The organism is Propionibacterium acidifaciens (assembly GCF_003798325.1).
Lineage (GTDB): Bacteria > Actinomycetota > Actinomycetes > Propionibacteriales > Propionibacteriaceae > Propionibacterium > Propionibacterium acidifaciens.
In genome coordinates this window covers 1,151,293-1,208,963 of record NZ_CP033719.1, presented here as the reverse complement: position 1 = coordinate 1,208,963, position 57,671 = coordinate 1,151,293, and the positions used below count along the sequence as shown (strand labels likewise).

Sequence of the window (57,671 nt, the reverse complement as noted above, 5' to 3'; positions counted from 1 at the left end):
CTCTCCCTTTTCGACCCTCATCGTCATTGCGCATGCTCCGCACAGCGAGTCCGCTCGCAGAGTCCGCTCGGACCGCTTCGGTCGGGGCCGTCAGGACAGCGTGTAGAACTCCAGCGCGATGTTGTCCGGGTCGCGGAAGGCGATGAGCGCGCCGGTGGCTCCGCGGACGATGCCGCTGTTCTCCACGCCCGCACTCCCGAGCCGGGCCTCCCAGGCGCGCAGCACGGCCGTGTCGGGCACCGCGAGGCTCAGATGGTCCAGGCCGGCGCGGTGCTCGTCGAAGGGGCCGGGTGCCGCGGTCCTGCCGTGGCTGACGAGGCCGAGCGTCACCGGGCCGAGCTGCACCAGCGCCTTCGTCATGGGGCCGATGTCGAGGCGTCGCAGCTCCCGGGCGCCCAGCACCCGCGTGTACCAGGTCACGCTCGTGTCGAGGTCGGTGACGGTGATGCCGATGTGGTGGACGCCGGTGATCTGCGGGTACGCGCTCATGGCATCGAGTGAACCACCCGGATCGTCTCAGGACGAGGGCCCGGGCGAGCTGGCTCCGGCGGGCGCGACGACCCGATCCGGACGGGCTCGCAGCGCTCCTCGGCTCCTCCTCCGCCCGGGGCGGCGCACGTGCGCGAGCGTGCACGTCTCGGGGCGGGGCCCGGGGCCTCTCCCGCCCGGGCGGTGACGGCATCGGTCGGGCGCTGGCGTCGTCCCTGCGTCCTGTCTCGTCGTGCGGAGACGTTCACTGCGCGCAGATCGACTGTCATCGCGCATTCTTCGCACGGTGAGTCCGCTGAGTCCGTTCGGGGCGGGCGCGGCGTCAGCGCTCGGCGAGCAGGGGCAGGGCGAACCGCCGCAGCGCCGGCGAACCGGTGAGACGGCGCGCGCCCATCCCGGCGTCCCGGAAGCATCGGTCGGGGTCGACGACGACCGCCCCGTCGATCTCGCGGACACAGGCGGGGTAGGCCTCGGGCGCCGGGGGAGCGCTCGGCCCCACCAGGTGCACCCGCGCCCCGGCGCAGAGCTCGAGCAGGCGCGGAAGGGTCTTGTTGGTCAGCGCCGAGCCGGTGATCGCGACGACCTCGCGGCCGGGCAGCTCGTACTCGCAGGCGGAATCGGGCAGGTCGTCGCCGCGGGGGCGCCGCTCCAGGACGACGGTCCGCCCGCCCAGCTGCTCGACGAAGGAGAAGTGCCCGATGACCGCGCTGCGGCTTCCGACCAGCACCGGCACGAGTCGGGCGCCGGCCTCGGCGCGTTCGTCCCAGGCCAGTCCCGGACGACCGGTCAGCCGCTCGGGCCGGGCGTACCAGGCGTTGAGCGCGGCGACCCCGAGGCTCGCCAGGCGCAGGTCCCAGCTCGTCGCGAGCGCGGCCACCTCGTGCAGCCCGGCCCCGACGACCGCCGGCTCGGGCCCGGTCGGCCCGCCCCGGTAGGTCATCGCCACGCCCATCGTCCCCGCGTCGGTGCCGACGACCGTCCAGCGGTTCACCAGCGCCCTCGTCACGGTGATGCCCTCGGGCACCCCGCCGATGAGTCGTCCGTACAGCTCCCATGGGTCCGCCATGGCGCACCTCCCGTTCGGGCCGCGGCTCCGGGGCCGTGGCGCATCCGCGCTCGACATCGTGCCACGCATTCGCGGACCCGGCATCCCGGCCCGATCGGAGCCGGACGGGCCTGTCCACGGGCCCTCGACGACGGGCCCCGGCTACGCTGGGAGGCATGTTCGGGACGGGGCCTGTTCGCGGGGCCCGGCTGCGGGGCCGTCCGTGGCAGGAGCGCCGCGTGCCGGTGCTGCGCGCACGTGCCGCGGACCCGGGCCCGGCTCGGACGACCCCGGGCGCCGTCCCGGGTCGGACCCGCCGAAGGAGTCGACGATGACCATTCCCGTCCCGGGCGAGGCCCTGGCCGGCGTGCTCGCCCGCTTCGGCGCGGCCGTCATGGTGACGCCGCGGTCCGGCTCCTGGTCGCGCGTGCTCACCGTCGACGCACACGCCGAGACGACGCCGGCCGGCGTCGAGATCGTCGTCGAGTCGCCGCACCCGGCCGGTCTGCGCCGGGTCGCCGCCGAGCCGCTCGTCACCCTCGTCTGGCCGCCGCTCGTGCACCACGGGCACAGTCTCGTCGTCGATGGCTGGGGCCGTGTCGACGGGCCCGACATCCGCGTCCGCCTCGACCACGCCGTGCTGCACCGTCCCGGCTCCCACTCCGACGGGCCCGACTGGCTCTGGTGAGGGCCCGTGGCGACGGGAGGCCCTGTGGGGAGGGGGATGGTTCCTCTCCGCCGGGGCACGCCCGGGCCCGGCCGGGGAGCCCCATCGATCCCCGGGCCCGACAGGCCGGGGGAGCCGACGACGGGGGCCCCATCGGCTCCGCGCTCCGGAATAACCGGGGCCCGGAAACGGTTGAGCCAGGTGGACTCAATGAGATGAGTTGAGTGCGCTACACTCAATGAGGTGCCGCTCGGAAGGGCGCACCGCGAGAGCGGACGAGGCTTGCGGGCCGGATGCGGACAGCACCCTGCGCAGCCGGCCCGGACAATTCAACAGTCATCGGGGCGCCGCCGGGAGGCGGGGCCCGCAAGGAGGAGGACGGCGCAGGCCGTCCCACTAGTGGAGGAACAACAATGGCTCGTGCAGTAGGTATCGACCTCGGCACCACCAACTCGGTCATCGCCGTTCTCGAGGGCGGCGAGCCGACCGTCATCCAGAACGCCGAGGGCGCCCGCACCACCCCGTCGGTCGTCGCCTTCGCCAAGAACGGCGAGGTCCTCGTCGGCGACGTCGCCAAGCGACAGGCCGTCACCAACCCCGAGCGTACGATCCGCTCGGTCAAGCGCCACATGGGCACCAGCTGGACGGCCGAGGTCGACGGCAAGACCTACCGTCCCCAGCAGGTGAGCGCCTACGTGCTCCAGAAGCTGAAGCGCGACGCCGAGGCCTACCTGGGCGAGGACGTCACGAACGCCGTCATCACCGTTCCGGCCTACTTCGGCGACGCCGAGCGGCAGGCCACCAAGGAGGCCGGCGAGATCGCGGGCCTCACCGTCGACCGCATCATCAACGAGCCGACCGCGGCGGCCCTGGCCTACGGCCTCGACAAGGCCGACCAGGAGCAGACCGTCCTCGTCTTCGATCTCGGCGGCGGCACCTTCGACGTCTCGCTGCTGGACATCTCCGACGGCGTCTTCGAGGTGAAGGCCACCAAGGGCGACGCCCGCCTGGGCGGCGACGACTGGGACCAGCGCATCGTCGACTGGCTCATCGGCCAGTTCAAGAACAAGAACGGCGTCGACCTCGGCAACGACAAGATGGCCAAGCAGCGCCTCCAGGAGGCCGCCGAGAAGGCCAAGATCGAGCTGTCGCAGGCCACCAGCACGAACATCAACATCCCGTACATCACGGCCAACCAGGCCGGCCCGCTCCACCTGGAGGAGTCGCTCACCCGCGCCGAGTTCCAGCGCCTGACCCAGGACCTGCTGGACCGCTGCCGCGAGCCCTTCCGCTCCGTGCTCAAGGACGGCGGCACCGGCGTTGGCGACATCGACCAGATCATCCTCGTCGGCGGCTCCACCCGGATGCCGGCCGTGCGCGACCTGGTGAAGGAGCTCTCCGGCGGCAAGGACCCGAACCAGTCGGTCAACCCCGACGAGGTCGTCGCCATGGGCGCGAGCCTGCAGGCCGGCGTGCTCAAGGGCGAGGTCAAGGACGTGCTGCTGCTCGACGTCACCCCGCTGAGCCTGGGCATCGAGACCCGCGGCGGCGTCATGACGCGCATGATCGAGCGCAACACGACGATCCCGACCAAGCGCTCCGAGATCTTCACCACCGCCGAGGACAACCAGCCCTCGGTGATGATCCAGGTCTACCAGGGCGAGCGCGAGTTCGCCCGCGACAACAAGTCGCTCGGCAACTTCGAGCTCACCGGCCTCATGCCGGCCCCGCGCGGCATGCCGCAGATCGAGGTGACCTTCGACATCGACGCCAACGGCATCGTGCACGTCTATGCGAAGGACACCGCTACCGGCAAGGAGCAGTCCATGACCGTCACCGGCGGCTCGGCCCTGAGCAAGGACGAGATCGACCGCATGGTCAAGGACGCCGAGGCCAACGAGGCCGCCGACAAGAAGCGCCGCGAGGCCGTCGAGATGCGCAACGAGGCCGACGCGCTGGTCTTCCGCACCGAGAAGCTGCTGGCCGACAACGGCGAGCAGATCTCCGACGACGTCAAGGCGCCGGTCACCGAGGCCGTCGGGAAGCTGAAGGAGGCCCTCAAGGGCACCGACAACGACGACGAGGTGCGGGCCGCCATGGACGACCTCAACCAGAAGGCCTCGGCCATGGGCCAGGCCATGTACCAGGCCGCGCAGGCCGCTGCGGCGTCGGCGCCCTCCGGCGAGTCCGGCGGCTCGTCGTCCGACGGCGGCGACAACGGTGGTGACGGCGGCGACGTCGTCGATGCCGAGATCGTCGACGACGACAAGTGATCGTCGGCGCCGGGGCCGACGCGCCGGTGATGCCGGAGCGTCGGACCGGCGCCCGTACGATGGCTGCTCGTGGAGGCCGTCCCGTCACCCGGACGGCCTCCACGGTGCGGCTGCTCGCCGGGGCCCACGGACGGGGCCGGCGACGGGCAGAATCGAAGAGCATCCACTGGTCGTGCGGGGGCCGTCCCGCACGGCCGCACCGCACCGGGCGCCGACCCGGTGCCATCGCCACGAGGAGCGAACACGATGACCAAGACCCCGGACCGGGGCGCCGAGCCGGACGAGCCCGCCGAGGGCGTCGGCGAGGAGTTCGCCGGTCTCACCCCCGAGGAGTTCCTCGCGCGGACCGCCGGGAGTGCCGCCGCCGAGCCCGCCGTGCCCGCCGACGGGCACGAGGGCCAGCAGGACGACCCGCTGGCCGTCGCCCAGAAGGAGCTGGCCGAGCGCACCGAGGACCTTCAGCGGCTGCAGGCCGAGTACGTCAACTACCGCAAGCGCGTCGAACGGGACCGCGACGTCGCCCGCATCCAGGGCGTCGAGTCGATCGTCCGCGATCTCATGCCGGTGCTCGACGCCATCGGCCAGGCCGAGGCGCACGGCGAGCTGACCGGCGGTTTCAAGCTGGTGGCCGACGAGCTCACGAGGGTCACGGCCGGTCACGGGCTCGCCGCCTTCGGCGAGCCCGGTGAGGAGTTCGATCCGCGCCGCCACGAGGCCCTCATGCAGGTGCCGGTGCCCGGCGACGGCGAGATGAGCATCCACGAGGTCATGCAGAAGGGCTTCGAGCTGGGCGGCACCGTCGTGCGTCCGGCGCGCGTCGTCGTCGCCGTGCCCACCGGCGAGCCCGACGGCGACGACGGGCCGGGGCGGTCGTCCGACGGGCAGCCGTCCGAGGCGCCGGGGGACGCGCCGGCGGGCGACGAACCGGAGGGCGACGAACCGGAGGGCGACTAGGGCAGCGGCCCGTCAGGAACGGGGCGCGGGATGACCACTTCCACGAGACGCGGTGAGGAGGCGCGACGATGAGCACGAAGGACTGGCTCGAGAAGGACTACTACAAGGTCCTCGGCGTCTCCAAGAACGCCAAGCCGGAGCAGATCAAGAAGGCGTTCCGCAGGATCGCCCGCGAGAACCATCCCGACCAGCATCCGGGCGACAGGAGGGCCGAGGAGCGCTTCAAGGAGGCCTCCGAGGCCAATGACGTGCTGTCCGACCCGGCCAAGCGCAAGGAGTACGACGAGCTGCGCGCCGGCGGGGGCTTCCACTTCAACCGTCCGGGCGGGGCCGGCGGCGCCAACGTCAACGACGTCTTCCGGAACATGACCGGGGGGATGGGCGACAGCGGCCTCGGTGATCTGTTCGGCGGCCTGTTCACCGGCGGGGCGAGCCGCCGCACGAGCGCCCGGCACGCCCGCCGCGGCGCCGACGTCGAGGGCGAGGTCTCGATCTCCTTCGGCGAGGCGGTCAAGGGCACGACCGTCGGCATGCAGATGGTCTCGGACGACGCCTGCCCGGCCTGCCGCGGCACCGGCGCCAGGGCCGGCACCGTTCCGCGCGTCTGCCCCAACTGCCAGGGCTCGGGCGTGCGGACCGGCAGCGCCCAGGGCGTCTTCGGGCTCACCGAGCCCTGCGCCACGTGCAGCGGCCGCGGCATGATCGTCGACGATCCGTGCACGAGCTGCCACGGGTCGGGACGGGCCAGGAGCCAGCGCACCATGCAGGTGCGCATCCCCGCCGGCGTCACCGACGGCCAGCGCATTCGCGTGCGCGGCAAGGGCAGCAAGGGCGAGAACGGCGGCGCGCCCGGTGACCTCTACGTGCTCGTGCACGTGGCGGCCCACCCGCTGTTCGGGCGCAGCGGCGACAACCTCACCGTCACCGTCCCGGTCACCTACGCTGAGGCCGCGCTCGGCGCCGAGATCGAGGTGCCCTCCCTGGAGGGCGGCCGGGTGCGGCTGCGCATCCCCGCCGGCACGCCCAACGGGCGCACCTTCCGCGTCCGCGGCAAGGGCATCGGCAGGGCCAAGGGCGGTCGCGGCGATCTGCTCGTGTCCGTCGAGGTGCAGGTGCCGGCGCACCTGTCGGACGCCGCGCGCGCCGCACTCGAGGACTACGTCAGGGCGGTCGCCGAGCCCGATCCGAGGGCCGGCATGGCCGCGCGGGCGGCGAAGGGGTGAGGACGATGCGCGGGGACAGGCTGCCTCAGGTCATCGACCCGGACGCCCCGATCTTCACCGTCTCGGTGGCGGCGTCCCTGGCCGGGATGCACCCGCAGACCCTGCGCGGCTACGACCGGATGGGCCTCGTCGTGCCGCGCCGCGCCAAGGGGCGGGGGCGGCGCTACTCGCCGCGCGACATCTCGCGGCTGCGCCTCATCCAGCACCTGTCGCAGGAGGAGGGCATCAACCTCAACGGCATCCGGCGCATCATCGACATGCGCGACGAGCTCGACCAGATGCAGCGCCGGCTCGACCAGATGACCGAGCTCATGGAGGAGCTGACCGAGGTGCGCGAGGAGGTCCAGCGGGTCTTCCTCGCCGGCCCGGGCGGCGAGGTCGACTACAGCCGCTACCGTCGCTCGCCGAGGCCGCGCGCCATCGAGAGGTGAGCGGCCCGCCGGCCGCACGGGTTCCCGAGGGGCCCGGGGAGCGGGACTGCTCCCCGGGCCCCTCGGCGTCCCGTTGCCTTGTCGGCGGCCCCGTTGGGATGGGTCACGGTCGCCGGGCCCGGCATGACTCGCTGTCCCCGTCGCACAGATGATCCGGGGCCGTCGTCACCGGAGCCGGTGGCGCCGGCCGACTGCTGAGGGGGACACCCCACACGACATGTGCCCGATCATGTTGGTTTCGTCACGATGAAACCCGTTCTCGCTGAGGTGTTGACAACGTAACACAACAGAACTAGACTTAAACGCAGATCAACGCAGATCCTGCCGTTCGCGGCACGTTCCACCGGGAGATCACACATGTCCCTACCTGACGCCACGGTCAACAAGAACCTCGAGGGCGGAGGCGCCCGCGCCTCCATCCAGCGCTTCGGGGGCTTCCTCGCCGGCATGATCATGCCGAACATCGGCGCCTTCATCGCCTGGGGCCTCGTCGCGGCCCTGTTCATCTCGTCCGGGTGGATCCCCGATGAGAACCTCGTGACGCTGAGCGATCCCATGCTCAACTATCTGCTGCCGCTGCTCATCGGCTACACGGGCGGCAGGACGGTCCACGGCACCCGGGGCGCCGTCGTCGGCGCGATCGCGACGATGGGCGTCATCGTCGGCGCCGACATCCCCATGTTCCTCGGCGCCATGGTGATGGGCCCGCTCGCCGCCTGGCTGCTCAAGAGGATCGACGGCTTCCTCGACGCCAGGGTCCCCTCCGGTTTCGAGATGCTCGTCGACAACTTCTCGCTCGGCATCCTCGGCCTCGTCCTGGCCATCCTCGGTCACGAGGGCGTCGGCCCGCTCGTCGACCTCTTCATGGGCTGGATGGCCGCCGGCGTGAACGCCCTCATCGGCCACCACATGCTGCCGCTGGCCTCGGTCCTCGTGGAGCCGGCGAAGGTGCTCTTCCTCAACAACGCCATCAACCACGGCATCCTCACCCCGCTGGGCACCGAGCAGGTGCGGACCGCGGGCCAGTCGATCCTCTTCATGGTCGAGTCCAACCCCGGTCCCGGCCTGGGCCTCCTGCTGGCCTACTGGGCCTTCGGCTCCCGGCGCATCCGTCAGTCGGTTCCCGGCGCCGTCATCATCCACCTGTTCGGCGGCATCCACGAGATCTTCTTCCCCTACGTGCTCATGAAGCCGAAGACGATCCTCGCCACCATGGCCGGCGCCATGTCCGGTCTGGCCGTCGGCACGCTGCTCGGCGCCGGCCTGTCCGGCCCGGCCTCGCCCGGCTCGATCATCGCCTGGTTCCTCATGTGCCCGCGGACCGGCTACCTTCCGATGATCATCGACTTCCTCGTCGCCACTGCCGTCTCCTTCCTCGTCGCCTCCGCGCTCATCCGCCCCGACAGGCGCAGGGACGACGCGGCCGATGCCGCCGAGCAGGCCCAGGAGGCCCGAGCCGCCGCAGCCGCCGGGGTCGACAGGGAGGCCGTCGGTACCGGCGACTTCGACGCCGCCGCCCTCACGAGGCTCGTCGTGGCCTGCGACGCCGGCATGGGCTCCTCGGTCATGGTCGCCTCGACGATGAAGAAGAGGCTGGCGCCCTACGGCGTCGAGGTCGTCCACACGCCGATCGACCAGATTCCCGACGGCGCGACCGTCGTCCTCACCCAGGAGGGCCTGGTCGAACGGGCCCGGGCGAAGTCGCCCCGGGCCACCGTCATCCCCTTCGTCAACTATGTCGGCGACCCGGTCTTCACCGAGGTCACCGACCGGATCAGGGCTGCTCGCGAGGCGCCTGCCGAGTCCGGTGGGCCCGCGCCGACGACCGGTGACGGCGACGCCGCGGGGGCGGTCGCCGCCGCCCGGGCCGTGCGGCGCAAGAAGTCGCTGGGCCGCGACATCCTGCCGGCCGGGGCGATCAGGCTCGGTCTCCACGCGACCGACAAGCAGGACGCCATCCGTCAGGCGGGCCAGGCGCTCGTCGACGTCGGCGCAGCCGGCCCCGAGTACGTCGACGGCATGATCGAGCGCGAGGGCCAGGTGTCCACCTACATGGGCGAGGGCGTCACGATCCCCCACGGCACGAACGAGGCCCGCGCCCACATCAGACGCGCCGCACTGGGGTTCCTCCAGTTCCCCGACGGCGTCGACTGGGACGGCCGGACGTGCTACGTGGCCATCCCGATAGCCTCGGCCTCCGACGAGCACGTCGGCATCATGTCGGCGCTCGCGAGCGTGCTGGCCGACAAGACCAGGGCGGAGCAGCTGCGCACCGCCACCACTGTTGAACAGGTCCAGGAGATCCTGGCCCCGGAGGAGGACTGAACAGATGAAGGCACTTCGTTTCCACGCTCCCGAGGACGTGCGTCTCGAGGACATTCCCGAGCCGCAGTGCGGCCCCGACGAGATCAAGATCAGGGTGCGGAACTGCTCCACCTGCGGCACCGACGTGAAGATCCGCCGCAACGGGCACCAGAACATCACCCGGGTCACGACGATGGGCCACGAGGTGGCCGGCGAGATCGTCGGGATCGGCGCCGAGGTGGCCGGTGACTGGCGGGTCGGCGACCGCGTCCAGTCGATCGCCGCCGTGCCCTGCGGCGAGTGCCACGAGTGCCGCAAGGGCTGGATGCAGGTCTGCGAGAACCAGACGAGCGTCGGCTACCAGTACGACGGCGGGTTCGCCGAGTACATGATCGTGCCGGCCCAGGTGCTCAGGGTCGACGGCCTCACCAGGATCCCCGACGGCGTCGGCTTCGCCGAGGCCAGCGCCGCCGAGCCCTTCGCCTGCGCCATCAACGCCCAGGAGCAGCTCGGCATCGAGGAGGGCGACTTCGTCGTCATCTTCGGCGCCGGCCCGATCGGCTGCATGCACACCCGCATCGCCCGCGGCGTGCACAGGGCCGGGACGATCGTCATGATCGACATCAACGCCGAGCGGCTGGAGATGTCCGCCCGGGCCGTCAACCCCGACATCACGATCGACGGCTCCACCGAGGACGTCGTCGCCAGGGTCATGGAGCTCACCGACGGCCGCGGCGCCGACGTCATCATCACCGCCACCCCGGCCAATGTGGCGCAGGAGCAGGCGCTGGCGATGGCGGCGCGCAACGGGCGCATCTCGTTCTTCGGCGGCCTGCCCAAGACCGATCCGACGATCACCTGCGACTCCAACCTCGTGCACTACCGCCAGCTGCACATCCACGGCGCCAACGGCTCGGCCCCCGAGCACAACAAGCGCGCCCTCGAGTACATCGCCTCGGGTCAGGTGCCCGTCGCCGATCTCATCACGCGGCACGTCCCGCTCGAGAACGCCCTCGAGGCCCTCGACATCGTGGCAGCAGGCGAGGCGATCAAGGTCACCGTCGAGCCCTGAGCCGGCCGGTCGACGGACCGTACCACCATGCCGAGACCCGTGCGCCCCGCAGATCTGCGGGGCGCACGGGTCCGTCCGTGGGAGCCCGAGCCGTGGTGCTGCCTGTCCGGGGACGGGGCCCGTTCGGGGCGTGCTCTTCCCTGCCCTCGGGCCCGTGTGCGCCGTTCGTCCCCGGGCCGGTCCCACGGGACCATGGCGAGGTCGCGGCGATGAGGAGGGCCCTCACGGGCCGGGCTCTCGGTTCGTCGCAGCGCTCTGCGCGGCCGTGGAATCCGTGCGGTCCTCACGGGCCGGGCCCTCGGGGGCGTCCCCGACCCGCGCCTCCCTCGGGACGGCCCGGAACGGATGGCCCGGAGCCGTCCCGGCCCCGCGGGCCCGGCCGGGCTCAGCCGGTCGGCACGCAGGCGCACATGCTCGAGCCGTCGGTGATCCGTCCGGTGATGCACAGCGGTTTCGTCGCCGTCTGCGTCGAGGGTGATGACGAGATCCTGGTCCCCGTCGGCGTCGGTGTCGACCTGCTGCGCGTCCGCCACGGTGGAGCCGGTGCCGCCGTCCTGGGCGAGGGCGCCGGTGTCGATGCTGGTGACGGGCATCTGGGGGCCTCCCCTGAGGACCATGGTGCGCCGCCCGCCACCGGTGGTCGAGTCGTCGCCCGTCGCCGGGACGACGTCGCTGACGAAATCGGTCATCCCCCGGTCATCGGTGACGACGGCGGTGACGCTGACGGGCTCATCGGCCGGGAGCGGGATCGTGCTCCTGGCCCCCTCGGCGAGCTCCTCGCCGCTCTGGCGCTCGACATACCAGTCGACCCTCGTCACGGTGCCGTCAGGGTCGGTGCTCGCCGAGGCGTCGAGATCCAGCCGGTCGCCGGAACGGGTGATCCGCACGTCCCCGGCCGGCCGGACATCGGTGCTGGCGACGCCCGGCTCCTGCTGGATGAGGTCACATCGCACTTGGACGGGGGGAGTGAGGAGATTGTTCTTGATATGCATTGCGATCCATTGACTGGCCCTGCACCGTGATATCTGTCACTCATCGGCTCGCCTCGGTGGTGGACTCCGACCGGGTCCTCGTCATGGACAGGGGGAGTTTGACGGCGTCCGGGACGCACGCTGAGCTTCTCCGGTCATCCCAGCTGCACCGTGACCTGATCCGCTCACGGCTCATGTGCTGAGCGGCGCGATCGGCCGCGAGGTCCTCCATGACTTCGGTCCTCGGAATCTTCCCCGGCTCGTCCCGCGGGCCCGGACGGCGGCGGCACGCGGCCCGGCGAGGGCCTACGATGCTGCGCGTGACCCCGTGAGGCTCGGGGCGGAGCACGGCGGGACGACGCACCGGCTGGGTGCGCGACCGGGAGGGGCAGCAGTGGCCGAGAACGATCACTCCACCGACACGCGCATGGCGCAGCGGCAGACCGGGCGCCTTCAGCGCACCCTCGGCCGCTTCGACATCGTCTTCCTCATCTTCTCGGCCGTCGTCGGCCTCGAGATGCTCGGCTCGGTCTCGGCCGAGGGCCCCCAGACCTTCACCTGGCTCGTCTTCCTCATCGCCCTCTTCCTCGTGCCCTACGCCCTCGTCTTCGCCGAGACCGGCTCGGCCTTCCCCGGCGAGGGCGGCGTCTACCTGTGGTCGCGCCGGGCCTTCGGCCGCCCGGTCGCCGCCGTCGCCTCCGCCCTCACCTGGATCACCCAGCCCGTGTGGGTCGGCGGTTCGATGGCCTTCCTCAACGCCGAGGCCGCCCGCACCCACCTCGTCCACTTCGAGGAGGGCTCGGGGCCCGACTACGCGTTCAAGATCTGCTTCATCTGGATCACCGTGCTGGCAGCCATCCTGTCGCTGTCGCGGGCCAAGTGGATCCCGACGGTGGGCGCCTTCTTCAAGCTCGGCTTCATCGGCCTCTTCGTCGCCACGGCCGTCGTCCACGCCCTCGAGAACGGCGTCCAGCCCCTGACCCGGAGCGGTTTCGCCCCGACCCGGGAGGGCTTCATCACCCTCATCCCGCTGCTGCTGTTCGCCTTCCTCGGCTTCGAGAGCTCCTCGAGCGCCTCCGGCGAGATGAAGGACGCCCAGCGCGACGTCTCGGTCTCGGTGCTGCGCTCCTCGGCGATGGCCGGCGTCTTCTACACGATCCCCGTCCTCACGATCCTCCTCGTCATCCCGCCGGGGCGCATCGACGGCATCTCGGGCCTGCTCGCCGCCGTGTCCACCGTCTTCTCGGTCTACGGCCCGGCCGCCCCCGTCATGATGACGATCGCCGTCGTCATGTTCACGCTGGCCAACATCGGCCAGGGCGCGGCGTGGATGATCATGTCCGACCGCATGCAGGCCATGGCCGCCGCCGACGGCTCGTTCTTCGGCGGCTTCTTCGGCCGCTTCCAGCCCAGGCTCGGCACCCCGGTCCGCGTCAACCTGCTCTCGGGCGTCGTCTCGACGTCCTTCATGATCGCCGCCATGAGCCTCACCGGCTCGAGCGCCGCCCTCTTCAACGTCGTCCTCGGCGTCTCGATCACGACCTACCTGTTCAGCTATCTCATCGTCATCCCGGCCGCCATGAAGCTGCGCGTCTCGGAGCCGGACGTCGTGCGGCCCTTCCGCGTGCCCGGCCCGGACTGGGTCTTCTGCGCGCTGTGCCTCGTCACGACGGCCTTCGTCGCGCTCGGCTCGTGGGTGAGCATCTTCCCCGGCACGCTCGAGACGCTCCTCGGGGTCGGCTACGACTTCTCGCAGGCCTCCGGCGTCTCGTACGCCTCCTTCGAGGCCCTCACGTTGGGCACCCTGGCCTTCATCGTCCTGCTCGCCCTCGTCGGCTACATCCGCGGCCGACGGGTGCGCGAGTACCGGGACTGAGAGGGCCGGTCACGAGGGCTCGGCGAGAAGCGCCTCCTCGCGTCGGGCCTCCACCCGCTCATGCCGTGACGATCCCCCGGGCGGCCCGCGGCGCCCCCGCGGGCGGATGTGGGAGGATCGGGGCACGAGATCCCATCCGTCGAGGAGGAGTATGAGAAAGACGCGTTGCGCGGCGGCCCTCATGGCCGGGGTCCTCGCCGTGACCGGTTTCGTCGGGTGCAGCTCCGAGAAGAACGGCTCGGCCGGCGGGGCCACGCCCTCCAGCGCCAGCCCCACCCCGACCGTCGCCTCCGAGACGCTCCTCGACCAGATGAACGACGCCATCGCGCAGGCCTCGTCGGTCCACGTGGTCGACGTCCAGCGCATCGACCAGTCCGGGACGACCCGCACCATCGACGCCCTCGGCGCCGTCGACGGCTCGAACCTGTACGCCGCCCTCACCGAGGGCGACTCGTTCGCCGAGGTCTCCGTCGCCGACGGCACCACCTGGGTGCGCGGCAACGAGACCTACTGGAAGGTCACCAACAAGCTCGCCGACGACAAGTACGAGCTCATCAAGGACAAGTGGGTCAAGGTCGGCGCCGACAGCGCCTCGAAGCTGGACCAGTCCACCATCCCCCGCTCGCTCGTCGACCTCGTGCTGAAGGATCTCGACACGAGCGCGGTCGATCGCTCCAGCTTCGGCACCACCGACGACGGTGCGCAGACCATCGTGCTCACCGACGGCCGCAACACGGAGTTCGTCCTCGACCCGGCCACGAGCCTGCCGCTGTCGATGACCGACGGCGCCAGCGACCTGACCTTCGACAACTGGAACGCCGTGCCCGCCCAGCCGGCCCCCCCTGGCGACCAGGTCGTCGACGGCAGCGGCGGCTGACGCGCCGGCCGTTCCTCGCACAGCGCCGGACGGAGCGGGGCGCCCACCGGCCGGTGGGCGCCCCGCTCGTGCGTTGTTCGCGTCATGGTCGCGCAGCCCGGCTGCGGCTGGGCCGGGGGCGTTCTGCCCGTGCATCGCCGCGGACCGCGGCCCGCGGCGATGCGCGCGTTGGCGGCCGTCGAACCCGGCGGGCCCGCCCCGCGCGCCGTGGCCGGGCCGGTTCCTGCGCTCACGCCAGCGCGATGAGCTGCACGAGGAGGATCTTGACCACCGTGCCCAGCGCGAAGAGCGCCCCGTAGGCCGAGTCGATGCGCTCGTCGTTGACGAGCGAGTTCGCGTAGCCGAGCACCGCGGGCTGGCCGACGAAGCCCGCGAAGCCGCCGGTGGCCCGCTGCGCCGACAGGCCGAGGCGGCGCGCGGCGAGCAGCAGCCCGGCGCCGCCGAGGGCCAGCGAGCCGGCCGAGACGAGCACGATCCGCAGGCAGTCCCACGTGAGCAGCTTCGACGAGAAGGCCGGGCCGGTGGCCAGGCCGACGCAGGCGAGGAAGATCATGAGGCCGAGCTGGCGCAGGATCCGGTTCGTCGCATGGGGGAGGTCCCAGCGGAAGGGCCCGGTGCGGTGCAGGGCGCCGAGGACCATGCCGACGACGAGGGGGCCCGCCGCGGCGCCGAGGCTGAAGCGCAGACCGCCGGGCAGCGGCACCGCGACGGCGCCGGCGAGCATGCCGAGGGCGATGCCCATGCCGAGGGTCAGCGCGTCCACCTGCGAGACGCCCGCCTCGGAGTCGCCGAAGAAGTCCTGCGCGTCGCCGAGACGCCCGCGGGGCACGACGGCCAGCACCCGGTCGCCGGGCTGCAGGACGAGGTCGTCGGTGGCGAGCATCTCCAGGTCGCCGCGGCGCACCCGGGTGACGATGCCGTCGCATTGCTCGCGCACGTCCAGGTCACCCAGGGCGCGCCCGGCCAGGTGCGGGTTCGAGACGACGAAGCGGCGGAAGTCGACATCGCGGCGGTTCTCGGTGAGCACGTGCCGGGTGCGGTAGCCGAGGAAGCCGACCGCGGCGTTGACGTCGGCCGGCATGCCCACGACGAGCACCTCGTCGCCGGCGTGCAGCTCGTCCGTGCGGCTCATGACGCGCATCTGGCCGTCGCGCAGCAGATAGCTCATGCGGATCCTCGACGGCCAGCCGGGGATCTCCTCGATCCGCGCGTCGCGGGTGACCCTGGTGCTCACGGCCTTGATGCCGGCCTCGGCCATCGAGACGTTGTCGCGCCGGCCCGGCCAGCGCCGCGTGGCGACCACGACGACGACGACCATGGCGACGACGACGCCGGTCGGGTACGAGACGGCGTAGGCGAAGAGCGTGTCGGGGGAGTTGCCGGTGGCCTGCTGGGCGGCGTCGATGGCCGGCGAGGTGAGCACGCCGGCGAACAGCCCGCTGACGTGGGCGGGTGTCAGGCCGAGGGCCCGGCCCGCGGCGAGCCCCGTGGCCGCCATGACGACGAGGGCGCCGATGCTCGCCACCATGAGCGCCCACTGGCGCCTCAGGTCCGACAGGAGGGTCGAGCCGGCTGAGAGGCCGACCGTGTAGCAGAACAGGACGACGCCGAGCTGCCTCACGAGCGTCATGCCCTCGCCGAGCCGGGGGTCGAGCATGCCGACGAGCAGGCCGACGAAGAGCGCGCCGGCCGCGCCGAAGCGCAGCGGACCGAACCTGATCTGGCCGAGCAGCGCCCCGAGGGCGAGGACGCCCATGATGGTGACGAGCGGGTGTGCGGCGAGAAAGTCGATCATCCTGGCCCTGACTGGTCGGTTCCGGGGTGCCCGTGGGCGGCGGGACCGGCGCGGCGGCCGGGCCACTGCGCTGCGGACCATTCGATCCTACGTCCCGGCGCGGCCGGACCCCGGAGGCGGAGGACGGCGCCCGCCTCGCCGCGCGCGAACGGGGCCCGGGGACGATGGTCGGCGCGAGGCCCGGGGCCCGCTGCGCGCGGGGGCCGGTCCGCGCCTTCCGCGGCGGCCTGCATGATCTCGCCGGGGCCCGCTGCGCGCGGGGGCCGGGCATGACGACGGGCGGTGATGCCCCGGGCCGGCTCGCGTCGTGCGAACGGGGCGACCAACGAGGCAACGGGTCGGTGCCGGAGCCGGAGTGCCCATCTCGGAGCCCCTGTGTTGGGATTAGTGAGTTCATGTCGGAAAAAGGCTGGCTTTCTCTCGAACCAGGCACTAGAATCCAACGTATAGTAACATTCGGTTCGTCGGGGCCGGCGGGGATGCCGGGTCGTCGTCCACGGGGCTGCGGCCACGGGCGCAGTCGCTCCCCGAGGCGGGCCGATGCGTGTCCCTCGGTGCGGGCGCCCCGGCCCCGCACCGGCGATGATCCCAATGACGGGAGGTGGGCCATGTACCCGCAGGAGCGCCACAGGTGGCTCGTCGAGCATGCGCGCCAGAGCGGCCGCGTCTCGGTGGCCGAGGCCTCCGCGCAGCTCGGCGTCGTCCCCGAGACGATCCGCCGCGACCTCGACCAGCTCGCCGCCCGGTCCCTGCTGCGGCGCGTCCACGGCGGCGCGATCCCCGCTGGTTTCGACCAGCTGGGCGACGCGCCGCTCGACACCCGTGACGCCTCGGCCGTCGAGGAGAAGGAGCGCATGGCCGCCCGGGCGGTCGACGAGCTGCCGGCCGACGGCGGCACCATCCTGCTCGACGCCGGCTCCTCGGTGGGGCGGCTGGCCGCCCGCCTGCCCGCCGGCTCGCACCACGTCGTCTTCACGAACTCGGCCCCCATCGCCGCGCTCGTCGGCGCGCGCACCAGCTGCGAGGTGCGCCTCATCGGCGGGCGGTTGCGCGGCACGACGTCCGCCACCGTCGGCAACGCCGCCGAGTTCGAGCGGCTTCGCGTCGACGTGGCCTTCATGGGCACCAACGCCCTGTCCGTCGAGCACGGCCTGTCGACGCCCGACATGGACGAGGCGGCCACCAAGACCGCCATGATCGGCGCGGCCCGCACCGTCGTCGTGCTCGCCGACGCCCGCAAGATCGGCGCCGAGTCCACGGTGCGCTTCGCCGCCCTCGACGACGTCGACGTCCTCGTCACCGACACCGGCATCCCGCAGCGTCAACTCGAAGTCATCCGGAACAAGGACCTGAAGGTGGTCTGCGCATGATCGTCACCGTCACCGCCAACCCCAGCCTCGACCGCTCCGCCGCCCTGGCGTCCCCCATCGTCCGCGGCCAGGTGCACCGCCTGTCCGACATCTCGGTCGTCGCGGCGGGCAAGGGCGTCAACATCTCCCGGGCCCTCCGCAACGCCGGCGTGCCGACCCGGGCGGTCGTCCCCGCGCCCGAGCACGACCCGCTGCTCACGGGCATGGCCGCCGCCGGCATCGACCACCTCAGCGTGCCCGTCGCCCACCCGGTGCGCACGAACCTGACGGTCACCGAGCCCGACGGCACGACGACGAAGTTCAACGAGCCCGGCGCCGGGCTCGACGCGGACGAGCGCGCCGGCCTCGAGGCCGCCGTCGGCGAGGCCGCCGTCGGCGCCGACTGGATCGTCATGAGCGGCTCCCTGCCGCCGGGCCTGCCCGTCGACTGGTACGCGCGGATGGTCGCCGCCCTGCGCGCGAGCGGCGCGCGGATCGCCGTCGACACCTCCGACGCCCCGCTCGCCGCCCTGGCCGGTGCGCTGCCCCAGGCGGCCCCCGACCTCATCAAGCCCAACTCCACCGAGCTCGCCCGGATCTGCGGTGGGGACGGCGACGCCATGGAGGAGGCCGCCTCGCACGGCGACTTCGGCGTCGTCCTCGAGAACGCCCGCGGCCTCGTCGCCAAGGGCATCGAGCGCGTCATGGTGACGCTCGGCGGTGCGGGCGCCCTGCTCGTCACCGCGGACGGCGCCTGGCACGGGCTCGCCGCACCCATCGAGGTGCGGTCGACCGTCGGCGCGGGGGACTCCTCGCTGGCGGGCCTGCTCATCGGGCTGGCCGCCGACGCCGACGATGACGCGGCCCTGGCGAGGGCCGTCGCCTGGGGCACGGCCGCTGCCGGTCTGCCCGGATCCACCATTCCCGACCCCGAACTGGCGGCGCGCGTGCAGGTTCGCGTCACCGCCGTCTGACCCGCGGCCCCGCCGGAGGAGCGGCGCCGCCCGCCGCATCGCCGCCCCTCCGGCGACACCGTCAGCCGCCGCCGCGCGGCGTGTCCAGACCGCACCCGATCCCTGTGGGTGCGCCCCGATCCGGTTCGTCCGTCGGTCGCACCCTGGTTAGGAGAATCGTTCATGTCCGAATCCATCATCGTGCCGGAGATCGTCGCCCTCGACGTCGATCTCGGCTCGACAAAGACCGAGGTCATCACCGCCCTCGCCGGCATCATCGGCGGGGCCGGCCGGGCCGATGCCGCGGGGCTGACGCGCGACGCGCTGGCCCGCGAGGAGAAGTTCCCCACCGGCATGCCCGGACGCTTCGCCATCCCGCACTGCCGCTCGGAGGCCGTCACGAGGTCCTCGCTCGGCTTCGCCAGGCTCTCGCGCCCCGTCGACTTCGGCGGCAAGGACGGCCCGGCCGACATCATCTTCCTCATCGCGGCCGGCACCGACGGCGGCGAGGAGCACATGAAGCTGCTCACGAAACTGGCCCGTGCGATGGTGCACGAGGACTTCGTCCAGGCGCTGCGCGAGGCCCCCGACGCCGACGCGATCGTCACTCTGGTGCGCGACGTCGTCGAACCGCCGGCCCGTGCCGCGGCACCCGCGCCGGCCCCCGGGGCCTCCTCCCCGGCGGAGAAGGCCCCCGGCTCCTCGACGGCGCGCATCGTCGCCGTCACCGCGTGCCCCACCGGCATCGCCCACACCTACATGGCCGCTGACTACCTCACCGCGGCGGCGAGAAAGGCCGGCGTCGACCTGCAGGCCGAGCCCCAGGGGTCCTCGGGCTACGAGCCCCTGCCGCCGGAGGTCATCAAGGCGGCCGACGCCGTCATCTTCGCCACCGATGTGGGCGTCAAGGGCCGCAGCCGCTTCGCCGGGCTGCCCGTCGTCGAGTCCGGCGTCAAACGGGCCGTCAACGAGCCCGACGCCATGGTCGCCGAGGCCGTCGCCGCCATCGACGACCCGCACGCCCACCGGGTGCACGCCGCCGAGGCGGTCGGCGCCGACGCCGAGGAGGAGAAGTCGCAGCTCGGCTGGGGCAAGCGCATCCAGCAGGCCCTCATGACCGGCGTCTCGTACATGATCCCCTTCGTCGCGGCCGGCGGCCTGCTCATCGCGCTGGGTTTCCTGTTCGGCGGCTACGAGCTCGGTGTCAAGGACGGCAACCAGGCCCTCGGCCTGAACATCGCGCTCGGCAACAGCCTCGCGAACCTGCCGGACGCCACCGGCCACGCCCTGGGCGGCTCACCGGTCATGACCTACATCGGCGCCGTGCTCTTCGCCATCGGCCAGGCGGCCTTCGGCTTCCTGCTGCCGGCTCTGGCCGGCTACATCGGTTTCGGCCTGGCCGAGCGCCCCGGCATCGCGCCCGGCTTCGTCGCCGGCGCCGTCGCCTCGCTCACCGGAGCGGGCTTCATCGGCGCCATCGTCGGCGGCCTGGTCGGCGGTCTCGTCGCCTACTGGTTCACCACTCTCAACCCGCCGCGCTGGCTGCGCGGGCTCATGCCGGTGGTGATCATCCCGCTCGTCGGCTCGTTCGTGGCCGGCGGCCTCATGTACGTCGTCCTCGGGCGCCCGCTGGCCTGGCTGACCACCGCCATGAACGACGGGCTGTCGGGCATGAGCGGGGCCTCGGCGGTCATCCTGGGTATCGTCCTCGGCCTCATGATGTGCTTCGACCTGGGCGGGCCAGTCAACAAGGCCGCCTACCTGTTCGCCACGACGAACCTCAACGTGGTCAACATCGGCTCGATGAAGGTCATGGCCGCGACGATGGCCGCCGGCATGGTGCCGCCGCTGGCCATGGCCCTGTCGACGGCCCTGCGTCCGAAGTACTACACGGCGGCCGAGCGCGAGAACGGCACGGCGGCCTGGCTGCTCGGCGCCTCGTTCATCTCCGAGGGCGCCATCCCGTTCGCGGCCGCTGATCCGCTGCGCGTCATCCCCTCGATGATGGCCGGCGGCGCCGTCACCGGTGCGCTGTCGATGGCGCTCGGCGCCGCCTCGAAGGCCCCGCACGGCGGCATCTTCGTGTTCTTCGCCATCGACCGCTTCTGGGCCTTCGTCCTGGCGATCGCCGTCGGCGCCGTCGTCGCCGGGCTGCTCGTCACCCTGCTCAAGGGCATCGCTTGGCGCAGGAAGGAGGCGGTCGCGGGGCAGGACGCCTCGGCGGTGGTCACCGCCTGAACCGCATCATCCTCGGCGAGGGGGCCGGCAGGGCGCAAGCTCCGCCGGCCCCCTCGCCGTCCCGGTGCGGGGCGGTGGGGTCGCAGCCATCGGGGGAGGGCGGTCCCGGCAGCCCGCCGCCGGGACCGGGAGAAGGGCGCCTCGGCGCCGGTTTTCGTTCCTGAACCGCTGTCGTGGGCGTCTGTTCGTGCGCAGTCCGCGGGTGAGCGCTCACGGACGCATTCGGGACGCGAGACCGGTCGGTCCGATGACTCGGCGCGGCTCGGATCGATCCATGGGATCTGTCAGGGGCCGCTCGTGACCGACGGCGCCGGGGCGGTGCCCGCCCCGGCGCGGCTCCTCAGGTCTCGCCCGTGACGACCTCGCCGCCGTCGGAGCCGCCCCACTGCGACCAGGAGCCGTCGTAGAGCAGCCCGTCGTCGCGCCCGACCAGTTCCAGGGCCAGCAGGACGACGGTCGCCGTCACCCCCGAACCGCAGGAGGCGATGGGCCGCCTGTCCGCCGGGACCGCCCTGTCGAGGATCGCACGCAGCTCGGCGGGCCCGCGCATGGTGCGCCCGTCCACGAGCAGCTCGGTGAAGGGCACGTTGACGGCGCCGGGCATGTGCCCGGCCCGCAGGCCGGGGCGCGGCTCGGGCACCGCTCCGGTGAAGCGCTCGTGGGAGCGGGCGTCGACGACGACGAAGCCCGGATCGGCCAGCAGCCCCGCCAGCTCCTCCATCGGCATGACGGCCGGCTCGAAGGAGCCGCTCGCCGTGAAGTCGCCCGGTTCGGGCCCCTCGTGGGGATCGGCTCCGGCGGGCCAGGATCCGGTGGGGCCGCCGGCGTCCAACCAGGCGGGCAGGCCGCCGTCGAGGACGCTGACCCGCCGGTGGCCGGCCCGGCGCAGCATCCACCGCGCCCGCGGCGAGGAGAAGATCCCGGCGCCGTCGTAGACGACGACGCGACTGGCCTCGTCGACCCCCAGGCGGCGCACCTGCTCCTGGAAGCGGCTGATGGAGGGCAGGGTGTGGGGGAGCCCCGAGCCCGGTGCGGCCATGGCGACGTCGTGGTCGAACCATCGGGCGCCGCGGATGCGCGGCGAGGACGGCGCCGGGCCCATCGTGGCGTCGAGCACCACCAGATCCGGCTCGTCCAGGTGCTCGGCGAGCCAGCCGACGTCCACCAGCGCGGGCGCCCCGGCCGGCGGACCGGTGGCGACTGATGCGGTGCTCCCCGGTGCCGTGTCGCTCATCGGTGCTCCTTCCACGCGGCGACGGCGCTCCGCCCGATTCAGCGCGCCCCGCCAGAGTCAGCGTACTGGCGACCGGGCCGCTCCTCCACGGCCGCTCCCCGGCCCGGACCCGCGGGCGGGGCGGCCGAGCAGATCTCGGCGCCGAGGAGGCGGAATCCGGGCCCGCGCCCGAGGAGGCCGAAGCGCTGACCGGCATCGTCCCGGCGGGCTCCCCGGCCCGGGCCCGCGCCCGGTGGAAGCGGGGTGAAAGCGCCGTGAAAGCGGTGCCGGCCAGTGTGGGGGCCATGAGCACGACAACACCGATCACGCAGTCCAGGGGCACGGTTCCGGACGGCTCCCCGCACGATCCCGCCCCCCTGGCGATCGAGGCCCGAGGCCTGCGGCGCCGCTTCGGGTCCTTCATCGCCGTCGACGGCCTCGACCTGAGGGTGCCCGAGGGCACCGTCTACGGGCTCCTGGGGCCCAACGGCGCGGGCAAGTCCACCGTGGTGAGGATGCTCACCACGCTGCTGCGCCCCACCGCGGGCGAGGCGAGCGTCATGGGGCACGACCTGCTTCGCGAGCCCCATCGGGTGCGCAGCGCCATCGGCGTCGCGGGCCAGTACGCGAGCGTCGACGAGAACCTCACCGGCGCCGAGAATCTGCGCCTGTTCGCCCGACTCACCGGGCTGTCGGGCCGCGACTGCCGCACCCGGGCCGACGAGCTCCTGGCGGCCTTCGCCCTCGCCGACGCCGCCGGCAAGCAGGTCCACGGCTACTCGGGCGGGATGCGCCGTCGCCTCGACCTGGCGATCTCCCTCGTCGCCGCGCCGCCCCTGATCTTCCTGGACGAGCCGACCACGGGGCTGGACCCGCGCACCCGCGAGCAGATGTGGGACGTCGTCGAGGGCCTCGTCGCCCGGGGCGCCACGGTCCTGCTCACCACCCAGTACCTCGAGGAGGCCGACCGCCTGGCCGACCGGATCGGCATCATCGATCACGGGCGCATGATCGCCGAGGGGACCGCCGACGAGCTCAAGGACGCAGTGGGCTCCTCCACGCTCGTCCTCACGTTCCCCGCCCCCGCCGACGAGGAGCGGGCGGTCCGGATCATCACCGCGCTCACGGGGGAGGACGCCCCGGCCAGTCGCACCGCCGGCAGGGTGCACGTCCCCCTGCCCGAGGACGCCTCCGCGGCGGCGACGGACGTGCTCGTGGCCCTGCGCGAGGAGGGCCTCGCCCCCGTGTCCGTCTCCGTCGACCGGCCCAGCCTCGACTCGGTCTTCCTCGCCCTGACCCGCCACGACCCCGCCCCGGACGCCCACGACGCGCCCGCCGCCGACACCGACACCGACACCGAGGAGATCGCATGAGCACCATCGTCCGGCCCCCGTCCGGCCTGCTGACCACCCGCACCCGCCGCCCGCGAGCCCGCCGCTTCGCCGAGTCCCGCCTGGCGTCCGACACCGCCGCCATGGCGTGGCGCTCGTGGCTCACGATGCTGCGCACCCCGGCGGAGTTCTTCGACGTCCTCATCCAGCCGGTCCTGTTCACCGTCATGTTCGGCGAGCTGCTCGGCGGCGCGATCAGCGGCGACGTGCGGAGCTACCTGCCCATCCTCGTGCCCGGGCTGATCATGACCAATGTGCTCACCACCTGCCAGAGCGTGGGGGTCGACCTGCGCGAGGACATGGACAAGGGGGTCTTCGACCGCTTCCGCGCCATGCCGATGTCGCGGCTGGCCCCGCTGCTCGGCCCGATGACGACCGATCTGCTGCGCTACGGCGTGTGCAGCGCCCTGACCCTCGTCACCGGCGTCGTCATGGGCTACCGGCCGGGCGGCGGCTGGTGGGGCGGCCTCGGCGCGGTCGTCCTGGCCACGGGCTGCGCCTGGGCGATCTCGTGGCTCTTCCTCCTGCTGGGCACGCTCTTCCCGTCGACGCAGGCGGTCACGAGCTTCAACACGATCCTCCTGTTCCCCCTGTGCTATCTGTCCAATGCGATGGTGCCCATCGCCACCCTGCCGCACTGGCTGAAGGTCTTCGCCGAGCACAATCCGGTCTCCTACACGGTGAGCGCCCTGCGCTACGCCCTGGACGGGACGGCCGGGACGGGGACCGCCGGTGACCTGCGGTGGGCCGTGCTGGGCTGCCTCGTCATCGTGGTCGTCGCGGCGCCCCTCACCGTGCGGCGCTACCAGAGGCCGAGCGCGTCATGAGCGGCGCGTGAACGGGAGGCGCCGGGGGCGAGGCGTCCGGTGCGCGGGGCCCGGGAACCGGGTCCTCCCCCTCGAGCGGCCGAGGTCGAGCGGCCGAGGAGGGCCTCCGTCGCGCCCGCCCCGTCGGCGCGGCTGGGCCGCATCGGGCGGCCGCGGGCGGGCGCCCGATGGGCTCTGGCGGGTCGACGAGGGCGGATCTGATGGGGTCCGGCGGGCATGTGGCGTCGAATGCCGGCGCTGATGCCGGGGGTCGACGGGGCGGGTCTGACGGGGGGTGCCGGTCGCGGCCGGCGGGCACCGGGCTCAGAGCAGGCCGACGAGCTCGCCGCTCAGGCGCCGCATCTCGTCGACGAGCCCCTCGCGGGGCACCCGGCCGGCCCGGCGCCGGCCCCGCTCCCGGGCCCGGGGGTCGATCCGGCCCGCCCGGCGCTCCAGCTCGGGCCGCGAGAGCAGCCGCGAGGTCTGGTTCGGCCCGCAGGCCAGGGCGACGGCCAGCAGCTGCGCCCCGGCCACCTCGCCCGGCGGCCCGGCCAGGGCGCAGGACAGCCCCACCGCGCAGGCCAGCGCCGACGTCGTCGGCAGGTCGAACCGGCTGGCGGCGGGGTCCTGGAGGATCCGCCCCAGCGCGCGCAGGCCGCGGCGCCGCATCGCCGGGGCCTCGAGCTCGGCCGCCGTCCGCTCGTCGAGCTCGCAGTCGAGGACCAGGCAGGTCGCGATGCCGTAGACCTCCCACGGGCTGGCCGCCGGGATGGCCGGATCGGCCCCGATGCGCTCGAGGAAGGCCCTGGGGGTGAGGGCAGCCTCGCGCGGCCGGCCGCGCAGCAGCTCCATCTCGCCGCTGAGGAAGGCCGTCACGAAGGCCGCCATGCCGGGGACCCGCAGGCGGGAGCCGCTGGCCAGGAGCGCATCGGCCCTCTCCGGGCTCGGGTCGAGGTAGACCTCGCAGCACGCGCGCTGGAGCCGCAGCGCCTCGACGTGGATGCCCCGCAGGGCCGTGCTCCCGACCTCGTCGAGGAGCCGGGTGCACTCGTGGTGCGCCGCCGCGTAGTCGCCCGTCTCGAGTACGAGGCGCAGGCCGTCGAGCTCCAGCTCGAGGAGCTGCCCGCCCGGCAGCCCGTCGGCCCGCATCCGGGCGAGCAGGGAGCGGTTGAGGGCCAGGGCCGCGGCGAGCTCGCCGCGGTTCTCCAGGTCCATGACGACGCGGCAGCCGGCCGCCCAGGCGGTCCACGGGTCCTCGTCCTCGGCGAGCGCCGGCCATTCGTCCGGGGGAGTGCGCACGAAACGGCGGATGCCCGCCAGCCAGGCGCCCTCGCCGGCGAAGGCCTCGGGGATGCGCGAGCGCACCGACTCGGGCAGCGGCCCCAGGAGCCAGGCGTTCGTCGTGGCGCGGTGGAGGATGAGCATCCGGGCGGTGTTGCCGCGCATGTCCGGCGCGGGCGTGGCCGCCGGCCCGAGGAGACGGGGAATCCACGTGGCGACCTGGCTGTAGCACCAGCTCGACGACCAGCAGGCCAGTAGCGCCGCCCCGAGCACGAGGGCGTCCTCCCACGCCGGCGGGCTCCCGTCGTCGCCGGCGGCGCGGCCGAGCTGGAGCACGAGGCTCGCCTCCTCGGCCAGGAGGAGCTCGGCGGGCCCGTCTCCCCCTGGGACCTCGCCGTCCGCCCGTGCCGGGGCGAGGACCCTCTCGGCGAGACCGAGCGCCCATCCGCGCACCGCGTCCCGGGCCGGCGCCTCGTCCGGGTCGCCGCGGAGCGCGTCGAGCACGAATTCGCGCATCGAGGCGAGCATGTGCAGTCGCGGCGGCTCGGCCGTGTCGACGTCCAGGAGGGAGTGGGCGACGAGGGCGTCGACGAGGACGGCCGCCTCGGGACCCAGCACCGCCTCCGCCGTGTCCAGCGTGAACCCGTCCCCGAGGAGGGCGCAGCGGGACAGGGCCCGGCGCTGCTCCTCGGACAGGAGGCGCAGGGACCACTCGATGACGGCCGTGAGCGTGCGCTGGCGCTCGGGCAGGTCCCGGGGGCCGCCCGGACCCGTGAGACTCCCGACGAGCCGGTCGGCGACCTGGCCGACCGACATGATCCGCGTGCGCGCGGCGGCCAGCTCGATGGCCAGCGGTATGCCCTCCAGGGCGGGCAGCAGTCTGTTCAGGTCCGCGTCGTCGAGCTCCTGGTGGGGGCGCGCGGCGAGTGACCGCTCCCGGAAGAGCGCCTTCGAGGCCTCGACGGTCAGCGGGGCGAGCCGGTGGACGTGCTCGGCGGCCAGGTCCAGCACCCGCCGGGACGTGACGAGGACGTGCAGGCCCGGCCGGGCCTGCAGGAGCGGCCCGATGAGGTCGGCCAGGGGTTCGACGAGCTGTTCGCAGTCGTCGAGCACGAGGAAGGTGCCCGGGGCCGCCACGGCCCGTGCGAGGGCGGCGCGGGGGTCCTCGCCGGCCCGGGGGCGCTGGTTCATCGCGCCGAGCATCCCCTGCGCGAGGCGCCGGGCCGCATCGGCCCGGTCCGCACCGGACCGGGCCCCGGACGGCTCAGCGGGCCCCGGGGCGAGCGCCGTCATGGTGAGGACCCTCACCACCGGGAAGAACGAGCGCGAGGCCACCTCCTGGGCGAGGCTCGTCTTGCCGACTCCGCCCGGACCCGTGATCGTCACGAGACGGCGGCCCGCCACCGCGTCGGCGACCGCGCGCACATCGGCTTCACGTCCCTGGAGCGGCCCGGTGCGCGGCCGCAGCCCCTGCCTCACGGGGTTCTCCGCGGCCAGGGCCGCCTCGTGGGCCGCCCTGAGCAGGGGGCCCGGGACGGCCCCGCGCTCGTCGAGCAGGCGCCGATGGCTCTCGTAGCGCTCCAGCGCAGCGGCGGGGGAGCCGGTCCAGGCCTCGCAGCGCACGAGGGCCGCCAGGAGCGCCTCGTCGCCGGGGAGCTCCGCCGCGAGCTCGCGCAGGAGGGGCGCGGCCTCCCCGTAGCGGCCGAGGGCGTCGAGGCCGAGGGCCCGGGCGCGGAGGCAGTCCGCCAGGGCGGTGCGCGCCCTGGCGAGCACGGCCCCGCGCGGCGAGCCGATGTCGTCCCCGCCGTCGGGGACCGCGGGCAGGGCTCGTGTGAGCGCCACCGCGGCCGCCGGGTCCCGCGCCTCGAGCGCGGCGACGGCCCGCCCGGCCCGCGACAGCAGACGGGCCTGGTCGACGTCGTCCGGGGCCAGGGCGAGCGCGTAGCCCGCGCCGCGTCGTGCCACCGCGTCGGTGCCGAGCAGGGCCCTGGCGCGCGAGACGACGGTCTGCAGCGACTGGTGCGGGTGTCCGGGCGGGACGTCGGGCCACAGCTCCTCGACGAGCTCGTCCTGGCCCACGGGGGAGCCCTCGGCCAGGGCGAGGGCGTGGACGAGCACCGCAGCGCGCCCGGTGAGCGGACGCCCGTCGCAGGAGGGCGGCTCGTCGAGCAGACGAAGACGCGCCGGCCCGCCGGCCGGGGGCGTCCCGGGGGCCGTGCCGGGCTGCACCATTGATGAGCCTCCAGGGGTCGAGGAGCCGGAACGGACTGCGCCATCATCTCACGCGCAGGGCCACGACCCCTCGTCCTCGGCCCCGGCGGGCCGGGCGCCGCGCGCCGGCCTCCCCCGCGGGACGTCATCGCGGTGGGAGCGGGGGCGCCGCGCGCCCGGTCGGGGCCGGCGTATCCTCGTGCCATCAGTTCCTGGTGCGCGAATCGCACGGTCCGGTGGGAAGTCCGGACGGCGCCTGCGGGCGCCCGTCGCTCCTCTCGTGGAGAATCCGGCGTCACCGGGTCCGCCTCGGCGCACCTGGAGACCTCATGCCCACGACCGCATCCCCGTCCACGACCTTCACCGTCTACTTCACCGGACGGTTCTGGGTCGGGGTCTACGAGCACCACGACCACGGATGGGTGAGGGCCGCGAGGGTCGCCTTCGGCTCCGAGCCCGGCGAGGCCGAGCTGTACGAGTGGCTCCTCGCCCACGGCGGCGCCCTCGGCGAGCGCGCCGCGAGGGCCCCCTGGGTTCGCGAGGGGCGGGACGGCGCCCGCGGACGGATGAACCCGAAGCGGGCGCAGCGGCAGGCGGCGAAGGAGGCGGCGAGGCCCCGTGCGAGCACCGCCGCGCAGGAGGCGGTCAGGGCCGAGCAGGAGTCGCGCGCTGCGGCGGCGGGCGAGGCCCGGCGTCAGGACCGCGAGGAGGAGCGGGGGCGCCGCCGTGGAATCCGGCGGGCGAGGGCCAGGGCCCGACACCGGGGACGCTGACCGGGCACGAGGGCTCAGCCGATCCCAGCCATGAGGACGCCGCCGTGCTCGACCCGGGGTGCGCCGCGGCGGCGTCTCCAGGGCACGGCCCGCCTGTGTCCGCGCCCGTGTCGGGCCCGACCGGTGGCGCCCTCCGTCCTGCGACGCGGGATCCGGCCCCGCGCCTTCACAGGGCGGACGCTGCGGCGAGGACCGTCGGCGGCCCGCCCCTCCCGCCGGTCCGTCGCGCCCCTTCCACGGCCCGGGGGCCTGTCGACCCCGAGCGACGCGAGCTGCTCGAAGAACCCGCCGGTCCGTCGCGCCCCTCCCGCCGTGCGGGCCGACCGGCCGGGATCCCACGACGAGGCCGGTCGGGCGAGGCCGGTCGGGGGCGCCCGACCCGTGGAATCGGACCCCGGAAGGAATAGAACGCCCCCGGAAAAGGTTGAGCGAGGTAGACTCAACTCAGTCAATGCCCCTGGAAGAAGGACTCATGGACACCGAGAAACTGACCACCATGAGCCGCGACGCGGTCACCACCGCCGTGCGGCTGGCCCTCACCGAGGGCAACCCCACCGCCGAGCCGGTGCACCTGCTCCATGCCATGCTCATGGTGCCCGAGAACTCCGTCGGCCCGCTGCTGACCGGCGTCGGCGCCGACCCGGCGCGCATCGACGCCGAGGCCCAGCGCGCCGTCAAGAGGCTCCCCAGCACGAGCGGCTCGTCCGTCTCGCAGCCCCAGCTGTCGGGCTCGTTCGCGCGCGTCATGGCCGACGCCGAGAACCGCGCCGACCGGATGGGCGACCAGTACGTGAGCACCGAGCACCTGCTCATCGCCCTCGCCTCCGTGCCCGGCGAGGCCCAGACCATCCTCACCGGCGCTGGCGTGAGCGCCGACGGCCTGGAGAAGGCCTTCAACGACGGCCGGGGCGAACGGCGCATCACGAGCCCCGAGGCCGAGGGAGGCGAGAGCGCGCTCGACAAGTACTCCGTCGACCTCACCAGGGAGGCCTCCGACGGCAAGCTCGACCCGGTCATCGGTCGCGACCAGGAGATCCGCCGCGTCGCCCAGGTGCTGAGCCGCCGCACCAAGAACAACCCGGTGCTCATCGGCGAGCCCGGCGTCGGCAAGACCGCCGTCGTCGAGGGCCTGGCCCAGCGCATCGTCAAGGGCGACGTGCCCGACTCGCTGCGCGGGCGCCGCCTCGTCTCGCTCGACCTGTCCTCGATGGTCGCCGGCGCCAAGTACCGCGGCGAGTTCGAGGAGCGCCTCAAGGCCGTCCTCAAGGAGATCCAGGAGGCCGAGGGCCAGATCATCACCTTCATCGACGAGCTCCACACGGTCGTCGGCGCCGGCGCCTCCGAGGGCTCCATGGACGCCTCGAACATGCTCAAGCCGATGCTCGCCCGCGGTCAGCTGCGCCTCATCGGCGCCACGACGCTCGACGAGTACCGCGAGCACATCGAGAAGGACCCGGCCCTGGAGCGCCGCTTCCAGCAGGTCTACGTCGGCGAGCCCACCGTCGAGGACTCCGTCGCGATCCTGCGCGGCCTGCGCGAGCGCTACGAGGCCCACCACAAGGTGCGCATCACCGATTCGGCGCTCGTCGCCGCCGCCCAGCTGTCGAACCGCTACATCACCGGCCGCCAGCTTCCCGACAAGGCCATCGACCTCGTCGACGAGGCCGCCAGCCGGCTGCGCATGGAGATCGACTCGAGCCCCGAGGAGATCGACAACCTGCGCCGCCAGGTCGACCGCCTCACGATGGAGCAGTTCGCCGTCGAGAAGGAGGACGACCCCGCGTCGAAGGCCCGCCTGGCGCACCTGAGCCAGGAGCTGGCCGACGCCCAGGAGGAGCTGCGCGGCCTGGAGGCCCGCTGGGCCGCCGAGAAGGAGGGCCTCAACCGGGTCGGCGAGCTGAAGACCCGGATCGACGCCCTGCGCACCGACGCCGAGCGCTACACGCGCGACGGCGACCTGGCCCGTGCCAGTCAGATCCTCTACGGCGAGATCCCCGCCCTCGAGAAGCAGCTCGACGAGGCCACCGCGGCCGAGGAGGACGGCCAGCGCACCTCGATGGTCTCCGAGGAGGTCACGAGCGAGGACATCGCCGAGGTCGTCTCGGCGTGGACGGGCATCCCCGTCGGCAAGATGCTCGAGGGCGAGAGCGCCAAGCTGCTCGACATGGAGAACCGTCTGGCCGCCCGCCTGGTCGGCCAGAAGAAGGCCGTGCAGGCCGTCTCCGACGCCGTGCGGCGCGCCCGCGCCGGCATCTCCGACCCGAACCGACCGACCGGCTCGTTCATGTTCCTCGGACCCACCGGCGTCGGCAAGACCGAGTTGGCCAAGGCGCTGGCCGAGTTCCTCTTCGACGACGAGACGGCCATGGTGCGCATCGACATGAGCGAGTACATGGAGAAGCACACCGTCTCGCGCCTGGTCGGCGCCCCGCCCGGCTACGTCGGCTACGAGGAGGGCGGCCAGCTCACCGAGGCTGTGCGGCGCCGCCCGTACTCGGTGGTGCTGCTCGACGAGATCGAGAAGGCCCATCCGGACGTCTTCAACATCCTCCTCCAGGTGCTCGACGACGGCCGCCTCACCGACGGCCAGGGCCGCACGGTGGACTTCCGCAACGTCATCCTCATCCTCACGAGCAATCTCGGCTCGCAGTACATGGCCGATCCGGCGCTCAGCGAGCAGGAGCGCCGCGAGCGGGTCATGGCCGTCGTGCACGAGGCCTTCCGCCCCGAGTTCCTCAACCGGCTCGACGAGATGGTCCTCTTCGACGCGCTGAGCCGAGACGACCTCGACCGCATCGTCGGGATCAACCTCGACCGGCTCAACAGGCGCCTGGCCGAGCGCCGCATCACGGTCGAGACCACCGACGCGGCCCGCAACTGGCTCGCGTCCACCGGCTACGACCCGGTCTACGGCGCCCGTCCGCTGCGCCGGCTCATGCAGACCACCATCGAGGACCAGCTGGCCCGCGCCATGCTGTCCGGGGCGGTCACCGACGGGCAGACGGTCCGCTTCGACGAGGACGGGGCCGGCACCGGCCTGCGCATCGCCGAGACGACCGGCGAGGGCTCGCAGGAGGGCTGATGCGCGGTCCCTCCTGTTACGCGTCCCCTGTGGGATGAGGCGGGGCGCCCACCGACCGGTGGGCGCCCCGCCCCTGCGTCCGCCGGGCGCCGAGGGGGCGTACGGCGCAGGACCCGCATGATCCCGCCGGGCCCGTCTCGGCGTCCGCCGGGTGCGGGACGGCCCATGGGGAAACGTGCCGAGCGTCCACCTCACATCACATCGCCGGGGACGGGGACGGCGCGTGCCGTCCCGAGACGTGGCCGGGACGATGAACGGTGCCAGGCGCCGCGGCGGGTGCGGGGCCGCGCATCCGAGGGCTGCTCCTGCGCCGACACCGTCTCGGAGTCGACGCCGCGTCGGGGGAAGCCGGGGGAATGAGGGAGGGGCCGCACCCCGCCGGGCGCGGCCCCTCCCCCTCACACGATCACTCGTCGCCGATCGCCTTGTCGGCCTTGTCCGCGGCCTCGTCGATCTTCTCGTCGAATCCGCCGCCGGTGACCTTCTTCGCGGCCTCCCGGGCCTTGTCGATGATGCTGTCGCTGACCTGCTCGGCCTTGTCGCCGTGGAGCGCGTCCTCGGCCTTCCTCGCGAAGTCGTCCAGAGCCATGATGCTTCCCTTCGTTGACGAGTGCGGAGCGCCCTGCGGCGCCTCGGGCCCATCGTGCCAGCCGGGGGGCTCCGTCGCCAGTGCCGCGAACGTCGGACGCCGTCGGGGCGTAGCCTGGCCGGGCCCCGGTGATCGGAGCGCGACCACCGGCGGTGCCCCGGTGCCCCGGTGCGCACAGGCATCCGACGCTCCGCCGGCCGGGGCGCGAGCGGGAAGGGGGATGCGATGACCGACCGGTCAGAGGGTGGCTCCGCCCTCCACGTCGTGCCCGACCGCTACGTGCCCGGCGCCTTCGTCGTCGCCGGTTCCGGGGTGGAGCACTCCTTCGTCGACCCGGCCGACCCCGCGCACGTCGAGTTCCCCTACATGGAGCGCATCTGCGAGCTCCTCGACCTCTGGGCGCCGGCCGGTGAGCGCTTCCGCGTCGTCCACGTGGGCGGCGCGGGGATGACGCTGGCCCGCTACGTCGCGCACACCCGGCCGACCTCGCCGCAGATCGTCCTGGAGCCCGATGCAGAGCTGACCGCCGAGGTGCGCGCCAGGCTGCCGCTGCCGCCGCGCTCGGGCATCAAGGTGCGCCCCCAGGACGGCCGCACCGGGCTGGGCGCCATGCGCGCGGACTACGCGCGGGTCATCATCGTCGACGCCTTCGCCGAGTTGTCGGTGCCCGGCGAGCTCGTCACCGCGCAGGCCTTCGCCGAGTACGCCCGCGTGCTGGCCCCCGACGGCGTCGTCGCGCTCAACATCACCGACGTCAGGCCGTTCGGCTGGACCTGCACTGTGCTGGCCGGGGCGGCGGTACGCTTCGGGGAACTCGCCCTCAGCTCCGAACCGGCCATCCTCAAGGGGAGGCGCATGGGAAACCTCGTCGTGCTCGCCTCGAACCGGCCCCTGCCGATGGACGGCCTCGTCCGCAGGAGCGGCTCGGCCGTCTTCCCGTACCGCTGGATCCACGGCGAGCGGCTGCGGCGGTGGCGCGGGCGCGCCGAGCCCTTCGACGACGCGGCACCCGTGCCGAGCCCGGTGCCCGACGACGCGAGGACGCACTTCTCGTGACCGTCTGCTCGTGACCGCCTCGGCGGCGGGCCCTGCGGGGTCCCTGGTCCTGAGGTGGGCTTCTGATCCTGCGACCGCTGGAGGCGCCGAATTCTGCGGTTTCCGTTCGTCAGCGCTCGTTCCGAGACTTCTCCCGTCCGTCGGGGCTGCGGCTGGGCGGGCGGCCGAGCGGTGGCCCGGCGGCCCGCCGCTGCCGGGGCGTTCAGCCTAAGCTTGGGGTCATGGCCGACCACGAGCAGAGCGGGCGCGAGCAGGACGAGCCCGAGCAGCCCGAGACCGATTCCGGGCAGGATCGGCCTGAACCAGAACCCGGGCAGTCCGAGCCCGAGCCCGAGCATGTCGAGTCCGAGCAGGACGGGTCCCTGGCGGATGAGCTCGGGCAGGACGGTCTTGAGCAGGAGCGGTCTGGTTCTGCTTCTGAGCGGTCCGGGCAGGGCGAGGGTGGGGAGGACGGGTCGGTTCGGGCCGGGCCCGAGCAGGAGGAGGCCGGCGAGGGCGAGTCGGCTCAACCCGAGCCCGAACAGGACGAAGACGAATCCGGGCAGGGCGCTCTTGAACAGGAGCGGTCTGACTCCGTGTCCGAGCGGGACGAGGCCGGACAGCCCGAGGCGGGTCAGGAGCAGGACGAATCCGGGCAGGATGCTCTCGAGCAGGAGCGGTCTGGTTCTGCGTCTGAGCGGTCCGGGCAGGGCGAGGGCGTGGAGGGCGAGTCGGCTCGACCCGAGCCCGAACAGGACGAAGACGAATCCGGGCAGGGCGCTCTTGAACAGGAGCGGTCTGACTCCGTGTCCGAGCGGGACGAGGCCGGACAGCCCGAGGCGGGTCAGGAGCAGGACGAATCCGGGCAGGATGCTCTCGAGCAGGAGCGGTCTGGTTCTGCGTCTGAGCAGTCCGGGCAGGGCGAGGGTGCGGAGAGCGGGTCGGTTCAGGCCGAGCCCGAGCAGTCCGAGACCGAGTGGTCCGGGCGGGGTGCGGCCGGGGAGAAGGAGGATGAGTCGGCTCGGCCCGAGTCCGGGCCCGAGCAGGAGCGGTCTGACTCCGTGTCCGGTCAGGACGAGGCCGGACAGCCCGAGGCGGGTCAGGGGCAGCCCGGGTCCGGGCAGGATGCTCTCGAGCAGGAGCGGTCTGGTTCTGCTTCTGAGCAGTCCGGGCAGGGCGAGGGTGCGGGGGGCGAGTCGGTTCAGGCCGAGCCCGAGCAGGAGCGGTCTGACTTCGCGTCCGGTCAGGACGAGGCCGGACAGCCCGAGGCGGGTCAGGGGCAGGACGAGTCCACGCCCGAGCGGCCCAAGCCCGAGACGGGCCAGGAGAAGCCCGCGCCCGAGCCCGAGCAGCCCGAACTCGAGCGGGGGCAGGACGGATCCGGTCAGGAGGAGCTCGGGGCCGAGCAGGCCGAATCCCCGGAGGAGCGGCCCCGGCCCGAGCGGCATGAGCGTGAATCCCAGCGAGAACGGCCCGAACCCGAGCCCGGTGAGGCTGGGCTCGAACCGGTCAGCCCGGGGCGGGAATGGTTCGAGACTGCATCCGGGCGGGCCGAGCCCGGATACCCGTCCGGGCAGTCCGCGCCCGAGCAGCCCGCTCCTCGGAAGAGCCGGAGAGGGAAGCGGGCATGGCGGTTCTGGGTGATCGCCGCTCTCGTCCTGGTCGTCGTGGCCGTCGCCGCGGGCGCCGTGTGGATCGGCTGGGGCTCCAATGTCTGGGCCCGCCCGCGCCAAGCCGCTGCACTCGCCGACTACCGGAACGGTTGCACCGACAGGACGATCGGCGAGGCCGCCGACGGCGAGGTCGTCGGCTCGCTGTCCATCGACTCACTGGGCGTCGAGGTGCCGATCCGCAAGGGTGTCGGGGGCCAGTCGCTGCGCGGAGGCGTCGGCTGGTACCCCGCGAGCGCCGAGCCGGGTCGGACGGGCAACTTCGCCGTCGCCGGCTATCGGGCGGGCTACGGCCGGCCCTTCGCCGGCCTGCTCTCGCTCGACGTGGGCGACGAGATCGTCGTGCAGGTCTGCCGGGCCAGCCACACCTACGTCGTCGACGTGGCCCCGCGCGATCTGACCGTCCAGTCGGACGACGACTGGGTGCTCGACGCGGTGCCCGGCCATCCCGAGCAACTGCCGAGCCGGGCCGTCATGACGCTCACCGCCAACCAGGATCTGCTGCCCACCGGGGACCGCTCGGTCGGCTTCGCGCATCTGGAGGAGTAGCCGTCGCTGCCGGGCTCCTCGCCGAGAACCGCCCAGAGGTTCGTGCCAGAGGCCGCGGGGTCGGCAGCCCGCAGTGGCTGGCCCGTATCCGGGGGATCGCCGGGGGACTTCTCTCCGCCGGACGCATGCCCGGAGCCGCCCCGGGTGCCGCGGCGCTCGCGTCCGGCGCCGCTTCACGTCCGTCGCCACCTTGCTCAGGCCCGTCCCCCCGCTCCCCGCACGGGCGCCGGCGGGCGGGCCCGAGGGCGGATCATCCGGCGGGCCCGGTCCAGCGCAGCAGATAGCGGTAGTAGAGGCCCCGCCTGATCCGTGCGCCGGGCAGGACCTCCCGGGCGATCCGGCGGATCTCCCGCAGGTCCTCCCGGGCCCCGGCGACGGGCACGCCGATGTCGCGGGTCTCGTGGTGCACGAGCGAGCCGAACCTGGCGACGGGCAGTGTGAGGGCGCTGAAGGCCCAGTCGAGCGGGCTCCGGTTGGCGGTCAGACCGACCACCAGCAGCTCGCCGCCGGGTCTGAGCATCCGTGCCGCGCGGGTCAGGGCGGCGCGCGGGTCCATGTGGTGCAGGCTCGCCACGAAGGTGATGAGATCGTAACCGTCCTCATCCGGGACGAACTGCTCGAAGTCGCAGTGCACGAGGAGCGTGTTCGCCTCGCCGGCCAGACGGGCCCCGGCCCGACCGACCGAGATCTCGTCCTTCTCGACGCCGGTGGCGCTCGCGACCAGGGGAGCGAGGTGCTGCAGCAGGAGCCCCTCGCCGCAGCCCACGTCGAGCACACGGCAGCGGCCGTGCCGCGCCACCGCATCGATGATCCATCGGTGGTAGGCGACGTTGTGGTTCCAGTAGTCGTGCCCGGCCCCGCCTGGACGGGCGGAGGACGGCTCCGGCCCCGGTTCATGCGCCCCGCTCCGGATCCGTGCAGAACGCGTCGGCCAGACCTGCTCGGCGCCGGGGCGATGACCGGTTGGCATGAGCCGACAATAGCCTTGACGGGGCTCTTCGATGGAGCCGGGAGGCGTCGAGTGCGGCGATCGCGCTCGCCGGCGCCGCACACTCCGACCACGAGGCGGCCGCCGAGCTGGCGGGGATGGGCGCGCCCGCGGCTGCACGCCGGACGCCTTCCCGAGCTCATCGCCGCCGCCATCGAGGGCGAGGACCTCGGGCGCCGGGCCGAGCGGCGGGACGCCGGGACGGCGGGCTGACGGGCCCGCCCGGGAACTGCGCGACGGACTCCGCGACCCCCCGATCCGGATGCCGCTCCTGGGGCGCCGGGCGCCGTAATCTGTTCGGTGGGTTTCGACAGGAGTCTGGTGGGGATGTGCGCGGTGAATGGTCGTGGCGAGGAGCCGCAGCCGGATGGTCCCGGCGGCGTCGACGGGCCGGAGACGGATGGTGCGCGGAACGCGGGGCATGAGCCGACCAGGTCCCATCCCGCGCGGGCGGCGGCCTCCGGGACGGGCGATGCCGCGGCCCCCGGGAAGACGGCCTCGGGGAAGAGGCGTCTGCGCGCATGGGGTCCGGGCGGTGTCCGCGACCTGGCCGCACGGGAGCAGGCCGAGCCCGCGGCCAGGCAGCTCTACTCGCCGCAGCGGGTCATGCCGGCCCCCCGCAGGGTCCGGGCGGGCACCGTCCCGGACTGGTGGTGGGCGAATCGTCCCCGCCGGGCGCTGCGCGAGGCGAGGGGCTGCTATCGCCCGAGACGACTGATCCCCGACGATCTCGCGGGCTTCTCCCTGATGGGCCCCTCGTCCCTGAGGCTGTGGTTCGTGCCCGTCCCGGGGCTGCCCCGCAGGTGGTCCGGGGACTGAGCGGGTCGTCCTCGCGCGCCGCCCCGCGTCGTCCGTCGCCGGGGGAGGGGCGCGGGGCGCGACCGCACGGTCCCCATCGGGCCGGGCCGATTCTCGGACCGTGGTGGGATGCCCCGCCCGTGGGCCGGCGCCTAGAATCGTGTGAAACGAGTACCCCGAGCGGTCACCGTTGACCGGCCAGGAGGACGGATGAGCAGGATCCGTGTCGCCATCGTCGGCGTGGGCAATTGCGCGTCGTCGCTGGTGCAGGGCGTCACCCACTACGCCGACGCCGACCCGACCAGCACGGTGGGCGGGCTCATGCACGTCCGGTTCGGCGACTATCACGTCTCGGACATCGAGTTCGTGGCGGCCTTCGACGTCGACGCCGCCAAGGTCGGCCTCGACCTGGCCGACGCCATCAGCGCGTCCGAGAACAACACCATCCGGATCGCCGACGTCGCCCCGACCGGGGTGCGGGTGCAGCGCGGCGTCACCCTCGACGGCTTCGGCACGTATTACCGCGAGACCGTGACGGAGTCCGCCGAGCCTTCGGTCGACGTGGTCCGCGCCCTCAAGGACGCACGGGCCGATGTCGTCGTCTCCTACCTGCCGGTGGGCTCGGAGGAGGCCGACCGGTTCTACGCCCAGTGCGCGATCGACGCCGGCTGCGCCTTCGTCAACTGCCTGCCGGTCTTCATCGCCTCCGACCCGGCCTGGGCGCAGAGGTTCGCCGACGCGGGCCTGCCCGTCATCGGCGACGACGTCAAGTCGCAGATCGGCGCCACCATCACCCACCGTGTGCTGGCCCGGCTCTTCGAGGAGCGCGGCATCACTCTCGACCGCACCTACCAGCTGAACGTCGGCGGCAACATGGACTTCAAGAACATGCTGGAGCGCGAGCGGCTGGTCTCGAAGAGGATCTCCAAGACCCGCGCCGTCACCTCGAACGTCGAGAAGGAGTTCGCCGACAAGGACATTCACATCGGGCCGTCCGACTACGTGGGCTGGCTGGACGACCGCAAGTTCGCCTTCGTGCGGCTGGAGGGCCGCAACTTCGGCGGAGCCCCGGTCGCGCTGGAGTACAAGCTGGAGGTCTGGGACTCCCCGAACTCGGCCGGTGTGGTCATCGACGCCATTCGTGCCGCCAGGATCGGCCTGGACCGCGGCATCGGCGGCCCGCTGCTGTCGCCGTCGTCCTTCTTCATGAAGTCGCCGCCCGAGCAGCGCCACGACGAGTACGCGATGGCCTCCACCGAGGACTTCATCGCGGGCAGGGTCGAGCGCTGAGCGGCCGACCCCGGGGGCGGACGCGCCGGAATCCCCGCACGCCGCGCGAGCGCGTGCTGCTGTCGGAGGGGTCGAGCCTGACGGCCCGCGAGTTCGTCGCCGTGCTGGGCGCTCGCGGCATCGACGTCGAGGTGGCCTCCCCGACCCGCCGCCCGCTGGCCTCCTTCAGCAGGTGGTGCCGGGCGGTGCGCCCGGTCCCGGCCCCCGGGGACGACCCCGTGGGCTATCTGCGCGCGCTCGACGCCCTGCTCGCCGCGGGGCGCTGCACCGCGCTGCTGGCCACCCACGAGCAGGCGTGGCTGCTGGCCGCGGGCGAGCGGTACCTGCCGCACGCCCGCGGGCGGCTCGCCGTCGCCGGAGCCGGGGCGTTCGAGCGGGTGCAGTCCAAGATCTCCTTCGCGGCCCTGTGCGACGAGCTCGGCATCCCCCAGCCCGCCTGGCACGAGGTGGGCTGCGAGGCGGACCTGGACCGGGTCGGGTACCCGGTGTGGGTCAAGGCCGCCTACTCGACGGCGGGCCGCGGCGTCCGCCGCGCCGCCACCCGCGCCGAGGCGGTCTCGGCCTGGCGGGCCCTCGGGGGCGCCGGGACCGCTGGGACCGCCGGGGGCATCGGGACCGCCGGGGCCTCCGACGATTCCGGAAGAGACGGTCCCGGGGAAGCACGGGCCGGGGCAACCGGGAGGACTCCCGAGAGGGCTCCCGTCAAGGTCATGGTGCAGGCGCCGGCCGCCGGGGCCTACCGGCAGGTCGCCGCCCTGTTCGACCGCGGCCGGCTCATCGCGGCGGCCTGCTCCCAGCGCATCGGCCTGGGCGCGGGCGGGTCCGCGGCGTCCCGGCTGTCGGTGGCGGACCCGGGCGCGGTCGACGCCGTCGTCCGCCTGGGCCGGGAGCTGGAGTGGCACGGCGGCCTGACCTGCGACTACTTCGCCGACCGCGGCGGGCGCAGACTGTTCATCGAGTGCAACCCCCGCACCACCGAGCCCGGCAACGCCGCCGCGGCGGGCGTCGACCTGCCGTCCCTCACCATCGCCCTGGCCACGGGCGGGCCGCTGCCCCGCGCGCCGCTCATCGCCCGGGCGGGGGTGCGCACGCGCTCGACCATGGCGCTCGCGCTGGGGGCCGCCGAGACGCGGGGCACCCGCCGGGCGGTCGTCGGGGCACTGGGCCGCGCCCTGTGCGGCCGGGGACCCCTGCGGGGCAGCCGCGAGGTCCTCACCCCGGTCCTGCGCGACCCTCCCGGCCTGGTGCCCGCCCTGGCCGCCGTCGGCGCCGTCCTCGTCCGGCCCGGCGCCGTCGCGGACCTGGCGGGCGACGCCGTCGGCGCCTATGCGATCACGCCCGCCACCATCGCCCGGCTGAACGGCGGACCGGCCTGAGCCCGGGGGCCGATCCCGTCGCGCCCCGTCATTCACCCGGCCCCGGGCGGACCGGCCCGAGCCCAAGGGTCGCGCCCGGCCCGCATCCGCGGCGGTGCGCCCGGGCGGTTCGCCGGGAGGACAATGCGGCGTCGCGCCGCGCCGCCCCGGACCGGGCGGCGTAGCCTGCCGGGGTGCCGACCCCGATCCGAGTGACGAAGATCCACCACGCCTGCCTGACGGTCGACGACGGGAGCACGAGGCTCCTGCTCGACCCGGGCCGGTTCGGGCCCCGCCCCGACCTGGACGGCATCGACGCCGTGCTCATCACCCACCGGCACTTCGACCACTTCGACCCGGAGCTCGTCGAGGAGGCCCTGGGCCGCGGCGTCCCCGTCTGGATGCCGGGGGATGCATTCGGCGACCTCGGCGATTCCAGCGGCGCGGTCGGCGACAACCTGCACGAGGCGGTTGCGGGCGCGACGCTGCGCATAGGCGCCCTGACCGTCCAGGTGTCCGGCAGCCGCCATGCCGAGGTGCACCCGACCATCCCGGGCCCGGAGAACCGCGCCTACCTGATCGACGAGCGGGTGCTCGTCACCGGCGACGAGCACCCCGCCCCGCCGGGGCGCCTCACGGCCCTGGTCACCCCCGCCGACGCCCCGTGGCTGCGCGCCGCCGACCTGATCCGCTACGTGCGCGCCGTGCGCCCCGAACTCGTCGTCGGCGTCCACGACGGCCTGCTCAACGCGGACGGGCTCAGCGTGGCCCGCCGCGTGGTCGACTCGCTGCGGGGCGAGGGCGCGGCCCGATCCGCCCTGCTCGCCGACGGCGAGGCCATCGACATCCCCGAATGACGGCGCCCCCGCTCCGCCGCGGACGCGGGCGGACGAACCGGCGGCGGGGCCGGAGTCGCCGGCACCGCATCGGTCCGGCCCGGACCGCCGCGCGGTCGACCAAGGCGGTTGACCAACCGAAGTCAGATGAAGGATCATTGGTCGCATGAGAACGGTGAAGGTTCAGGAGGCCAAGACGCACCTGTCCGCGCTGCTGGCGGAGGTGGAGCGCGGCTCCACGATCGCCATCGCCCGGGGACCGCGGACTATCGCGCACCTGGTTCCGGCCGACTCCGGTGAGCGCGAACTCGGATTCGGCGGTTACCGACTGCCGGACAGCTTCTTCGACGAGCTGCCCGAGGAGGAGCTGGACGCCTGGGAGGGGGCGTGAGCGACTGCCTGCTGGACACTCACACCCTCATGTGGGCCATCAACGAGCCCTCCCGCCTGGGGGCCGGAGCCGTCGAGGGTGACGCCGCGCTGGACCGCGACCCCGGTCGGGGCGAGCCCGCCGGTCCGGACGCCCGCCGCCCAGCCCGAACCCGCCGCGACCGGCCCCGACCGCGATCGGGGCGGCGAATCGGGTCGGGATTGGGACGATGTACCCGCCGCCCAACGACTAGAGTCGGGAGCATCGCCCCGAGCGGGCGCCGTTGACCGGCCAGGAGGACGGATGAGCAGGATCCGTGTCGCCATCGTCGGCGTGGGCAATTGCGCGTCGTCGCTGGTGCAGGGCGTCACCCACTACGCCGACGCCGACCCGACCAGCACGGTGGGCGGGCTCATGCACGTCCGGTTCGGCGACTACCACGTCTCGGACATCGAGTTCGTGGCGGCCTTCGACGTCGACGCCGCCAAGGTCGGCCTCGACCTGGCCGACGCCATCAGCGCGTCCGAGAACAACACCATCCGGATCGCCGACGTCGCCCCGACCGGGGTGCGGGTGCAGCGCGGCGTCACCCTCGACGGCTTCGGCACGTATTACCGCGAGACCGTGACGGAGTCCGCCGAGCCTTCGGTCGACGTGGTCCGCGCCCTCAAGGACGCACGGGCCGATGTCGTCGTCTCCTACCTGCCGGTGGGCTCGGAGGAGGCCGACCGGTTCTACGCCCAGTGCGCGATCGACGCCGGCTGCGCCTTCGTCAACTGCCTGCCGGTCTTCATCGCCTCCGACCCGGCCTGGGCGCAGAGGTTCGCCGACGCGGGCCTGCCCGTCATCGGCGACGACGTCAAGTCGCAGATCGGCGCCACCATCACCCACCGTGTGCTGGCCCGGCTCTTCGAGGAGCGCGGCATCACTCTCGACCGCACCTACCAGCTGAACGTCGGCGGCAACATGGACTTCAAGAACATGCTGGAGCGCGAGCGGCTGGTCTCGAAGAGGATCTCCAAGACCCGCGCCGTCACCTCGAACGTCGAGAAGGAGTTCGCCGACAAGGACATTCACATCGGGCCGTCCGACTACGTGGGCTGGCTGGACGACCGCAAGTTCGCCTTCGTGCGGCTGGAGGGCCGCAACTTCGGCGGAGCCCCGGTCGCGCTGGAGTACAAGCTGGAGGTCTGGGACTCCCCGAACTCGGCCGGTGTGGTCATCGACGCCATTCGCGCCGCGCGGATCGGCCTGGACCGCGGCATCGGCGGCCCGCTGCTGTCGCCGTCGTCCTTCTTCATGAAGTCGCCGCCCGAGCAGCGCCACGACGAGTACGCGATGGCCTCCACCGAGGACTTCATCGCGGGCAGGGTCGAGCGCTGAGGGGCCGGCGTGGATCGGACGGGGCCGCGTCGGCTCGGGCCCCGCCCGGTTGCGTCCCTGAATGCGTTCGTGAGCGTCTGCTCGTGGATTGTGCGCGGGTGAGCGCTGCGGCTGCTGGTCAGGGACGAGAATCGAATCCGCCGGAGTAGCCTGGCTGCCACCGGGACGGTGGTCGGGACGGTGATGATGACGGACGAGGGCGGCGATGCCCGCAGTGCGAGGGGGAGGCGGGACTCCTACCATGTCGGGCTCGACACGGGCGCCGTCATCGATGCCGCCGTCGAGCTCTCCCGAGGCGCCGGGTTGACGGCCTGGTCCCTGCGCGATCTCGCGGAGCGGCTGGGGGTCGCCCCCTCGGTCATCTACCACCATGTGGGCGGGCGCGAGCTGCTCAGCCAGCATGTCGTCGAGCGGGTCCTGGCCCTCGTGGGCCTGCCGACGCGGGTCATGCCGTGGCGCCAGTGGTTCCGCGAGGCGCTCTTCCCGATCCGGCCCGTCCTGGCCGCCTATCCGGGCACGGCCCGGTGGATGCTCCTGCACGGCCCGGTCCTCACGGGCCTCTCCCCGGTCATCGACGCGGGGATCGCCTCCTTGCGGCGGGCGGGTTTCGGGCGCAATGCGGCACTCGCCTGCAGCTCCCTGGCCAACATGGCGGTGATGACGATCGCCGCGGCGGACGATCGCGTCCTGCACGAGGGCGACGCTCCCCGCGATCATGCGGGCCTCATCCGCTCGCTCGATGCGGTTGCGGCCGACAGCGCCGGCATCTGCGAGGTGAGTCGCGATCTGCTGAGACAGTTCACCGGTTCGGCGCAACAGATCGAGGCGGCCCGGGACCGCTACTATCGCTACGTCCTCGAGCGGCTGATGGACGGGCTCGAGGCCTGGCTCGAGTCCGGAATGCCGGATTGACCAGGTGCTCCTCCTTCGTCTGCAGTTCTCTCAGCGGTTCTTCCGGGGTCTGCCCGGATTGTAATTAGAACATCGTTCACATAGGCTGTCCTCAGTTCGTCGGAGGGGCTCGGAGGGCTGCTCCCCTGCGGTTCCCGGAGCCCGGTCCCGACGCCGATCGAGCAGATGCGAAGCCCGCCCGGCGGCGGGTCGGAGGGGGTGGGCCATGTCGGCCTCGCAGACGGTGCGGAAGCAGCGGCGCGGCAGGAGTTCCTCGCAGGTCGGGGTCGTCCTCTCGGCGGTCTTCCTGGCCTATCTGGGGCAGACGACGCTCAACCCGGTCATCGCACCACTGTCGCGCGAGGTCGGGCTGGCGGAGTGGCAGATAGGCCTCACGATCAGCGTCGCAGCGGTGATGGTCGTGCTCACCAGCCAGTCCTGGGGGCGTCGATCCCAGTCCTGGGGGCGCAAGCCGGTCCTCGTCGCGGCGCTGGGGATCTGCGCCACGACCATGGCCCTCTTCGCTCTCATCGCCGCCCTGGGGGTGGGAGGGGCCCTGAGCGGCACGCCGCTGTTCTGCCTGTTCGTCCTGACCCGCGGGCTGGTCTTCGGCGCGGCGCTCGCAGCGATCATGCCCACGGCCCAGGCCTACGTCGCCGATGTCACCTCGAACGAGGAGGAGCGCGTGCGCGGCATGGCCGGCGTCGGGGCCTCGCAGGGCATGGCCTCGATAGCCGGCGCCCTCGTGGGAGGCCTGCTGTCGGGCATCTCGCTCATGGTCTCGGTCGACATGGTGCCGGTCTTCCTGCTCGCGGGTCTGCTCGTCGTCCTCGTCGCCCTGCACCGCGAGGAGGGCGCCGAGCTGGTCGCGGAGCCGACGCATGTGCGGCCCTCCGATCCCCGGGTCTGGCCCTTCCTCGTCGCGGGCTTCGGCATGTTCACCTCCCTGGGCCTCATCCAGGTCGTCACCGGCTTCCTCGTGCAGGACCGCCTCCGCCTCGACGCGAACACGACCGGTCTCGTCACCGGCGGGGCGCTTCTGGCCGCCGGCGTCGGGATGGTGCTGGCGCAGAGCATCATCGTGCCCCGCTCGAAGTGGTCGCCCCCCACTCTGCTGCGGGTGGGGAGTTTCACGGGCGCCGTCGGCTTCGCCCTGCTCGCCGTCAATGGCGGGGCCGCGCTCCTCATCGTCGCGGTGACGGTGATCGGGGCCGGTGTCGGCATCGCCATGCCCGGCTACACCGCCGGCCCGACCCTGCTCATGAGCCGTGAGGAGCAGGGCGGCCTCGCCGGCCTGATCGGGGCGACCAATGGGCTGACCTACGTCGTCTCGCCCACGGCCGGCACCGCCATGTACGGGATCTCGCCGATCCTGCCGATCGTCGCCGGCGGCGTGATCCTCGCTCTCGTCCTCGTCTTCGTCCTCGTGCACCGCAGTTTCCGCCGCGCGCCGGCTGAAGCCGCGGGGGCGGCAGGGGCGGCAGGCGGGGGCGCCGGCTGAGGCCGCGGAGGCGGCCAGACCGGGGTGCGCCCGGGGCCTGGTCCCCTCTCGGCCTGCTCCACAGGGTGTGGTCGCCCGGTTCCACGTCCCTGGATGCGTCTGTGAGCGCCGGCCCGTGGACTGCGCGGGGGTGGGCGCTGTGGTTGCAGTCCAGGGACGGGGATCGGCACCGGCCCGCCCCTCTCGTCTTCACCGGGCCAGATCGCGGCGCCGGTGGCCGAGCAGGCCGGCGAGCATGCCGGCGAGCCCGATCGCCGTCTGCACGGCCAGGGGAGTCCAGTCCGGGTCGCCGATGACATCGAGGTGGTGGCCGAGGACGCTGAGCTCCTGCGCCCAGTCCGGCAGCCCGACGAGCGCGCCGAAGAACTGCGCGAAGACGCTCCAGCCCAGCACCGCCCAGGACAGGGCCGACAGACGCGGCGCCAGCCCGACGAGCGCCAGCGCGATGCCGATCGCCGCCAGGACGCCGGGCGCCTGGCTCACCGTGAACACGAGGGCGCGGCCCACGGCGTGATCGTCGGTGAGCTGGGTGCCCGTCACGGCCGCGAGCACCCCGCCCGAGAGCGCCAGCAGGACGACCGACTCCACGACGGCCACGCCCGCCTGCGCCAGGAACAACCGGGCGCGGGAGACTCCGGCGGCCACCTCGAACTCCACGAACCCGGCCCGCTCGTCGGCGGCCAGGGCGGTCACCCGCTGCACCCCCGCCACAGCGACGAGCAGCACGGTCATGACGGTGAGCAGACCCATGAACTGCTCGACCGGACTGCCGCTCGCCAGCCTCCCGACGTAGGAGCCGGTCGCCGAGTCCGGCCCGAGCAGGCCGGTGACGCTGCCGGTCATCGCGCCGAACAGGGCGGAGGTCGCCGCCACGGTCACCGACCACGCCACGGCACTGCGCAGCGCCAGACGCGCCTGCAGATCGGCGTACCCGCCCAGCCGCCACCGCCTCCGGGACGAGCCGCGGTCGGGCAGGCAGCCGCCCAGGTACTCCCGGCGGGCGAACAGCCCGTCCGCCGCGGCCTCGAGCAGCACGGCGATGCCGGCGCACACGGCGAGCGGCCAGACGCGATCGTCGCTGTAGGGACGCACGAGATCGCGCCAGGCCAGGGGCGTGAACCAGCGAAGCCAGCCGGCCCCGGACTCGTCCGTCAGCACCCGCAGCGCGAAGGAGCACCCCAGCGCGGTCAGGGCGAGCCCGCGGGCCGGGCCCGCCTGCCGGCACAGCTGGCTGGACAGGGCCGCCAGCGCGGCGAAGGCCCAGCCCGTCGCCGCGACGGCCCCGGCGAGCGCCCAGGCCCCCGAGACCGTCAGCTCCGACACGATCCTCGTCAGGCCGGTGAGGACGAGGCCCGCCCCGCCGGCGACCAGGGCGACCGCTCCCCAGACCACGAGGACGGGCGCCATGAAGGGCACCAGATGGCCGGCGCCGCTGCCGCGCTGCACCTCGACCAGGCCGTCGTCCTCGTCGGCGCGCATCGCCCGGCAGGTGAGCAGCGTCGCCATGAGGCCCACGCAGATCAACAGGTAGGTGCCCGTCTCCCACTGGACGAGCTGCCCGATCCGCCCGGGCAGCGGCAGGGCGCCGTAGAGCAGCCGGGTGCCCGCCGTGTCGCGCATGCTCTCCACGAGCGGTTCCCGCTCCTGCAACGAGGGGTAGACGTCCTCGTAGGCCGGGGGCGTGACGGCGAGCAGCAGCCACAGGGGCAGGGCCCAGGCGAGCACCTGCACCCGCAGACGTCGCACCAGCAGACGCAGGGACGGCCCCAGCCCCTGCAGGGGGCCGGTTCTCCTCGGCCATGTCATGGCCCGGCGCGGCCCGGCACCGCGAGGGGCCGGGGCCGGATGCGCCGTGGCGCTCATCGGGAGTCCTCGTAGTGACGCAGGAACAGGTCCTCCAGGCCGGCCGGCCCGCAGCTCACGTCCGTCACCCGGCAGGTCGCGACGGCCCCCATCACCCGGGGCACCAGCGCAGACTCCACCTGGACGGACAGCAGCTCGTCCGTCCGATCCGCCAGGACGCCCCGCTCGTCCAGCTCGGCGGCAACGCGTCCCAGGGTCCGGCCGTCGGCCCGCAGCTCGATCCGGGTGAGGGCCAGCCTGCGCAGGGTCTCCAGGTCGCCGTGCTCGACGACGCGGCCCTGCTTGATGATCGTCACCGCCGAGCACAGCCGCTGCACCTCGGCGAGGATGTGGCTCGACAGCAGCACGGTGCGCCCCTGCGCCGCGGCGCAGGCGATCTCCTCGGTGAAGGCCCGCTCCATGAGCGGGTCGAGACCGCTGGTCGGCTCGTCGAGGACGAGCAGCCGCGTCGGAGCGGCCAATGCGGCGACGAGCGCGACCTTCTGCCGGTTGCCCTTGGAGTAGGTGCGCACCTTCTTGCTCGGGTCGAGATCGAAGCGCTCGACCAGCTCGTCCTCGTGGGCGCGGTCGCGGCGCCCGCGCAGCCCGGCGAGCGCGTCGAGCACTTGCCCGCCGGTCAGGTTCGGCCACAGCGCCACGTCGCCCGGCACATAGGAGATCTCGCGGTTGATGGACGAGGCCTCGCGGGCCGGGTCGCGCCCGAGCACGCGCACGCTGCCGGCATCGGGGCGGTGAAGGCCCAGCAGGATGCGGATCGTCGTCGACTTGCCGGCCCCGTTGGGACCCAGGAAGCCGTGCACCTGCCCGGCGGCGACCTCCAGGTCGAGGCCGTCGAGGGCGGTGAGGCGGCCGAAACGTTTGACGAGGGAGCGCACCCGGACGGGTGAGTCGTCGGTGATCGTCGTCGTCACAGCGACAGATCCTCCCTTCCCGCCGAGCGGCGGATCGTCGCGGCGAAGTCCGGGTCGGCCAGCATCAGGTCGAGCAATCCGGCGGTGAAGATGCGCTGGTTCTTCTGCGGATAGCTGGCGCTCGACAGCACCTCGGTGAGTTTCCACAAGGCGCGCCCGAGGGGTCCGCCGGGCAGGTCGTCCAGGACGGCCAGGGCCTGCTCCTTGTGGCGCAGCGTCAGATCCCAGGTGTCCTGGGCCAGCTGAAGGGCGCCGGCCTCGCCCGTCTCGTCCAGGCGGGCGAACGCGATGACCTGGCGGACGCACTCGTCGCGCTCGTCGCCGTCGAACTCCTCCACGTACGGGCCGACGCCGGCCGGGACCATGCCGCGCGAGGCGAGGATCATCGTGAGCCTCCGCTCGGTGCGCAGGACCTGCAGGCCGCCGTCCGAGGCCGCTCGCCCCGTGGCGCGGATCCGGCGCTCGAGGTCGTCGTAGAAACGGGCGAGCACGGTGGGCAGCGGTGAGAGCGTCCCGCCGTCGGCGACCCGGGCGATGAGCCCGTCGATGCGGTCGGCCTGCTCGCGCAGCGCCCGCTGCTGCTCATCGATGCTCAGGCGGGCCGAACGCAGATCGCGCAGCACCGAGTCCCGGTCGGTCCCGGACTCGTCGGCGGCGAGCATTTCGGCCACGCGGGGCAGGGGCAGCCCGCCACCGGCCAGCCAACGGATGCGCAGCAGCCTGGCCAGGTGCTCGACGCCGTAGTCGCGCCGGCCCCGTACCGTGGGCGGCAGGTCGAGCAGGCCCAGCTGGTGGTAGTGGCGCACGGCCCGCGGGGTCGTGCCGGCCAGGTCGGCCATCTCCTTGATGCGCATGGGACCACCCCAGCAGGTGACGCAACGTCACTGTCAAGCGGCACCGGCGAGGAGGTCCTCGGGTGTGCACGCCCGGCGGCCATGGCCGTCCTACCGGCCCATGATGGCGGGGGCGTGCTCCCCGCTCGCGCAGGGCCGACGACGGACGAGATTCACGAGACGATGGGGGGGCAGCTCGTCGCTCCCCGCTCGCGCGGGGCCGACGGCCCTTCGTGCGCCCGACGCGGGCTGTCACTGTGTCGCTCCCCGCTCGCGCTGGGCCCACCCTCAGAAAGTCATGATCGATCCGGGCGCCGAAGGTCGTTTCGTTCCCCCCTTCGCGCCCCCTTCGCGCTGGGCCCGCACGCGTTTCCGGCATGCCACGCCGGGGGTCTCGTCCGTCCGCCGTCGGAGGCGCGAGGCGCCGGGCCGGATCGGAGGCCTGAGCGGGGAGCACCGCTCCTCGCCGGGCCGTGCTCCGTCGCCCGGGCCGGATAGGCTCTGTGCCATGAGCGACCGCGAAGAACTCCTGCGCCACATCGTCGACGAGGCCGTCGTGCACGAGCACGTCGTGCTGTCCAGCGGCAAGGAGGCCGAGTACTACATCGACATGCGCCGCATCACGCTGTCCGGCGCGGCCGCCCCGCTGGTCGGGCGGGTCATGCTCGACCTGGTCGCCGGCTGGGACTTCGACGTCGTCGGCGGCCTCACGATGGGCGCCGACCCGGTCGCCGCAGCGATCCTGCACGCCTCGGCAGCGGCGGGCCGCCCGGTGGACGCCTGCGTCGTCCGCAAGGAGGCCAAGACCCATGGTCTGCACAAGCGCATCGAGGGCCCCGGCGTCGCCGGGCGCCGCGTGCTCGTCGTCGAGGACACCTCCACCACCGGAGGCTCCGCGCTGACCGCCGTCGAGGCGCTCCGCGAGGCCGGTGCCACGGTCGTGGGTGTCGCTGATATCGTGGACCGTTCCGGCCGGGCCGTCGCGGAGGCCATGGCCGAGTCCGGTCTCGAGTACCGTTTCGTCTACTCAGCAAAGGATTTGGGGCTCTGACATGATCATCGGAATCATCCTCCTGGTCGTTCTCCTGGCCATCGTCGTCGTGCTCTTCATCGGCCCGTACAACAAGCTCGTCGGCCTGCGCAACAAGCTCCAGGAGGCCTGGCGCCAGGTCGACGTCGAGCTCAACCGCCGCTACGACCTCATCCCGTCCCTCGTCGAGACGGTCAAGGGCTACGCCGCGTACGAGCGCACCACGCTGGCCGACGTCATCGCCCTGCGCAACCAGGCCCGGACCCTCGACACGAGCGGCGCGCCGAGCGCCGAGCGCGTGGCCGTCGAGTCGCAGCTGAGCGGCGCGGTGGGCACCATCATCGCCACCGCCGAGGCCTACCCCGAGCTCAAGGCGGACGCCGGCTTCCGCCAGCTGGTCGGCGAGCTCTCCCAGACCGAGGACCGCATCGCCAACTCCCGCCGCTACTACAACGCGGTCGTGGGGGACTACAACACGAAGGTCGAGTCCTTCCCGTCCAACATCGTGGCGGGCATGTTCCACTTCACCCAGGCCTCCTACTTCCAGGTGGACGACCCGACCATGCGCGCCAACCCGGACGTCGACTTCAGCGAGCTCGGCACCCGGGGCAACACCCAGCAGACCCCCGGGCCCGTCCAGCAGCAGGAGCCCGGAGCGATCGCCCAGGGTCAGCAGAACCAGGCGCCCGGCTTCCAGCCCCCCGCCCAGCAGTACCCGCGGGCCCCGCAGCCCCAGCAGTACCCGCGGGGCCCGGGCTTCCAGCCCCCCGCCCAGCAGTAGCGGCGCCGGCGCGGTGATGACCCGCGCGGCACGACGGAAGGGCCCCGACACCATCCGGTGCCGGGGCCCTCCTCCGTCCGCGGGGGTGCGCCTCGATGGGTCCGGGCATCGATGGAGTCCGCGCCCCCGGCGGGTCCGCCTCGTTCCGAGGGGCGCGTGCCGCGAGAGCCCTCTCCCGCTCGGGGTGCGACTGCGGCCGGGCCGGCCCCGCAGGGCGCTTGGCGGGGTGCGGGCTCCCGCTCGGGGACGGTCCCGGGCCGGGCGGTCACTCGACGAGGTCGGCCAGGGTCTCCTCGACGGCGGCCTCCTCCCTGGCCTCGCGGCGTTTGCCGTTCCACCACTCGATGACCATGGGGATGGCCGAGACGAGGACGATGAGCACGAGGATGAGATCGATGTGGTTGCCGATGAACGCCACATTGCCCAGCAGACAGCCGGCCAGCGTGATGCCCCAGGCCCAGAGGACGCCGCCGACGGCCGTCCACGAGATGAAGTGGCGGAAGGTCATCCCGGCGGCGCCGGCGACCATCGTCACGAAGGTGCGGACGAAGGGCACGAAGCGGCCGAGCACGAGGGCCTTCGAGCCGTAGCGCTCGAAGAAGTCGTGGGTGTCGTCGAGGTGCCTGGGGCTGAAGACCCTGCCGATGAAGCCGTCGCGCGGCTTGAAGAGCCACGGCGCGACGGTCCTGCCGATGTGATAGCCGGCGATGTTGCCGCCGACCGCGAAGACGGTCATGATCGCGCACGCCACGACGTAGACGAGCGGCTTGGACATCGTCCCGAAGGTGATGGACGGCGGGTTCATCGCGATGAACATGCCCATCGTGAAGAGCAGGGAGTCGCCGGGAAGGACGGGGAAGATGGCGCACTCGACGAAGAGGATGAGGCAGACGCCCCACAGCGCCCCGTTCCCGAGGGCGTGGATGATCGTCGCGGGGTCCATCCAGGAGGGCATCATGGGCACGAGCGTGAGCAGGGTCATGAGATTCACCACACAAGGGTAACCTGGGGCGGCGTGGAAAATCCCGGAAGCGACCTCGAGCCTCCCCGTGGGAAGGCGGGACGCGCGGACGCCGGGTCCGCCGATCCGACGGTCCCGCGGGTCGGTGTCGGGCCGGCCCCGCTGCCCTGGCCGACCGGCGGGCGCTATGACCCCCGGCTGCTCGCCGAGGGCGACCGGCGCAATGTGCTCGACGGCTACCGCTACTGGAGCGTCGAGGCGATCGTCGCCGACCTGGACGCGCGGCGTCACCCGCTGCACGTGGCCATCCAGAACTGGGCCCACGACTTCAACATCGGTTCGATCATCCGCACCGGGAACGCCTTCAACGTCGCCGGGGTGCACATCGTCGGGCGCCGCCGGTGGAACCGCCGAGGCGCCATGGTCACCGACCGCTACCTCCACGTGCACCACCACCCCGACGTCGCCTCGCTCGTCGATCACTGCCGTGCGCAGGGGCTGACGATGATCGGCGTCGACAACCTGCCCGGCGCGGTGCCGCTGGAGGGCGTCCGGCTGCCCGAGCGGTGCTGCCTGGTGTTCGGCTCCGAGGGCGGCGGCCTGACCGACGAGCTCGCGGATGCCTGCGCGGTGCTCGTCTCGATCACCCAGTACGGCTCCACCCGCTCGATCAACGCCGGTGCCGCTGCGGCCATCGCGATGTACCACTGGGCGCTCCAGCACGCCGGAGGCGGCGACGGGGGAGTGTCCGACCCGACCGGCCGGCCCACCGGCGGTTCCGGGCGGTCCCGGTGACGGTCTCCGGCTGTGCGGGCCGCACGTCTTCCGGCAAGTTGAGATGGCTGCGCGGGCCGCACGGCCCCCCGGGCGCCCGGCGCCGCGCCGATCGCCGGACGACCGGAGGGGGCCGCACACCACGGTCCGGCGGCGGCCGGTCCGCGCCGATTAGACTGACCGCGTGAGCCAGATCAACGTGAGCACCGACCCGGGCGCCGTCGCGCGGCCCGTGCACACCGCCTTCACGGTGTCGGTCGTGCCCGATCTGCTCGTCCGGCGCGCCGCCCTCGCCCGGAAGGGCCTCGTCGGCCTGATCCTCTCGATCGTCATCAGCGCCGCCATCACCGGCTCCCTGCTCATGTCCTATCTTCCGTCGGCGCCCCTGTTCCCGCTGAGCCCCGGAAGGCTGTTCGTCGTCGTGCTCATGTGCACGCCGACGCTCTACGCCCTCGGCCGGCTGCTCGTCCGGATCATCCGGCGGCACGACCTGCGCCGGGCCCTGAAGGCGCTCGTGCCGGGCCAGGTGATGCGCATCGAGCGCCTCGGCCTCGTGCTGCGCCACGTCGACCGCGTCGAGTACCTGCCCTGGAGCGAGGTGGCCGCCGTCCGCGGCGTGCGGCGCTGGGACACCCCGGGCCCCGAGCTGCGCGTCGAGCGCACCGATGGCACCCACTGGGCGGTGCCGTTCAGCATCCTCGACGTCCTGCCCGGCGGGATCGACGGGGGCCTCTACGCCTACTCCGGCGGGCGCCTCAACCTCGACATGATCGTCTGCGATGACATCTGGTCCGGTCAGGGCCGGTGACCCCTGCTCGGCACCGGGAATCCTCCGCCGCGGGCCGGGACGGGTTCCCAAGCGGTGACGGTGTTTGAAAGAATCGGAACCAGCACGGCCCGCGGGTCGTGCCCGCCAGGTTGAACCGTTCGGCCTGCGGGCCCGGACAGTCCGGTTCGTTCGGATGACAGCAAGAGAAAGAAGCATCCATGCCCATTGCAACTCCTGAGGTCTACGCCGAGATGATCGATCGCGCGAAGAAGGGCGGTTTCGCCTACCCCGCGATCAACATCACGTCGTCGCAGACCCTCAACGCTGCCCTGCGCGGCTTCGCCGACGCCGGTTCGGACGGCATCGTGCAGATCTCCACCGGCGGCGCCGAGTACGCCTCCGGCCCCACCATCAAGGACAAGGTCACCGGCGCTGTCGCCCTCGCCGAGTACGCCCGCGTCGTCGCCAAGAACTACCCGGTCAACGTCGCCCTCCACACCGACCACTGCCAGAAGGAGAAGCTCGACAGCTACGTCAACCCGCTCATCGCCATCAGCCAGGAGCGCGTCGACCGCGGCGAGGATCCGCTGTTCAACTCCCACATGTGGGACGGCTCGGCCATCGAGGTCGAGGAGAACCTCCAGATCGCCAAGGAGCTGCTCACCCGCACCTCCAAGGCCCACATCATCCTCGAGATCGAGGTCGGCGCCGTCGGCGGCGAGGAGGACGGCGTGACCGGCGAGATCAACGAGAAGCTGTACACCACGGTCGCCGACGGCATGCGCACCCTCGAGGTCCTCGGCCTGGGCGAGCAGGGCCGCTACATCACGGCCCTCACCTTCGGCAACGTGCACGGCGCCTACAAGCCCGGCCATGTGAAGCTGCGCCCGGAGATCCTCAAGGAGATCCAGGACGCCTGCGGCGCGAAGTACGGCAAGGACAAGCCGTTCGACCTCGTCTTCCACGGCGGCTCGGGCTCCACCCCGCAGGAGATCGCCGACGCCGTGAGCTACGGCGTCATCAAGATGAACATCGACACCGACACCCAGTACGCCTTCACGCGTCCGGTCGCCGACCACATGTTCAAGAACTACGACGGCGTCCTCAAGATCGACGGCGAGGTCGGCAACAAGAAGACCTACGACCCGCGCAGCTGGGGCAAGTCGGCCGAGGCCGGCATGTCGGCCCGCATCGTCGAGGCCTGCCAGCAGCTCGGCTCGGTGGGCACCCACCAGGGCTGACACGGCGCACGAGACCCATCGGGGCCGGTCCTTCGGGGCCGGCCCCGATCCGCGTCCGGGATGGGTGGCAGTCCCGCCGGGAACGGAGTCACCTTCTTCCGCGGCTAGGGTCGATGGGGTGGACACCTACCTCACCGGCCTCGTCACGGGGCTCGGCCTCATCGTCGCCATCGGCGCCCAGAACGCGTGGGTGCTGAGGCAGGGGCTGCGTCGGGCGCACCTGGGCTGGGTGGTCGGCGTCTGCATCGCCTCCGACGTCGTCCTCATGAGCGCGGGCACGCTGGGCATCGGGTTCGTCGTGGAGCGCGCGGCATGGGTGCTCACCGCGCTGACCCGGGCCGGGGTGGTCTATCTGTGCTGGTTCGCGTTCGTCAGCCTCCGCGCGGGGCTGCGTCCCGATGACGAGGCGCTCAGGGCCTGCGGCGAGGCCGGTCCCGGGCTGGGCCCGGTGGTCCTCACGACGCTCGCGATGACCTGGCTCAACCCGCACGTCTACCTCGACACGATGGTCCTCATCGGCTCCCTGGCCAACCAGCACGGCGCGCTGCGGTGGCTCTTCACCGCCGGCGCCGTGAGCGGTTCGGCCTGCTGGTTCTGCGCTCTCGGCTTCGGGGCCCGCGCGTTGTCCGGACCGTTGGCCCGCCCGGGGCTGTGGCGGGGCCTGGACCTGGTCATCGGCGTGGTGATGGTCCTGCTGGCCCTCAGGCTGGCGCTCGGAGCCGGGCGGGGGATGTGGTGACCGGGTGATCCCGGTCCGGTCCCGGGGCCGATGCGCCTGCCGGCCTCGGGGCCGTGCAGGGAGCCCTGGGGAGCGATCGGCCGGGTGAACGCTGCTGGTCGGGAGGTCTGGAGGGTCCTGCGGGACTCCGTCCCCGTGCCTTTCGGCCGGGATCTTCACTTGATGACGCTGGGTTCTGACTGCGCAGTTCGGACGGGGCTGTTGACCGTGCCGGGTGCGGATCGGCTGGAGAACCTGCTCGTCCACGGGGCCCTACAGGTTCTCGGGCAGTGTACGTGTCCTGTGTCTCTGTGGGGCTTCGGATCCCCCGCCCCCTGAGGGGGTCTCCCTGATTCCCTCCCCACCCGGGCCGGGCCGGCCCCTGTCGGGGTGGTGTTCGCCTGGTGTGGGGGTTTAGCGTCGGTGGGGTGTGGCCGCCCGCCCCCGGTGTCGGCCTGTCTGTACCTGTGTGGGGAGGATCGTGTCGTGGCCGAGTACTCGGGCAGGCTGGGAGCCTATGACGAGCCGGTGGCGTTCGACGACGCCACGGCCGACACCCTGAAGTCGGCGGCGACGGTCTTGTCGGGCACCCTGACGGGGCAGGCGGCCTCGAGGTCGTCGTGGGCGTCGACCGCGTCGACGGATTTCGAGGGCCACTACGCGGACGTGTTCGACACGAACGCGAGGATGGCCTCGACGGACTGCACGAACATCGCGTCGGCGTTGGACGACCTGGTGGCCGAGGTGCAGAAGCTGAAGGAGGCCGCCCAGGCCGAACGTGAGCGGAGGAGGCGGGCCAAGGAGTGGGCGGACCGGCAGGACCGGGAGAACATTGTCAAGAGGGGCTGGGACTGGGTGTCCAACGGCGACAAGCCCCCCGCAGGACCCGCCCAGGTACCGCTGCCGCAGCCCCACGAGGTCACGACCACACCCTGGTCCGAACCCGCCCCGGGCCAGGCGGGGGGCGTGTCCTCGGCCCGGCCCGATGATCTGCGGACGTACTCGTCGAATGTGACCGGCGCCAATGACACGGTCACGACGCAGAAGGGCACCCTGGAGGGGGCGCTGTCTGATTTCGCGGACAGGTGCTCGTGGTGCAGCATCGACACGTCGGGGATCACGACCGCGCTGGCCTCGTTCGGGGCGAACAACACGAACGAGACCCGCTGGGTCGACACGGTCGCGGCCGCGTTCGAGGCCGCCGGCGGCTCGGGGGCCATCTCGGCGGTCTCGGACGCGGCCCTCGACGCGTCCTTGCAGGCCGCCGGCGTGGCCCGGACCCGCCGGCCGGTCGACGTGACCGCCCCCACCATCCTGGGCGACCCGCAGACGTCGGGGTATGCGGACGACCCGGTCAACACGACGACCGGGAACTTCGTGGAGCCGGAGACCGACCTGTCGTTCGACGGCGGGTGCGCGTCCCTCGGGTTCGACCGCGTGTACAACTCCCTGTCGGCCGGTATCGGGGCGTTCGGGCCCGGCTGGGCTTCCACAGCCGACCAACGGCTGCTTGTGACCGAGGACGGCGCGGTGTGGGTACAGCCCTCCGGCCGGCATGTCGTGTTCCCGAGACTCGGCAACGGCTGGGACCGGGCCCACAACGACACCTACTGGCTCCACACCACCACCGACACCACCGGCCCCACCCCCGGCGACGCCCCCACCACCGGCGCCGCTGGTGGTGCCGGGGTGTTCGTGGTGTCGGACAATGCGGGTGGCCGGTGGGTGTTCGACCGGGCCGGCAGGCCCGTCTCGGTGTCTCGTGGCCCAGGCACCAGGGTGGATCACCGGTGGGACGGGGACCGGCTGGTCGGCCTCACCCACGAGCGGGGCCGGGCCGTCACCATCGAATGGAACGACCACCACACGCGGATCACCGCCCTGGCCGCGTCGGATGGACGCCGCGTCGACTACGGCTACGACCCGGCCGGCAGACTCCTGGAAGCCCGAACCGCCGGCGGGGCCCGCCGCTACGGGTGGAACGAACAGGGTCTCATCGCCACCGTCACGGACCCGGATGGTGTGGTCGAGGCCGCCAACACCTACAACGAGCACGGGCAGGTGACATCGCAGCGGTCCCGGTTCGGCCGCCTCTCCCACTACACCTACCTGCCCGGCGGTGTGACACAGGTCGCCGACGAGGACGGGGGCCGGGCGAACACCTGGATCCACGACCAGACCGGCCGCCTGGTGGGGATGGTGGACGCGGACGGGAACCGCCAGTCCATCGGCTGGGACCAGTGGGGCAACCGAGTCCAGATCACCGGCCGCGACGGCCGGACCACCGTGTGCCGGTACGACGCGCGAGGCCGGCTGATCACACGCCAGGAGGCGTCCGGCGCCCGCACCGACTACGAATGGGACGAGGCCGACCGGGTCGTGCAGGTCACCGTCACCGACACCACCAGCAGCAGCCATGGAAACACCAGCAGCGCCGGTGGGTCGGGGCCGTCGGTCACTTCGTACGAGTACGAGGGGGCCGGCCGGAATCCGTCGACGGTGACGGATCCGGAGGGCGGGGTGACCCGCCTGGTCTGGGACCAGAACCTGCTGACCGAGGTGGTGGATCCGGCCGGGGTGCGGGTGCGGCTGGGTTACGACGGGCACGGCGACCTCGTGTCGGCCATGAACGCGGACGGGGACACGGCCCGACTGGCCCGTGACGGGGCGGGCCGGGTCGTCGCGGCGGTCACCCCGCTGGGGCATCGCACCGAGTACCGCTACGACGAGGCCGGCCGGCTCGCCTCCCGCCAGGACCCGGACGGGGCGCTCTGGCGGTACGAACACACGACCGGCGGCAGGCTGTCCGCGGTGGTGGACCCGGACGGGTGTTGCAGGCGGTACGGATACGGCGGGCACGGGGAGCGGGAGACATTCACGGATCCGTTGGGCGAGGTTGTGACGTCCCGGTGGGATGATCTGGGGAATCTTGCCGAGACGGTGATGCCGGACGGGGCCCGGTGGCGGTATGTGCATGACGGGCTGTCCCGGTTGGTGGCGACGGTGGACCCGGCCGGCGGCGCGTGGCGCCGCGAGTACGACGTCAATGGTGCGCTGGCGGCGACGGTGGATCCGACCGGGGTGCGTGTGGACTGGGTCACGAGCAACCGGGGGCGGGTCCGGACGGTGTCGGACGGGGCCGCGTCGGGGGCGGTACGGACGGACGGGCTGGGCCGGGTCACCGTGACGACCGGTGATGACGGGGCCGACCGGGTGACCCGGTACGACCGGTGCGGGCGTCCGGTCGAGTTCATCGACGGC

The 57,671-nt window shown here is 73.0% G+C and carries 45 protein-coding genes (1 of these 45 running past the window's edge); 34 read left to right on the top strand and 11 right to left on the bottom strand.

The window, feature by feature from the left end; genetic code table 11:
• Window positions 1–90 precede the first annotated feature (90 nt).
• Window positions 91–489 (bottom strand): VOC family protein, encoded by a 399-nt coding sequence (locus tag EGX94_RS05135; protein WP_021797809.1) that lies wholly within the window; start codon window positions 487–489, stop codon window positions 91–93.
• Between the two features lie 322 nt (window positions 490–811).
• On the bottom strand, window positions 812–1,555 hold the full coding sequence (locus tag EGX94_RS05130; protein WP_021797799.1) for a Rossmann-like domain-containing protein: 744 nt from the start codon (window positions 1,553–1,555) through the stop codon (window positions 812–814).
• Window positions 1,556–1,865: 310 nt separating this feature from the next.
• Between EGX94_RS05130 and EGX94_RS05125 the strand changes: the two genes are divergently transcribed.
• The 10 genes from EGX94_RS05125 to EGX94_RS05085 all read left to right on the top strand — a co-directional run bounded on the left by EGX94_RS05125 (window position 1,866) and on the right by EGX94_RS05085 (window position 14,182).
• Window positions 1,866–2,222: a hypothetical protein gene (locus EGX94_RS05125; protein WP_021797814.1), complete on the top strand. Its 357-nt coding sequence runs from the start codon at window positions 1,866–1,868 to the stop codon at window positions 2,220–2,222.
• A 392-nt stretch (window positions 2,223–2,614) separates the two neighbouring features.
• Window positions 2,615–4,474: a molecular chaperone DnaK gene (dnaK, locus tag EGX94_RS05120; RefSeq protein ID WP_021797808.1), complete on the top strand. Its 1,860-nt coding sequence runs from the start codon at window positions 2,615–2,617 to the stop codon at window positions 4,472–4,474.
• 246 nt (window positions 4,475–4,720) lie between these two features.
• A complete protein-coding gene (locus tag EGX94_RS14165; RefSeq protein WP_021797805.1) occupies window positions 4,721–5,428 on the top strand; it encodes a nucleotide exchange factor GrpE in 708 nt (235 codons plus the stop codon).
• Between the two features lie 68 nt (window positions 5,429–5,496).
• The gene (gene dnaJ, locus EGX94_RS05110; RefSeq protein ID WP_021797801.1) at window positions 5,497–6,651 is read left to right on the top strand and encodes a molecular chaperone DnaJ; all 1,155 of its coding nucleotides are present in this window, start codon (window positions 5,497–5,499) and stop codon (window positions 6,649–6,651) included.
• A 5-nt stretch (window positions 6,652–6,656) separates the two neighbouring features.
• A complete protein-coding gene (locus EGX94_RS05105) occupies window positions 6,657–7,082 on the top strand; it encodes a heat shock protein transcriptional repressor HspR (RefSeq protein ID WP_028706944.1) in 426 nt (141 codons plus the stop codon).
• Window positions 7,083–7,439: 357 nt separating this feature from the next.
• A complete protein-coding gene (locus EGX94_RS05100; protein ID WP_021797800.1) occupies window positions 7,440–9,407 on the top strand; it encodes a PTS mannitol transporter subunit IICBA in 1,968 nt (655 codons plus the stop codon).
• Between the two features lie 4 nt (window positions 9,408–9,411).
• Entirely contained in the window at window positions 9,412–10,458 is a 1,047-nt protein-coding gene (locus EGX94_RS05095) for a zinc-dependent dehydrogenase (RefSeq protein ID WP_021797812.1), read from the top strand.
• Window positions 10,459–10,868: 410 nt separating this feature from the next.
• Window positions 10,869–11,480: a hypothetical protein gene (locus EGX94_RS13360; protein WP_021797807.1), complete on the top strand. Its 612-nt coding sequence runs from the start codon at window positions 10,869–10,871 to the stop codon at window positions 11,478–11,480.
• A gap of 376 nt (window positions 11,481–11,856) precedes the next feature.
• Window positions 11,857–13,305 (top strand): APC family permease, encoded by a 1,449-nt coding sequence (locus EGX94_RS05090; RefSeq protein ID WP_051245651.1) that lies wholly within the window; start codon window positions 11,857–11,859, stop codon window positions 13,303–13,305.
• A gap of 151 nt (window positions 13,306–13,456) precedes the next feature.
• A complete protein-coding gene (locus EGX94_RS05085; RefSeq protein ID WP_123825977.1) occupies window positions 13,457–14,182 on the top strand; it encodes a hypothetical protein in 726 nt (241 codons plus the stop codon).
• 229 nt (window positions 14,183–14,411) lie between these two features.
• On the opposite strand, the gene EGX94_RS05080 is transcribed toward EGX94_RS05085, so the two are convergent.
• Window positions 14,412–15,977, bottom strand: coding sequence for an aspartate:alanine exchanger family transporter (locus tag EGX94_RS05080; RefSeq protein WP_021796958.1), 1,566 nt, complete (start codon window positions 15,975–15,977; stop codon window positions 14,412–14,414).
• A gap of 608 nt (window positions 15,978–16,585) precedes the next feature.
• Between EGX94_RS05080 and EGX94_RS05075 the strand changes: the two genes are divergently transcribed.
• The 3 genes from EGX94_RS05075 to EGX94_RS05065 all read left to right on the top strand — a co-directional run bounded on the left by EGX94_RS05075 (window position 16,586) and on the right by EGX94_RS05065 (window position 20,517).
• Window positions 16,586–17,347, top strand: a complete 762-nt coding sequence (locus tag EGX94_RS05075) for a DeoR/GlpR family DNA-binding transcription regulator (RefSeq protein WP_021796618.1) — start codon at window positions 16,586–16,588, stop codon at window positions 17,345–17,347.
• On the top strand, window positions 17,344–18,300 hold the full coding sequence (locus EGX94_RS05070) for a 1-phosphofructokinase family hexose kinase (protein ID WP_021796622.1): 957 nt from the start codon (window positions 17,344–17,346) through the stop codon (window positions 18,298–18,300). Before EGX94_RS05075 ends, EGX94_RS05070 begins: the two co-directional genes overlap by 4 nt.
• Window positions 18,301–18,462: 162 nt before the next feature.
• Window positions 18,463–20,517, top strand: coding sequence for a PTS fructose transporter subunit IIABC (locus tag EGX94_RS05065; protein WP_021796615.1), 2,055 nt, complete (start codon window positions 18,463–18,465; stop codon window positions 20,515–20,517).
• A gap of 340 nt (window positions 20,518–20,857) precedes the next feature.
• On the opposite strand, the gene EGX94_RS05060 is transcribed toward EGX94_RS05065, so the two are convergent.
• Window positions 20,858–21,751 (bottom strand): sulfurtransferase, encoded by an 894-nt coding sequence (locus EGX94_RS05060; RefSeq protein ID WP_021796621.1) that lies wholly within the window; start codon window positions 21,749–21,751, stop codon window positions 20,858–20,860.
• Window positions 21,752–22,035: 284 nt separating this feature from the next.
• Between EGX94_RS05060 and EGX94_RS05055 the strand changes: the two genes are divergently transcribed.
• The gene (locus EGX94_RS05055) at window positions 22,036–23,103 is read left to right on the top strand and encodes an ATP-binding cassette domain-containing protein (RefSeq protein ID WP_081707300.1); all 1,068 of its coding nucleotides are present in this window, start codon (window positions 22,036–22,038) and stop codon (window positions 23,101–23,103) included.
• Window positions 23,100–23,948, top strand: a complete 849-nt coding sequence (locus EGX94_RS05050) for an ABC transporter permease (protein WP_021796617.1) — start codon at window positions 23,100–23,102, stop codon at window positions 23,946–23,948. The genes EGX94_RS05055 and EGX94_RS05050 overlap by 4 nt, the downstream gene beginning before the upstream one ends.
• Window positions 23,949–24,251: 303 nt before the next feature.
• On the opposite strand, the gene EGX94_RS05045 is transcribed toward EGX94_RS05050, so the two are convergent.
• A complete protein-coding gene (locus tag EGX94_RS05045; protein ID WP_123825975.1) occupies window positions 24,252–27,440 on the bottom strand; it encodes a BTAD domain-containing putative transcriptional regulator in 3,189 nt (1,062 codons plus the stop codon).
• A gap of 308 nt (window positions 27,441–27,748) precedes the next feature.
• On the opposite strand from EGX94_RS05045, the gene EGX94_RS05040 reads away from it, so the two are divergent.
• Entirely contained in the window at window positions 27,749–28,192 is a 444-nt protein-coding gene (locus EGX94_RS05040; RefSeq protein ID WP_021796511.1) for a YjdF family protein, read from the top strand.
• A 472-nt stretch (window positions 28,193–28,664) separates the two neighbouring features.
• Window positions 28,665–31,274 (top strand): ATP-dependent chaperone ClpB, encoded by a 2,610-nt coding sequence (gene clpB / locus EGX94_RS05035; RefSeq protein ID WP_043120316.1) that lies wholly within the window; start codon window positions 28,665–28,667, stop codon window positions 31,272–31,274.
• 406 nt (window positions 31,275–31,680) lie between these two features.
• Here the strand turns inward: clpB and EGX94_RS05030 are convergent, their stop codons facing one another.
• Entirely contained in the window at window positions 31,681–31,863 is a 183-nt protein-coding gene (locus EGX94_RS05030) for an Rv0909 family putative TA system antitoxin (RefSeq protein WP_021796505.1), read from the bottom strand.
• Window positions 31,864–32,088: 225 nt separating this feature from the next.
• Here EGX94_RS05030 and EGX94_RS05025 point away from each other — a divergent pair, with 225 nt between their 5' ends.
• Together EGX94_RS05025 and EGX94_RS05020 are read left to right on the top strand one after the other, a co-directional pair.
• Window positions 32,089–32,919, top strand: coding sequence for a spermidine synthase (locus EGX94_RS05025; RefSeq protein WP_021796507.1), 831 nt, complete (start codon window positions 32,089–32,091; stop codon window positions 32,917–32,919).
• Between the two features lie 221 nt (window positions 32,920–33,140).
• Window positions 33,141–35,117 carry a class E sortase gene (locus tag EGX94_RS05020; protein ID WP_021796504.1) on the top strand — a complete coding sequence of 659 codons (1,977 nt, stop codon included), beginning with the start codon at window positions 33,141–33,143 and terminating at the stop codon, window positions 35,115–35,117.
• A gap of 250 nt (window positions 35,118–35,367) precedes the next feature.
• Here EGX94_RS05020 and EGX94_RS05015 read toward each other — a convergent pair whose 3' ends face one another.
• The gene (locus EGX94_RS05015; RefSeq protein ID WP_021796510.1) at window positions 35,368–36,087 is read right to left on the bottom strand and encodes a class I SAM-dependent methyltransferase; all 720 of its coding nucleotides are present in this window, start codon (window positions 36,085–36,087) and stop codon (window positions 35,368–35,370) included.
• A gap of 318 nt (window positions 36,088–36,405) precedes the next feature.
• Between EGX94_RS05015 and EGX94_RS05010 the strand changes: the two genes are divergently transcribed.
• The 8 genes from EGX94_RS05010 to EGX94_RS04970 all read left to right on the top strand — a co-directional run bounded on the left by EGX94_RS05010 (window position 36,406) and on the right by EGX94_RS04970 (window position 44,529).
• The gene (locus EGX94_RS05010; protein ID WP_021796513.1) at window positions 36,406–36,924 is read left to right on the top strand and encodes a hypothetical protein; all 519 of its coding nucleotides are present in this window, start codon (window positions 36,406–36,408) and stop codon (window positions 36,922–36,924) included.
• 189 nt (window positions 36,925–37,113) lie between these two features.
• On the top strand, window positions 37,114–38,193 hold the full coding sequence (locus tag EGX94_RS05005) for an inositol-3-phosphate synthase (protein ID WP_123825971.1): 1,080 nt from the start codon (window positions 37,114–37,116) through the stop codon (window positions 38,191–38,193).
• Between the two features lie 53 nt (window positions 38,194–38,246).
• Window positions 38,247–39,569 carry an ATP-grasp domain-containing protein gene (locus EGX94_RS05000; protein WP_123825973.1) on the top strand — a complete coding sequence of 441 codons (1,323 nt, stop codon included), beginning with the start codon at window positions 38,247–38,249 and terminating at the stop codon, window positions 39,567–39,569.
• Between the two features lie 173 nt (window positions 39,570–39,742).
• A complete protein-coding gene (locus tag EGX94_RS04995) occupies window positions 39,743–40,405 on the top strand; it encodes an MBL fold metallo-hydrolase (RefSeq protein WP_021798060.1) in 663 nt (220 codons plus the stop codon).
• Between the two features lie 145 nt (window positions 40,406–40,550).
• Entirely contained in the window at window positions 40,551–40,775 is a 225-nt protein-coding gene (locus EGX94_RS04990) for a type II toxin-antitoxin system Phd/YefM family antitoxin (protein ID WP_021798059.1), read from the top strand.
• Window positions 40,776–41,057: 282 nt separating this feature from the next.
• A complete protein-coding gene (locus EGX94_RS04980) occupies window positions 41,058–42,137 on the top strand; it encodes an inositol-3-phosphate synthase (RefSeq protein WP_123825971.1) in 1,080 nt (359 codons plus the stop codon).
• A gap of 183 nt (window positions 42,138–42,320) precedes the next feature.
• Window positions 42,321–43,049 carry a TetR/AcrR family transcriptional regulator gene (locus EGX94_RS04975; RefSeq protein WP_226906051.1) on the top strand — a complete coding sequence of 243 codons (729 nt, stop codon included), beginning with the start codon at window positions 42,321–42,323 and terminating at the stop codon, window positions 43,047–43,049.
• A 205-nt stretch (window positions 43,050–43,254) separates the two neighbouring features.
• Window positions 43,255–44,529: an MFS transporter gene (locus EGX94_RS04970; protein ID WP_021798823.1), complete on the top strand. Its 1,275-nt coding sequence runs from the start codon at window positions 43,255–43,257 to the stop codon at window positions 44,527–44,529.
• Window positions 44,530–44,718: 189 nt separating this feature from the next.
• Here EGX94_RS04970 and EGX94_RS04965 read toward each other — a convergent pair whose 3' ends face one another.
• From EGX94_RS04965 to EGX94_RS04955, 3 genes are read right to left on the bottom strand one after another with little or no spacing between them, the layout of a single operon-like run.
• Window positions 44,719–46,392: an ABC transporter permease gene (locus EGX94_RS04965; protein WP_021798834.1), complete on the bottom strand. Its 1,674-nt coding sequence runs from the start codon at window positions 46,390–46,392 to the stop codon at window positions 44,719–44,721.
• The gene (locus tag EGX94_RS04960) at window positions 46,389–47,303 is read right to left on the bottom strand and encodes an ABC transporter ATP-binding protein (RefSeq protein ID WP_021798824.1); all 915 of its coding nucleotides are present in this window, start codon (window positions 47,301–47,303) and stop codon (window positions 46,389–46,391) included. The genes EGX94_RS04965 and EGX94_RS04960 overlap by 4 nt, the downstream gene beginning before the upstream one ends.
• On the bottom strand, window positions 47,300–48,157 hold the full coding sequence (locus EGX94_RS04955; RefSeq protein ID WP_021798827.1) for a MerR family transcriptional regulator: 858 nt from the start codon (window positions 48,155–48,157) through the stop codon (window positions 47,300–47,302). Before EGX94_RS04955 ends, EGX94_RS04960 begins: the two co-directional genes overlap by 4 nt.
• A 487-nt stretch (window positions 48,158–48,644) precedes the next feature.
• On the opposite strand from EGX94_RS04955, the gene pyrE reads away from it, so the two are divergent.
• Window positions 48,645–49,187 carry an orotate phosphoribosyltransferase gene (gene pyrE, locus EGX94_RS04950; protein ID WP_021798828.1) on the top strand — a complete coding sequence of 181 codons (543 nt, stop codon included), beginning with the start codon at window positions 48,645–48,647 and terminating at the stop codon, window positions 49,185–49,187.
• 1 nt (window position 49,188) lies between these two features.
• Complete coding sequence (locus tag EGX94_RS04945) at window positions 49,189–49,947, top strand: LemA family protein (RefSeq protein WP_021798825.1); 759 nt, start codon at window positions 49,189–49,191, stop codon at window positions 49,945–49,947.
• A gap of 265 nt (window positions 49,948–50,212) precedes the next feature.
• On the opposite strand, the gene EGX94_RS04940 is transcribed toward EGX94_RS04945, so the two are convergent.
• A complete protein-coding gene (locus EGX94_RS04940) occupies window positions 50,213–50,929 on the bottom strand; it encodes a DedA family protein (protein ID WP_021798835.1) in 717 nt (238 codons plus the stop codon).
• 141 nt (window positions 50,930–51,070) lie between these two features.
• Here EGX94_RS04940 and EGX94_RS04935 point away from each other — a divergent pair, with 141 nt between their 5' ends.
• From EGX94_RS04935 to EGX94_RS04915, 5 genes are all read left to right on the top strand, one after another.
• Complete coding sequence (locus EGX94_RS04935; RefSeq protein ID WP_226906072.1) at window positions 51,071–51,703, top strand: TrmH family RNA methyltransferase; 633 nt, start codon at window positions 51,071–51,073, stop codon at window positions 51,701–51,703.
• Between the two features lie 163 nt (window positions 51,704–51,866).
• Window positions 51,867–52,490, top strand: a complete 624-nt coding sequence (locus EGX94_RS04930) for a hypothetical protein (protein WP_021798818.1) — start codon at window positions 51,867–51,869, stop codon at window positions 52,488–52,490.
• A gap of 179 nt (window positions 52,491–52,669) precedes the next feature.
• Entirely contained in the window at window positions 52,670–53,692 is a 1,023-nt protein-coding gene (fbaA, locus tag EGX94_RS04925; RefSeq protein WP_021798830.1) for a class II fructose-bisphosphate aldolase, read from the top strand.
• Between the two features lie 118 nt (window positions 53,693–53,810).
• The gene (locus EGX94_RS04920) at window positions 53,811–54,431 is read left to right on the top strand and encodes a LysE/ArgO family amino acid transporter (protein WP_021798838.1); all 621 of its coding nucleotides are present in this window, start codon (window positions 53,811–53,813) and stop codon (window positions 54,429–54,431) included.
• A gap of 465 nt (window positions 54,432–54,896) precedes the next feature.
• On the top strand, window positions 54,897–57,671 hold the 5' portion of the coding sequence (locus tag EGX94_RS04915; protein ID WP_021798817.1) for a DUF6531 domain-containing protein. It continues 2,706 nt past the right edge of the window; only the first 2,775 of its 5,481 coding nucleotides appear in the window; the start codon lies at window positions 54,897–54,899; the stop codon falls past the right edge of the window.

Coding starts and splice junctions, on each gene's coding strand:
- EGX94_RS05005 (WP_123825971.1), top strand. CDS start 37,114: ATGAGCAGGATCCGTGTCGCCATCGTCGGCGTGGGCAATTGCGCGTCG.
- EGX94_RS04990 (WP_021798059.1), top strand. CDS start 40,551: ATGAGAACGGTGAAGGTTCAGGAGGCCAAGACGCACCTGTCCGCGCTG.
- EGX94_RS04965 (WP_021798834.1), bottom strand. CDS start 46,392: ATGAGCGCCACGGCGCATCCGGCCCCGGCCCCTCGCGGTGCCGGGCCG.
- EGX94_RS05030 (WP_021796505.1), bottom strand. CDS start 31,863: ATGGCTCTGGACGACTTCGCGAGGAAGGCCGAGGACGCGCTCCACGGC.
- EGX94_RS04970 (WP_021798823.1), top strand. CDS start 43,255: ATGTCGGCCTCGCAGACGGTGCGGAAGCAGCGGCGCGGCAGGAGTTCC.
- EGX94_RS05025 (WP_021796507.1), top strand. CDS start 32,089: ATGACCGACCGGTCAGAGGGTGGCTCCGCCCTCCACGTCGTGCCCGAC.
- fbaA (WP_021798830.1), top strand. CDS start 52,670: ATGCCCATTGCAACTCCTGAGGTCTACGCCGAGATGATCGATCGCGCG.
- EGX94_RS05055 (WP_081707300.1), top strand. CDS start 22,036: ATGAGCACGACAACACCGATCACGCAGTCCAGGGGCACGGTTCCGGAC.
- EGX94_RS05045 (WP_123825975.1), bottom strand. CDS start 27,440: ATGGTGCAGCCCGGCACGGCCCCCGGGACGCCCCCGGCCGGCGGGCCG.
- EGX94_RS05075 (WP_021796618.1), top strand. CDS start 16,586: ATGTACCCGCAGGAGCGCCACAGGTGGCTCGTCGAGCATGCGCGCCAG.
- dnaJ (WP_021797801.1), top strand. CDS start 5,497: ATGAGCACGAAGGACTGGCTCGAGAAGGACTACTACAAGGTCCTCGGC.
- EGX94_RS04980 (WP_123825971.1), top strand. CDS start 41,058: ATGAGCAGGATCCGTGTCGCCATCGTCGGCGTGGGCAATTGCGCGTCG.
- EGX94_RS05105 (WP_028706944.1), top strand. CDS start 6,657: ATGCGCGGGGACAGGCTGCCTCAGGTCATCGACCCGGACGCCCCGATC.
- EGX94_RS05015 (WP_021796510.1), bottom strand. CDS start 36,087: ATGCCAACCGGTCATCGCCCCGGCGCCGAGCAGGTCTGGCCGACGCGT.
- EGX94_RS05080 (WP_021796958.1), bottom strand. CDS start 15,977: ATGATCGACTTTCTCGCCGCACACCCGCTCGTCACCATCATGGGCGTC.
- EGX94_RS05135 (WP_021797809.1), bottom strand. CDS start 489: ATGAGCGCGTACCCGCAGATCACCGGCGTCCACCACATCGGCATCACC.
- EGX94_RS05130 (WP_021797799.1), bottom strand. CDS start 1,555: ATGGCGGACCCATGGGAGCTGTACGGACGACTCATCGGCGGGGTGCCC.
- EGX94_RS05050 (WP_021796617.1), top strand. CDS start 23,100: ATGAGCACCATCGTCCGGCCCCCGTCCGGCCTGCTGACCACCCGCACC.
- EGX94_RS05020 (WP_021796504.1), top strand. CDS start 33,141: ATGGCCGACCACGAGCAGAGCGGGCGCGAGCAGGACGAGCCCGAGCAG.
- EGX94_RS05100 (WP_021797800.1), top strand. CDS start 7,440: ATGTCCCTACCTGACGCCACGGTCAACAAGAACCTCGAGGGCGGAGGC.
- EGX94_RS04945 (WP_021798825.1), top strand. CDS start 49,189: ATGATCATCGGAATCATCCTCCTGGTCGTTCTCCTGGCCATCGTCGTC.
- EGX94_RS05085 (WP_123825977.1), top strand. CDS start 13,457: ATGAGAAAGACGCGTTGCGCGGCGGCCCTCATGGCCGGGGTCCTCGCC.
- EGX94_RS05065 (WP_021796615.1), top strand. CDS start 18,463: ATGTCCGAATCCATCATCGTGCCGGAGATCGTCGCCCTCGACGTCGAT.
- pyrE (WP_021798828.1), top strand. CDS start 48,645: ATGAGCGACCGCGAAGAACTCCTGCGCCACATCGTCGACGAGGCCGTC.
- EGX94_RS04940 (WP_021798835.1), bottom strand. CDS start 50,929: ATGACCCTGCTCACGCTCGTGCCCATGATGCCCTCCTGGATGGACCCC.
- EGX94_RS05040 (WP_021796511.1), top strand. CDS start 27,749: ATGCCCACGACCGCATCCCCGTCCACGACCTTCACCGTCTACTTCACC.
- EGX94_RS04975 (WP_226906051.1), top strand. CDS start 42,321: ATGATGACGGACGAGGGCGGCGATGCCCGCAGTGCGAGGGGGAGGCGG.
- clpB (WP_043120316.1), top strand. CDS start 28,665: ATGGACACCGAGAAACTGACCACCATGAGCCGCGACGCGGTCACCACC.
- EGX94_RS05090 (WP_051245651.1), top strand. CDS start 11,857: ATGGCGCAGCGGCAGACCGGGCGCCTTCAGCGCACCCTCGGCCGCTTC.
- EGX94_RS05095 (WP_021797812.1), top strand. CDS start 9,412: ATGAAGGCACTTCGTTTCCACGCTCCCGAGGACGTGCGTCTCGAGGAC.
- EGX94_RS14165 (WP_021797805.1), top strand. CDS start 4,721: ATGACCAAGACCCCGGACCGGGGCGCCGAGCCGGACGAGCCCGCCGAG.
- EGX94_RS05060 (WP_021796621.1), bottom strand. CDS start 21,751: ATGAGCGACACGGCACCGGGGAGCACCGCATCAGTCGCCACCGGTCCG.
- EGX94_RS04955 (WP_021798827.1), bottom strand. CDS start 48,157: ATGCGCATCAAGGAGATGGCCGACCTGGCCGGCACGACCCCGCGGGCC.
- EGX94_RS05125 (WP_021797814.1), top strand. CDS start 1,866: ATGACCATTCCCGTCCCGGGCGAGGCCCTGGCCGGCGTGCTCGCCCGC.
- EGX94_RS13360 (WP_021797807.1), top strand. CDS start 10,869: ATGCTCGAGCCGTCGGTGATCCGTCCGGTGATGCACAGCGGTTTCGTC.
- EGX94_RS05070 (WP_021796622.1), top strand. CDS start 17,344: ATGATCGTCACCGTCACCGCCAACCCCAGCCTCGACCGCTCCGCCGCC.
- dnaK (WP_021797808.1), top strand. CDS start 2,615: ATGGCTCGTGCAGTAGGTATCGACCTCGGCACCACCAACTCGGTCATC.